54 protein-coding genes and 3 pseudogenes (1 of these 57 cut by a window edge) are annotated in these 57,438 nt (G+C 66.2%); 36 read left to right on the top strand and 21 right to left on the bottom strand.

Annotated elements, in window-relative coordinates; genetic code table 11:
• The 4 genes in view from BN972_RS14780 to BN972_RS14765 are tightly spaced (at most 54 nt apart) and all read left to right on the top strand, a layout consistent with a single transcriptional unit that may run on beyond the window.
• Positions 1–1,000: the 3' portion of a DUF5685 family protein gene (locus tag BN972_RS14780; protein ID WP_036359170.1), read on the top strand. Its footprint begins 113 nt before the window's first position; the window shows 1,000 of its 1,113 coding nt (coding positions 114–1,113); the start codon falls outside the window, past its left edge; the stop codon is at positions 998–1,000.
• A 34-nt stretch (positions 1,001–1,034) separates the two neighbouring features.
• The gene (locus tag BN972_RS14775; RefSeq protein WP_036359168.1) at positions 1,035–2,627 is read left to right on the top strand and encodes a Na+/H+ antiporter; all 1,593 of its coding nucleotides are present in this window, start codon (positions 1,035–1,037) and stop codon (positions 2,625–2,627) included.
• 54 nt (positions 2,628–2,681) lie between these two features.
• The gene (locus tag BN972_RS14770; RefSeq protein WP_036359165.1) at positions 2,682–3,308 is read left to right on the top strand and encodes a TetR/AcrR family transcriptional regulator; all 627 of its coding nucleotides are present in this window, start codon (positions 2,682–2,684) and stop codon (positions 3,306–3,308) included.
• The gene (locus tag BN972_RS14765; RefSeq protein ID WP_036359162.1) at positions 3,305–4,831 is read left to right on the top strand and encodes an FAD-dependent monooxygenase; all 1,527 of its coding nucleotides are present in this window, start codon (positions 3,305–3,307) and stop codon (positions 4,829–4,831) included. Before BN972_RS14770 ends, BN972_RS14765 begins: the two co-directional genes overlap by 4 nt.
• On the opposite strand, the gene BN972_RS14760 is transcribed toward BN972_RS14765, so the two are convergent.
• The gene (locus BN972_RS14760) at positions 4,828–6,078 is read right to left on the bottom strand and encodes a cytochrome P450 (RefSeq protein WP_036359158.1); all 1,251 of its coding nucleotides are present in this window, start codon (positions 6,076–6,078) and stop codon (positions 4,828–4,830) included. The genes BN972_RS14765 and BN972_RS14760 overlap by 4 nt on opposite strands.
• Positions 6,075–6,623, bottom strand: a complete 549-nt coding sequence (locus tag BN972_RS14755) for a TetR/AcrR family transcriptional regulator C-terminal domain-containing protein (protein ID WP_036359155.1) — start codon at positions 6,621–6,623, stop codon at positions 6,075–6,077. The genes BN972_RS14760 and BN972_RS14755 overlap by 4 nt, the downstream gene beginning before the upstream one ends.
• 46 nt (positions 6,624–6,669) lie before the next feature.
• Here BN972_RS14755 and BN972_RS14750 point away from each other — a divergent pair, with 46 nt between their 5' ends.
• Complete coding sequence (locus tag BN972_RS14750) at positions 6,670–7,527, top strand: LLM class F420-dependent oxidoreductase (protein WP_036359152.1); 858 nt, start codon at positions 6,670–6,672, stop codon at positions 7,525–7,527.
• A gap of 1 nt (position 7,528) precedes the next feature.
• On the opposite strand, the gene BN972_RS14745 is transcribed toward BN972_RS14750, so the two are convergent.
• Complete coding sequence (locus tag BN972_RS14745; protein ID WP_235192460.1) at positions 7,529–7,987, bottom strand: hypothetical protein; 459 nt, start codon at positions 7,985–7,987, stop codon at positions 7,529–7,531.
• 10 nt (positions 7,988–7,997) lie between these two features.
• Positions 7,998–9,062 (bottom strand): NAD(P)H-dependent amine dehydrogenase family protein, encoded by a 1,065-nt coding sequence (locus BN972_RS14740; protein ID WP_036359148.1) that lies wholly within the window; start codon positions 9,060–9,062, stop codon positions 7,998–8,000.
• A gap of 62 nt (positions 9,063–9,124) precedes the next feature.
• On the opposite strand from BN972_RS14740, the gene BN972_RS14735 reads away from it, so the two are divergent.
• Entirely contained in the window at positions 9,125–9,982 is an 858-nt protein-coding gene (locus BN972_RS14735; protein WP_036359145.1) for a sulfurtransferase, read from the top strand.
• Positions 9,983–10,226: 244 nt separating this feature from the next.
• Here the strand turns inward: BN972_RS14735 and BN972_RS14730 are convergent, their stop codons facing one another.
• Positions 10,227–11,207 carry a phosphorylase family protein gene (locus tag BN972_RS14730; protein ID WP_235192459.1) on the bottom strand — a complete coding sequence of 327 codons (981 nt, stop codon included), beginning with the start codon at positions 11,205–11,207 and terminating at the stop codon, positions 10,227–10,229.
• Between the two features lie 254 nt (positions 11,208–11,461).
• Here BN972_RS14730 and BN972_RS14725 point away from each other — a divergent pair, with 254 nt between their 5' ends.
• Both BN972_RS14725 and BN972_RS14720 read left to right on the top strand, forming a co-directional pair.
• Positions 11,462–12,787, top strand: a complete 1,326-nt coding sequence (locus tag BN972_RS14725; RefSeq protein ID WP_036359142.1) for a M23 family metallopeptidase — start codon at positions 11,462–11,464, stop codon at positions 12,785–12,787.
• Positions 12,788–12,822: 35 nt separating this feature from the next.
• On the top strand, positions 12,823–13,809 hold the full coding sequence (locus BN972_RS14720; protein WP_036359138.1) for an alpha/beta fold hydrolase: 987 nt from the start codon (positions 12,823–12,825) through the stop codon (positions 13,807–13,809).
• 16 nt (positions 13,810–13,825) lie between these two features.
• Here the strand turns inward: BN972_RS14720 and BN972_RS14715 are convergent, their stop codons facing one another.
• Both BN972_RS14715 and BN972_RS14710 read right to left on the bottom strand, forming a co-directional pair.
• The gene (locus BN972_RS14715; RefSeq protein ID WP_036359135.1) at positions 13,826–15,013 is read right to left on the bottom strand and encodes a cytochrome P450; all 1,188 of its coding nucleotides are present in this window, start codon (positions 15,011–15,013) and stop codon (positions 13,826–13,828) included.
• Positions 15,010–16,005, bottom strand: a complete 996-nt coding sequence (locus BN972_RS14710) for an LLM class flavin-dependent oxidoreductase (RefSeq protein WP_036360911.1) — start codon at positions 16,003–16,005, stop codon at positions 15,010–15,012. Before BN972_RS14710 ends, BN972_RS14715 begins: the two co-directional genes overlap by 4 nt.
• An 84-nt stretch (positions 16,006–16,089) precedes the next feature.
• Between BN972_RS14710 and BN972_RS14705 the strand changes: the two genes are divergently transcribed.
• Entirely contained in the window at positions 16,090–16,992 is a 903-nt protein-coding gene (locus BN972_RS14705) for an SDR family oxidoreductase (RefSeq protein WP_342351929.1), read from the top strand.
• A 33-nt stretch (positions 16,993–17,025) separates the two neighbouring features.
• On the opposite strand, the gene BN972_RS14700 is transcribed toward BN972_RS14705, so the two are convergent.
• The gene (locus BN972_RS14700) at positions 17,026–18,087 is read right to left on the bottom strand and encodes an NAD(P)H-dependent amine dehydrogenase family protein (RefSeq protein WP_036359129.1); all 1,062 of its coding nucleotides are present in this window, start codon (positions 18,085–18,087) and stop codon (positions 17,026–17,028) included.
• Positions 18,088–18,239: 152 nt separating this feature from the next.
• Between BN972_RS14700 and BN972_RS14695 the strand changes: the two genes are divergently transcribed.
• Genes BN972_RS14695 through BN972_RS14685 form a run of 3 tightly spaced genes read left to right on the top strand, consistent with a single transcriptional unit; the run spans position 18,240 to position 21,081 of the window.
• A complete protein-coding gene (locus BN972_RS14695; RefSeq protein WP_036359127.1) occupies positions 18,240–19,346 on the top strand; it encodes an NAD(P)H-dependent amine dehydrogenase family protein in 1,107 nt (368 codons plus the stop codon).
• A 34-nt stretch (positions 19,347–19,380) separates the two neighbouring features.
• Positions 19,381–20,607: a MalY/PatB family protein gene (locus BN972_RS14690; RefSeq protein ID WP_036359125.1), complete on the top strand. Its 1,227-nt coding sequence runs from the start codon at positions 19,381–19,383 to the stop codon at positions 20,605–20,607.
• 9 nt (positions 20,608–20,616) lie between these two features.
• Positions 20,617–21,081 (top strand): DUF417 family protein, encoded by a 465-nt coding sequence (locus BN972_RS14685; protein ID WP_036359122.1) that lies wholly within the window; start codon positions 20,617–20,619, stop codon positions 21,079–21,081.
• Here the strand turns inward: BN972_RS14685 and BN972_RS14680 are convergent.
• The gene (locus tag BN972_RS14680; protein WP_036360909.1) at positions 21,078–21,614 is read right to left on the bottom strand and encodes a PadR family transcriptional regulator; all 537 of its coding nucleotides are present in this window, start codon (positions 21,612–21,614) and stop codon (positions 21,078–21,080) included. The genes BN972_RS14685 and BN972_RS14680 overlap by 4 nt on opposite strands.
• A 93-nt stretch (positions 21,615–21,707) precedes the next feature.
• Here BN972_RS14680 and BN972_RS14675 point away from each other — a divergent pair, with 93 nt between their 5' ends.
• Entirely contained in the window at positions 21,708–22,544 is an 837-nt protein-coding gene (locus BN972_RS14675) for a DUF3159 domain-containing protein (RefSeq protein ID WP_235192458.1), read from the top strand.
• 160 nt (positions 22,545–22,704) lie between these two features.
• Here BN972_RS14675 and BN972_RS14670 read toward each other — a convergent pair whose 3' ends face one another.
• Positions 22,705–23,439 (bottom strand): 3'(2'),5'-bisphosphate nucleotidase CysQ, encoded by a 735-nt coding sequence (locus BN972_RS14670; protein WP_036360906.1) that lies wholly within the window; start codon positions 23,437–23,439, stop codon positions 22,705–22,707.
• Between the two features lie 17 nt (positions 23,440–23,456).
• The gene (locus tag BN972_RS14665) at positions 23,457–24,635 is read right to left on the bottom strand and encodes an acyl-CoA dehydrogenase family protein (protein ID WP_036359119.1); all 1,179 of its coding nucleotides are present in this window, start codon (positions 24,633–24,635) and stop codon (positions 23,457–23,459) included.
• Between the two features lie 202 nt (positions 24,636–24,837).
• On the opposite strand from BN972_RS14665, the gene BN972_RS14660 reads away from it, so the two are divergent.
• Entirely contained in the window at positions 24,838–25,998 is a 1,161-nt protein-coding gene (locus BN972_RS14660) for a serine/threonine-protein kinase (protein ID WP_235192457.1), read from the top strand.
• On the opposite strand, the gene BN972_RS14655 is transcribed toward BN972_RS14660, so the two are convergent.
• From BN972_RS14655 to BN972_RS14645, 3 genes are read right to left on the bottom strand one after another with little or no spacing between them, the layout of a single operon-like run.
• Complete coding sequence (locus BN972_RS14655) at positions 25,999–26,778, bottom strand: SDR family NAD(P)-dependent oxidoreductase (protein WP_036359116.1); 780 nt, start codon at positions 26,776–26,778, stop codon at positions 25,999–26,001.
• A gap of 2 nt (positions 26,779–26,780) precedes the next feature.
• Positions 26,781–27,215, bottom strand: coding sequence for an SRPBCC family protein (locus BN972_RS14650; RefSeq protein WP_036359113.1), 435 nt, complete (start codon positions 27,213–27,215; stop codon positions 26,781–26,783).
• Positions 27,216–27,251: 36 nt separating this feature from the next.
• On the bottom strand, positions 27,252–28,091 hold the full coding sequence (locus tag BN972_RS14645; protein ID WP_036359110.1) for a hypothetical protein: 840 nt from the start codon (positions 28,089–28,091) through the stop codon (positions 27,252–27,254).
• An 81-nt stretch (positions 28,092–28,172) separates the two neighbouring features.
• Between BN972_RS14645 and BN972_RS14640 the strand changes: the two genes are divergently transcribed.
• Entirely contained in the window at positions 28,173–28,952 is a 780-nt protein-coding gene (locus tag BN972_RS14640) for an SDR family oxidoreductase (protein WP_036359107.1), read from the top strand.
• A gap of 31 nt (positions 28,953–28,983) precedes the next feature.
• Positions 28,984–29,376 carry a DoxX family protein gene (locus BN972_RS14635; protein ID WP_036359104.1) on the top strand — a complete coding sequence of 131 codons (393 nt, stop codon included), beginning with the start codon at positions 28,984–28,986 and terminating at the stop codon, positions 29,374–29,376.
• On the opposite strand, the gene BN972_RS14630 is transcribed toward BN972_RS14635, so the two are convergent.
• Positions 29,373–29,729: a bleomycin resistance protein gene (locus BN972_RS14630; protein WP_080696956.1), complete on the bottom strand. Its 357-nt coding sequence runs from the start codon at positions 29,727–29,729 to the stop codon at positions 29,373–29,375. The genes BN972_RS14635 and BN972_RS14630 overlap by 4 nt on opposite strands.
• Positions 29,730–29,783: 54 nt before the next feature.
• Here BN972_RS14630 and BN972_RS14625 point away from each other — a divergent pair, with 54 nt between their 5' ends.
• From BN972_RS14625 to BN972_RS14605, 5 genes and pseudogenes are all read left to right on the top strand, one after another.
• Positions 29,784–32,471 carry an ATP-binding protein gene (locus tag BN972_RS14625; protein WP_036359100.1) on the top strand — a complete coding sequence of 896 codons (2,688 nt, stop codon included), beginning with the start codon at positions 29,784–29,786 and terminating at the stop codon, positions 32,469–32,471.
• Between the two features lie 122 nt (positions 32,472–32,593).
• Complete coding sequence (locus BN972_RS14620) at positions 32,594–33,649, top strand: cupin domain-containing protein (RefSeq protein WP_036360902.1); 1,056 nt, start codon at positions 32,594–32,596, stop codon at positions 33,647–33,649.
• A gap of 233 nt (positions 33,650–33,882) precedes the next feature.
• Complete coding sequence (locus tag BN972_RS27745; RefSeq protein ID WP_051545473.1) at positions 33,883–35,817, top strand: methyltransferase domain-containing protein; 1,935 nt, start codon at positions 33,883–33,885, stop codon at positions 35,815–35,817.
• Between the two features lie 201 nt (positions 35,818–36,018).
• A pseudogene (locus BN972_RS14610) lies at positions 36,019–36,630 on the top strand (aspartate/glutamate racemase family protein); the annotation flags it as partial.
• Between the two features lie 39 nt (positions 36,631–36,669).
• Positions 36,670–37,530, top strand: a complete 861-nt coding sequence (locus BN972_RS14605) for an alpha/beta fold hydrolase (protein WP_036360898.1) — start codon at positions 36,670–36,672, stop codon at positions 37,528–37,530.
• On the opposite strand, the gene BN972_RS14600 is transcribed toward BN972_RS14605, so the two are convergent.
• Genes BN972_RS14600 through BN972_RS14585 form a run of 4 tightly spaced genes read right to left on the bottom strand, consistent with a single transcriptional unit; the run spans position 37,527 to position 41,237 of the window.
• Positions 37,527–38,003, bottom strand: a complete 477-nt coding sequence (locus tag BN972_RS14600; RefSeq protein WP_036359094.1) for a nuclear transport factor 2 family protein — start codon at positions 38,001–38,003, stop codon at positions 37,527–37,529. The genes BN972_RS14605 and BN972_RS14600 overlap by 4 nt on opposite strands.
• The gene (locus BN972_RS14595; protein WP_036360896.1) at positions 38,000–38,794 is read right to left on the bottom strand and encodes an SDR family NAD(P)-dependent oxidoreductase; all 795 of its coding nucleotides are present in this window, start codon (positions 38,792–38,794) and stop codon (positions 38,000–38,002) included. Before BN972_RS14595 ends, BN972_RS14600 begins: the two co-directional genes overlap by 4 nt.
• Before the next feature lie 26 nt (positions 38,795–38,820).
• Positions 38,821–39,624 carry a mycofactocin-coupled SDR family oxidoreductase gene (locus tag BN972_RS14590; protein WP_080696952.1) on the bottom strand — a complete coding sequence of 268 codons (804 nt, stop codon included), beginning with the start codon at positions 39,622–39,624 and terminating at the stop codon, positions 38,821–38,823.
• Complete coding sequence (locus BN972_RS14585) at positions 39,621–41,237, bottom strand: flavin-containing monooxygenase (protein ID WP_036359089.1); 1,617 nt, start codon at positions 41,235–41,237, stop codon at positions 39,621–39,623. The genes BN972_RS14590 and BN972_RS14585 overlap by 4 nt, the downstream gene beginning before the upstream one ends.
• 121 nt (positions 41,238–41,358) lie before the next feature.
• Here BN972_RS14585 and BN972_RS14580 point away from each other — a divergent pair, with 121 nt between their 5' ends.
• The 8 genes and pseudogenes from BN972_RS14580 (at position 41,359) to BN972_RS14545 (ending at position 48,328) form a co-directional block, all read left to right on the top strand.
• Positions 41,359–42,543 (top strand): acyl-CoA dehydrogenase family protein, encoded by a 1,185-nt coding sequence (locus BN972_RS14580; RefSeq protein WP_036359086.1) that lies wholly within the window; start codon positions 41,359–41,361, stop codon positions 42,541–42,543.
• A 12-nt stretch (positions 42,544–42,555) separates the two neighbouring features.
• A pseudogene (gene bphC / locus BN972_RS14575) lies at positions 42,556–43,465 on the top strand (biphenyl-2,3-diol 1,2-dioxygenase).
• A gap of 124 nt (positions 43,466–43,589) precedes the next feature.
• Positions 43,590–45,056, top strand: coding sequence for an FAD-dependent oxidoreductase (locus BN972_RS14570; protein ID WP_036359083.1), 1,467 nt, complete (start codon positions 43,590–43,592; stop codon positions 45,054–45,056).
• Between the two features lie 143 nt (positions 45,057–45,199).
• A complete protein-coding gene (locus tag BN972_RS14565) occupies positions 45,200–46,003 on the top strand; it encodes an IclR family transcriptional regulator (protein WP_390176215.1) in 804 nt (267 codons plus the stop codon).
• Entirely contained in the window at positions 46,000–46,923 is a 924-nt protein-coding gene (locus tag BN972_RS14560) for an alpha/beta hydrolase (RefSeq protein WP_036359080.1), read from the top strand. The genes BN972_RS14565 and BN972_RS14560 overlap by 4 nt, the downstream gene beginning before the upstream one ends.
• Positions 46,916–47,263, top strand: a complete 348-nt coding sequence (locus BN972_RS30455; protein WP_036359077.1) for a hypothetical protein — start codon at positions 46,916–46,918, stop codon at positions 47,261–47,263. The genes BN972_RS14560 and BN972_RS30455 overlap by 8 nt, the downstream gene beginning before the upstream one ends.
• Positions 47,256–47,891 carry a Dabb family protein gene (locus BN972_RS14550; RefSeq protein ID WP_036359074.1) on the top strand — a complete coding sequence of 212 codons (636 nt, stop codon included), beginning with the start codon at positions 47,256–47,258 and terminating at the stop codon, positions 47,889–47,891. The genes BN972_RS30455 and BN972_RS14550 overlap by 8 nt, the downstream gene beginning before the upstream one ends.
• Before the next feature lie 206 nt (positions 47,892–48,097).
• The gene (locus BN972_RS14545; protein WP_036359072.1) at positions 48,098–48,328 is read left to right on the top strand and encodes a hypothetical protein; all 231 of its coding nucleotides are present in this window, start codon (positions 48,098–48,100) and stop codon (positions 48,326–48,328) included.
• Positions 48,329–48,364: 36 nt separating this feature from the next.
• On the opposite strand, the gene BN972_RS14540 is transcribed toward BN972_RS14545, so the two are convergent.
• Positions 48,365–49,252, bottom strand: a complete 888-nt coding sequence (locus tag BN972_RS14540) for an SDR family NAD(P)-dependent oxidoreductase (protein ID WP_036359070.1) — start codon at positions 49,250–49,252, stop codon at positions 48,365–48,367.
• A pseudogene (locus tag BN972_RS14535) lies at positions 49,249–51,135 on the bottom strand (flavin-containing monooxygenase). The gene BN972_RS14540 and the pseudogene BN972_RS14535 overlap by 4 nt, the downstream one beginning before the upstream one ends.
• An 80-nt stretch (positions 51,136–51,215) precedes the next feature.
• Between BN972_RS14535 and BN972_RS14530 the strand changes: the two are divergent.
• The 7 genes from BN972_RS14530 to BN972_RS14500 all read left to right on the top strand — a co-directional run.
• Entirely contained in the window at positions 51,216–52,760 is a 1,545-nt protein-coding gene (locus BN972_RS14530; RefSeq protein ID WP_080696849.1) for an acyl-CoA synthetase, read from the top strand.
• 24 nt (positions 52,761–52,784) lie between these two features.
• Positions 52,785–53,561 (top strand): crotonase/enoyl-CoA hydratase family protein, encoded by a 777-nt coding sequence (locus BN972_RS14525; protein WP_036359066.1) that lies wholly within the window; start codon positions 52,785–52,787, stop codon positions 53,559–53,561.
• Positions 53,561–54,697 (top strand): acyl-CoA dehydrogenase family protein, encoded by a 1,137-nt coding sequence (locus BN972_RS14520; protein ID WP_036360892.1) that lies wholly within the window; start codon positions 53,561–53,563, stop codon positions 54,695–54,697. Before BN972_RS14525 ends, BN972_RS14520 begins: the two co-directional genes overlap by 1 nt.
• A gap of 23 nt (positions 54,698–54,720) precedes the next feature.
• Positions 54,721–55,707: an acyl-CoA dehydrogenase family protein gene (locus BN972_RS14515; RefSeq protein WP_051545648.1), complete on the top strand. Its 987-nt coding sequence runs from the start codon at positions 54,721–54,723 to the stop codon at positions 55,705–55,707.
• A 66-nt stretch (positions 55,708–55,773) separates the two neighbouring features.
• Positions 55,774–56,250: a nuclear transport factor 2 family protein gene (locus BN972_RS14510; RefSeq protein WP_036359061.1), complete on the top strand. Its 477-nt coding sequence runs from the start codon at positions 55,774–55,776 to the stop codon at positions 56,248–56,250.
• Positions 56,247–57,074 carry an SDR family oxidoreductase gene (locus tag BN972_RS14505; RefSeq protein WP_036359058.1) on the top strand — a complete coding sequence of 276 codons (828 nt, stop codon included), beginning with the start codon at positions 56,247–56,249 and terminating at the stop codon, positions 57,072–57,074. The genes BN972_RS14510 and BN972_RS14505 overlap by 4 nt, the downstream gene beginning before the upstream one ends.
• Positions 57,071–57,438: alpha/beta hydrolase (locus BN972_RS14500; RefSeq protein WP_036360890.1), on the top strand; the 368-nt coding region annotated here is incomplete at its 3' end. The genes BN972_RS14505 and BN972_RS14500, both read left to right, overlap by 4 nt.

The following is a 57,438-nucleotide window of genomic DNA, read 5'->3' as shown; positions in this document are numbered from 1 at the left end:
CGCCCGGATCGCGACCAATTATGACGGCTTGATCGTCTCGCTTCTGGTCGAAGCGCAATCAGACCGCCAACCGACCCGCCGCACCGCCGGTCCGTGCCCACTGCGCGGCATGAAGCGCGCGGACGTGGCAACCGGCGAATGCGTCCGCCTGGCCGCCGTCGTGTCACTGGCACTCGCCGCCGCCAAGGTTCGTGACCACGTGGACGACCAAGACGGTCTGGCGGGGGTGGCCGCGGTACGGCCCGCGGCCCGCCGCATCGCCGAACGCTGGGTGCGCCGAGGCACCGACACCGGCTACGCGTTGGGTTTCGACGCCGGCGTGCTGATCGCGGCGATGGACCGCCAGACCGCATTGGAAGCCACGGCGGGGCCCGGCAGCTCGCTGCTCGAGGTGACCGAACCGACCGAGACGGCGGTGGCCGCGGCGTTCGCCCACACCGCGGTGCTGGCCGGTCGCCCGGCCAATGCGGCGCCGCTCGCCGAGATCGGCCAGCTGTTCGGGCGGGTCGCCCACCTGCTGGACGCGGTCGAGGACTATCACCACGACCTGGCGCACGGAAAGTGGAATCCGTTAGCCGCCACCGAAACGCCCGTCGCCCAGGTTCGCGCGCTGTGCGATGACGCGGTGCTGGGTATCGAGCTGGCCCTCAACGACGTGGACTTCACCGACGGACGGCTGCCCCGGCGGCTGTTGACCAAGGAGCTGCATCGCGCGGTATCCCGTACCTTCGGCGGCTCCGCTTCACGGGCCAACTACCCCGGTTCCGGAACTCCGCACGGCCAGCAGGACGGCATCAATTTCGGCGACCAGGCGTTCGGCAACTTCCCTGGCGCGCCTGGTGAAATTCCGCCCGAGGTGCAGCCCAAGAAGAAGGAAGGCTGCTGGAACACCTGTACCGACGCCTGCTGCTGCGACTGCGAGTGTGAGTGCTGCTGCGACACCTGCTGCGAAGGCGACGGCTGCTGTTGCGACTGCGGTGACTGCTGCGACTGCTCGTAGCGACACCACCTGACCGATAGGCAAAGATGGGCAAGTGTTTGCGCTCATCGTCATTGTTGCGCTGGTTACCACGGTGGTCCTGGGGACCATCCTGGGCCAGAAGTACCGCGTCGGTCCCCCCGTCCTGCTGATCTTCCTCGGTGCGCTGCTCGGCCTGATCCCGCGTTTCGGCAACATCCACATCCAGGGCGAACTGGTGTTGTTGCTGTTCCTGCCCGCAATCCTGTACTGGGAGAGCCTTAACACCAGCTTCCGCGAGATCAAAGCCAACATCCGGGTGATCGTGATGACCAGCGTCGGCCTGGTGATCGCCACTGCGGTCGCGGTGTCGTGGACGGCGCGCGCGATGGGCATGGAGTCCCACGCGGCCGCGGTCTTGGGTGCCGTGCTCTCCCCGACCGACGCCGCCGCCGTCGCCGGCCTCGCCAAGAAGCTGCCGCGACGCGCGCTGACCGTGCTGCGCGGAGAGAGCCTCATCAACGACGGCACCGCGCTGGTGCTGTTCGGCGTGACCGTCTCCGTCGCCGTCGGCGGCAGCGCGGTCGGACCGCTCGCCCTGACCGGCCGGTTCATCTATTCCTACTTGGGCGGGATCGCGGCCGGGCTTATCGTCGGCGGGCTGGTCACCCTGTTGCGGCGGCGCATCGACGCGCCACTCGAGGAAGGCGCTCTGAGCCTGTTGACCCCATTCGCGGCGTTCCTGCTCGCCGAGGAGTTCCACGCCAGCGGTGTGGTGGCGGTGCTTATCTCGGCGCTCGTGATCACCTATGTCAGCCCACGGGTGATTCGCGCCAGGTCCCGGTTGCAGTCCTTCGCGTTCTGGGACATCACGACGTTTCTGCTCAACGGCTCGCTGTGGGTGTTCGTCGGCGTCAACATCCCGGCCGACATCCGCGGCATCATCGGCGTGCACGGCGGCATCAAGCACGCGGTCTATTTGGCCCTGGCTGTCACGGGCGTGGTGATCTTCACCCGGTTTGCGTGGGTCGAATTCACCACCGTGCTGGGTCGCGCCATCGACAAGAGTCTGCGGCACCCGCCCACTCACGTGGATTTCCGTCAGCGCTGCGTCACCAGCTGGGCCGGTTTTCGTGGAGCGGTGTCGCTGGCGGCGGCGCTGGCCATACCGCTGGAAACACACACCGGCGCCCCGTTCCCCGACCGCAGCCTGATCATCTTCGTGGTCTCGGTCGTAATCCTGGTGACCGTCCTGGTACAGGGCAGCACGCTGCCGGCCGTCGTGCGGTGGGCCCGCTTGCCAGAGGACGTCGCGCGCGCCGAGGAAGTACAGCTGGCCCGCACGCGCGGTGCCGAAGCGGCCTTGGCGGCCCTGCCCGAAGTCGCGGCGGAACTCGGTGCGGGGCCCAAGATCCTGGCCCGGCTGCAAAAGGAGTACGAGGAGCACGCGATGCTGGTCGAAGCCGGTGCCGACGATTCCCCGAACAACCATCTGACCGAAAAGGTCGACCTGATCCGGGAGATTCGGTTGCGAGTCCTAGACCGCAAACGCGCAGCCATCACCGAACTGCGCGACCAACGCCACATCGACGACATCGTGCTGCGCGAGTTGCAAGAGAACTTGGATCTGGAAGAGGTGCGGTTGCAGGGTGCGGCCGACGCTGGATAGCTGCCTGCCGGGTAATTTTGCCCAGTAGGCAACTTTCGCGCTACGGTGGTTCACGTGACCAGTCCGGGTCTGCGCGAACGCAAGAAAGCCGACACCCGACGCGCCCTCAGTGACGCGGCGTTGCGGTTGGCGTTCGACCACGGTCTGGAGAACATCACCCGAGAGGACATCGCCAACCTCGCCGGGGTGTCCCTGCGCACCTTTACCAACTACTTCACCGGCAAATACGAGGCGCTGGCCTACCGGCAAACCGAACGGATGCGGCGCAGCGTGGCCGAACTGCGGCGCCGGCCCGCCGACGAACCGTTGTGGACCGCGATCACGATCGCCGTACTGAAGCCGTTGGAAGAGGATTTCGCCGACTTCGACGGTGAGGCGAACTGGGTGCCCAGCCGCCAGGAACTTGCCGAGGTGCGAAAGTTGTTGCTGAGCCCGCAAATTCGTGATGTGGTGGCCAAGGACCTGTTCGACGGGTGGCTCGAGGCCATCGCCCAACGCACCGGCACCGATCCCGGGCGCGACATGTATCCCCGGCTGGTGGTCGCTGTCGTGCGTGCCGTCGGCGACGCCGCGGCCGATGCCTATGCGGCGGCCGACCCTCCGGTTGCGATCACCACGCTGATCCGCGACGGACTGGCCGCCGTCGCCGCCGGTCTACCCGAGCCCGGCCGACGCTCATGACCGACGGGAACGCCCCAGTCGTCATCTCTGGCGCCGGACCCAACGGGCTCATGCTGGCCTGCGAGCTCGCGCTCACCGGGATTCGGCCTATCGTGCTCGATCTACTGCCCGGACCCAGCCTGGAACCCAAAGCTAACGGCCTTGTCGGACAGGTGGTTCGGATGCTGGACCAGCGAGGGCTGTACCACAGCTTCAGTGGTGAGCAGAGTCCGCCGCAGCCGACACTCGGCTGGATGTTCGCGGCGATGCCGCTGAGCTTTCTCGGTCTGGCCGACAACCCGATGTACGCGCTGCGCATTTCTCAACCGCGGCTGGTGCGCTTACTCGAGAAGCGGGCGCACGACCTGGGTGTCGATCTGCGCTGGGGGCATGAACTCACCGGCTTGCACGCGGGACCGGAATACGTTGCGATAGAAGTCTCCTCACCCGAGCGCGACTACCGAATCGTCGCCGATTACCTGGTCGGCGCCGACGGCGGGCGCAGTCCCGTTCGCAAGGCCATGGGCATCGACTTCCCCGGCAGCACCTCACCCACCGTGGCCCGACTCGCCCACGTGCATATCCCCGAACGGCTGCGGGACGGGCACGGCGGTCTGGAAATCCCCGGCTTCGGCCGGCTGGGTTTCGGCCATACCCGGCTGGATCGCGGCGGATTGATCTACGCCGAGTTCGAACCGGGTAGACCGCTGTTCGGCACGTTCGAGGTGGGGCCGCCGGTTGAGGACACCCCGATGACGGTGGCCGAACTACGGGAAAGCGCACGACGAGTGCTGGGTGTCGATTTGCCGGTCGAGGAACCCAAAGGTGATGGGCCGCATGCCCTTCGGCGGCTCAACGGGTGGAACACCCGTCAGGCCGAGCGCTACCGGGACGGCCGCGTCCTGCTGCTGGGCGATGCCGCCCATGTGCACAGCGCGATCGGCGGGCCCGGCCTGAATCTCGGTCTGCAGGACGCGGTGAACCTGGGCTGGAAGCTGGCGGCGGAAATTCACGGGTGGGCGCCGCCGGGGCTGCTCGACACCTATCAGTCCGAGCGCTATCCGGTTGGGCAGCGGGTGATGATGCACTCGCTGGCGCAAACCGCGCTGATGGCGCCGGGTCCGGAGGTGGGCGCGCTGCGTGCTCTGTTGGGCGAACTGTTCGCCATGCCAACGGTGTTGCGCCACATGGCCGATCTGCTGGCGGGATCGGACGTTCGCTACGACGTGGGTGATCACCATCCGTTGGCCGGGCGGCTGGTTCCTGACCTGATGCTGGACGGTGGCCGGCGCGTCGCCGAACTCTTACACGAAGGGCGCCCGGTGTTGCTCGACCTGTGCGAGGGTGACGCCGCAGTTGCGGCCGCGCGCTGGTCCCATCGGGTGGAGATTGTGCGGGCCGGCATGGCCGAACCCGCCGCTGCGGTGATGCTGATCCGGCCCGACGGTTATGTCGCCTGGGCGACCGATGAATTTGCACCCGCCGCGGAACAGGAATTGCGCGGGGCGCTGCGGCGCTGGTTTGGGCTCCCCGACGACAACTAACCCGTGCTGCACGGAAGTCGTTTGATTCCATGGAAGAACGACGACCGCAGCCGGTCCGGCGGTCCGGTGACGGTGAGTTCCGGCACGTTCGGATACAGCTCCTCTAGCAGCACACGTAACTCGAGCCGGGCCAGCTGGGCACCGAGACAGAAGTGCACGCCGCCACCACCGAACGCGGCATGCCCGGCGTCGGTGCGGGTGACGTCGAACACCTCGGCGTTCTCGAACACCTCCTCGTCGCGGTTGGCCGAAAGGTAGTGCATCAGCACCCAATCCCCGGTGGGTATTCGCTGTCCGCGAATTTCGACGTCGCGGGTGACGGTGCGCCGGAAGTGCATCACCGGAGTCGCCCAGCGCAGCAATTCCTCCACCGCCGGCTTGACGGCGTCGCGGTCGGCGGACAGCAGAGCCCGTTGTTCGGGGTGTTCCGAGAGCGCCAAGATGCCGTGGCTCAGTGTGTTTCGGGTCGTCTCGTTGCCGGCTATCGCGAGCAGCAGGAAGAATTCGTTCAGCTGGTCGCGGTTGAGTTTTTCGCCGTCGACTTCGGCAGCCAGCAGTGCGGACAGGATGTCGTCGGTCAGGCCGCGCTTGCGTCGGTGCTCAACGAGTTCGTTGCAGTAGGAGAACATCTCGGCTGCCGCCTGCCCGAGCGCTTCGGGAGTGGGCGCGTAGTCGGGATCCTCGATGCCCAGGGTTCCAATCGCGTTGCTCCAGCGGAACACCTCCAACCGGTCTTCGGCGGGAACGCCGAGTACGTCGGCGATGACCTGCAGCGACATCTCGGCGGAAATGTCGGGCACGGCGTCGAACTCACCCTTGTCCTTGATGTCGGCGACTATCCTGCGGGCCACCTGCCGCATGTGGGGCTCCAGGCGCAGCACGTTGCGTGCGGTGAAGCCCTGGTTGATCAGCTTGCGGTAGTGGACGTGCCGCGGCGGGTCGATGCCCGGCAGCATCGCCGAGGAAGGGCCGGCCTCAACCTCGACGAGCGTGTTGCCCCTGCTGCTGGTGAAGGTCTCCGTGTCGCGGCTCACCAGTCGAACGTCCGCGTGTTTGGTCAACAGCCACGCCCGCGGTAATTCGGACATCTGCACCGGGTGTACTGGGGCGTCTGCGCGCAGCCTGGCCAGCGCGTCGAACGGGGCACCAATCACGAACGTGTCGGGGTCCAGCACCGCCGCGGCGTCTCGATCGGCCGGGCTGTCCTGGTTCTTTACCACCAGCGAACCCAGTCTCGGAACGGTCATGACTCCCCCTCTGACGCCCTGATACCGGCGATGACCACGTCCAGGCCGGCGCGGAACCGCCTGCTGGAATCGCGCTGACCGCGCGCCTCCGCCAAGCTCACCGAGCCCAGCAGGTAGGTGTACAGCACCGTGTGAGCGGCGGCGGCAACGGTTTTGGTGAGCCCTGCCTCGGCGAGCAATGCCCGGCTGAGCCGATCGAGCCGACGGGCGCGTTCTCCGCCGGCGCCGGTCTGCAGAATCCCGGCCACACCGGGCACACTGAGGATGACTTCGCGTGCCGCGCAATATAGTTCGGCAAGGCGGGCGTCCCAGGGACCGGCAGCCGGGACCGGAATGTCGGCCAGCACCGATTCGGCGAGCAGATCCAGAGCCGCCCGCTTTCCGGGAACGTGGTAGTACACCGAGGGCGCCGCGGCGCCCAGTTCGGCGGCCAGCTCCCGCATCGTCACCCGCGCCACGCCGTTGCGCCGCGCCAGCTCGCGCAGCGCGGACACCACTTGGGCGCGGTCCAGCTCGCCGTACGCCCGGCGGACCGAGCTCGTCATTCGAGCCGCGTTCGAATCAATTCGAGCACTGTTAGAATCTAGCGCGATGAGCACGTCGGCGGCAAAGCTGTCCATCTCGACACCCGTGGTGACGATGTTCCCCGGCGTCAGTGCCGACTGGGAGATCGATGCCACGATCGAGGACGTGGCCAAGATCGCCGAAGCCGCCGACCGCCTCGGTTACCACCACCTGACCTGCAGCGAGCACATCGCGCTGCCCGCAGGCGAACAGGGCCGCCGCGGAACCCGCTATTGGGATCCCCTGGCGACTTTCGGGTATCTGGCCGCGCGGACACAACGAATCCGGTTGGCCACCAACGTCTTGGTGCTGGGCTATCACCATCCGCTGGAGATCGCCAAGCGCTACGGCACGCTGGACAAGGTCAGCAACGGCAGGTTGATTCTGGGGGTCGGTGTCGGGTCGCTCCGGGAAGAATTCGAGCTGATCGGTGCGCCGTTCGAGGACCGAGGACCGCGAGGCGACGACGCCCTTCGTGCGCTGCGCGTCGCGCTGTCGGCACCTGAACCGGCCTACCGCGGCGAGTACTACTCGTTCGGCGGCATGGTGGTCGACCCGTGTGCGGTGCAGGAGCACGTTCCCATCTGGGTCGGCGGCCGCACGCTGCGCTCACTACGCCGAGCGGTCACACTGGCCGACGGCTGGACACCCTTCAGCGTCTCGTTGGAGCAGGCACGAAAATGGTTGAGACGTTTCGAACTTCCGCCCGATTTCGAGGTGGTGCTGGGCGCCCCGGGCCGCTTGGACCCGCTCGACGAACCCGACCGCGCACGTCATCTCATCGGGGAAGCGATCGAATACGGCGCCACCAGAGTCGGCGTCACCCTGGCCCACACTTCGTTGCAGCACTACCTGGATAATCTGCAGGCCCTGGCCGACTTGTGACTCAAAGAGCGCCGGCGGCCCAGGTACCCGCCGGGTAGGGCGGGACCTGCCCGGCCAGGACGCCGTCGGTGAAGGCGCACAGCGCGTCGGAAACCGTTCCGGCGTCGGCCAGTACCGTCGCCGGACCGTTAGCCGGCACCTGCGCGACTACGGCCTGCCAGAAATAACCCGCGCCGCCGTGTTCGTACCAGAGAAACCAGTCATCCCCGCGGCTGCCCGCCCGAATCAGGCGCCGGAAGGGCAGATTCGGGTCGTCGACCGAATCCGTCTTGTTGAACGGCGCGCCGATGTCGGCGATGGGCGGTAACAGCGTCCTTAGCTTCGGCGGCAATTGCGACAGGCTCTGCACTTCCTGCACCGGCGTCGTCAGGGTGCACATCGTGTCGGGTAACGCCACGGCCGGGATTGCCGTCAGGAGACTGAGGGCCAGCGCGCCAGCAAGCAGGCAGCGAATCGGCACTGCCTTCTCCTCATCCGACCGCGCTCGCGCCGACGACGAGGTCGAGCGAACTCAGCAGACCCGGCCTCGCGCGGTGCACCGCCGGGATCGCGTTGACCACCCGGGCCGCGGTGGCCGCCGATCCGGGCAGGTCGCCGCCGTTGAGCGAGAAATCAAGCTGCACAGGCGGATCCCCTTCGACGGTGATGCGGGTGAACCGACGGCTGGGGCTGCCGCTCGGGATTGCAGGCTGCCAGTCCTCCACCGGCTCCTCGGGCATGCACCAGATCGACGAATAATGGATGCGCGGTTGACCTCCGACGATCACGTCGAAGCTCATCCGCACGCTGGCGATGGTGCCCGGCGGAATCTCACCGGCTGCGAAGCGGTAATGGCGGTCGGCCACCGCCACGTCGCGGTGCTCGTGGATCGCCTCGACCGCCATCCCCAGGCCCTGGGCCAGCAACCGCAGCGGCGGCTCGAGGTGCGGAACCATCGCCCCCGGTGGGTACAACTGCGCATCCTGCTCGGGCGTGCGGCCGAATCCCAGCATCGCAAAGAATCCGGGCACACTGTAGGACCCGACCGGAATACGTTCGTGGACAACAACGCTTGTGGGATGGCCGCACATGCTGGCGGCATGCACGGCAAGCATGTCACTGGTGAAACCGGGAGCAATCCCCGTCGCCAGCAGCGAACTGTTACCTTGACGGCCGGCCGCGTCGAGCCGCTCTCGGGTGGCGTCGTCAAGCGATGCGGGGTGGAACAACGGCGGAAACGACGGGATGATGATGTTCTTGCCGCTGGCCAGCATGCCGCACAGATCGTCGACGACGGCGCTGCCCGCGCGGCCGGCGACCGCGCCGAAGTAGCTCACACAGTCGGCGTCCAGGGCCAGGAAATCCGCCATGCTGTCGGTCGCCAGCACCCCGGCCGGCGGTTCTCCCACCAGCTCACCGGAGTCGCGCCCCACCTTCTCGGGACTGTGCACCAACTGACCGACCAGTTGCAGGTGCGGTGCGCGCAGGATGTGTCTGAGCGCGATCGACCCGGTGTATCCGGTGCCGACATGCGCGACCCGATACGTGTTGCCCATCCCGGCTCCCTTTCGCCGCGCTACCCGTCAGCAGCCTACGCCGTGCCGGATACGGTGGACCGATGAATTCTCGCGACGCTGTGCTCATCACGCCCGCCGAACTGGCCGACCGCATTCAGTCGGGTGAACCGGTGGCGATACTGGATGTGCGCTGGCGGATCGATGTTCCCGACGGCCGCCCCGCCTACTTGGACGGTCACATACCCGGGGCGGTGTATGTGTCCCTGGAGGACGAGCTGAGCGATCACAGCATCTCCGGGCGTGGACGCCATCCCCTTCCATCCGGGGACAAGTTGCAAGAGGCGTTGCGGCGCTGGGGAGTTCGCCAAGATGTGCCGGTAGTGGTCTATGACGACTGGAATAGGGCCGGCTCCGGGCGGGCCTGGTGGGTCCTGACCGCGGCGGGTCTACCCGACGTGCGCATCCTGGACGGCGGGTGGGCCGCGTGGCGAGCCTCCGGTGGCGCTGCGGAGACCGGCGCGGTAGACCCGCAGCCCGGTAATGTGACTGTGCCGCAGAAGGATTTGTATGCCGGAAGCCGGCCAACCTTGACGGCCGAGCAAGCCGGCGCGGGCGATGTGCCGCTCTTCGATGCGCGCGCACCGGAGCGCTATACCGGTGACTCCGAAACCGTCGACCCGGTCGGTGGGCACATTCCCGGCGCAAGGAACCTGCCGTTTGCGACGTTGCTGACCTCCGACGGGACATTCCTGGACGATGCGGGGCTGGCGCGTCTGTTGTCCGAGCACGACATCGATCCGGCCGTCCCCGTCGGGGCTTACTGCGGATCGGGCGTCACCGCCACCGTGGTGATCGCCGCGTTGGCCACCGCCGGCCACGACGCGGCGCTGTTCCCGGGGTCGTGGTCGGAGTGGAGTTCGGATCCCGGACACCCCGTAGCCCGCGGGAATGAAGCGTAGCGTCGTCAAGATTCGTCACAGTGAGCCGTGGTCTGCGCGGCGTTCCGGCCAGCTGGCGGCCGATGTATGTGTTGCCGTCGCCTGGGCAGGTGAGCTTTGCCCGGCTTTCAGCGACAAACTATCGACAGTTGCTGCTGCTGAAAGGCTTTCAGCGACATTGTCCCTGCAAGCCGGGCAAAGATGCATATCCTCCCCCGGGCTACCCTAGGCTCCCCCGGACTACCCTAGGCTCTCCCCGGGCCAATCAGGCACCAGCCCAGTTCCCCAAAAACGCCGCAACCACCCGCGCGGCGTTCTCCGCGGCGATCTGCTTGTAGAAGAAGAATTGAAACGGAAAACCCGGTAGCCCCAGCGGATCTCCGGGTCCGTCCGACATGCCGCGGATACCGAGGAACGGCACGCCGTGTGCTACCGCAACCGCCAGAGCGGCACCGGTCTCCTGGTCCACCGCGTCGAAGGCCGGGTTCTCCGCCGTCTGAATGTTCAGGTTGCTGAGCAAACCCTTGGCCACCCACGGACCGATCGCCTGAAAAAAGTTGCCGGTGTACAGCAGCGACCGCCCAGGCGCGCTGCACGGTTGGCACCCGAACACGTCCCCGCTGTTGGGCACACACGGAAAAGCCTGCCCGTTGTTGGAATCGTGACTGTACCCGTCACCGCCAACGAACAACTGCGGTTGGCGTTTGAGATCGATCAGCTTGACCGTCGGCACATGACGGCACAGGCACATCGGGTTTCCCAGATTGTTGACGCCACTGAGGTTGACGGCCAGTGTTTGCGCCGCGGCAAGCATGCCGGGATCAACCGCCGCGAAGGTCGCGCCGTTGTCGACGGTCCACCGGGCGGGCACCGCGACATCGCCGATGCTGGTACGGCCGGCTCCGCCGGCCACCCCCGAAAAGATCACTCCCCCAATGGCAATGTTGGACGACGCACAGGTGAAGCGGACCAGCGCGGCCTCGGTGACGCGTGTTGCGTTCACCATCCCGATGCCGGTCATCGCGACGATCACCTTCTTGCCGGCAATCGAACCGCGGTAATAATACTGGTTGTCGTACACGCTAACGGGGTTCGCGTCGAGCATGGTGTGCGCCAGCACCGCATCCGCTTCGGCGGGAAACGCGGTCAGCACCAAGGTCCGCTGTTCGCATGCGGCCGCCGTCACGCTCGCGACGCCTCCAGGGTCCGCCGCGGCGAAGCCACCCCCCAGGCACGAAGCGGCCACCACGACCAGTGCAGCACGGAACCGTTTGAGCACGATCCCCCTATCCCCGCACCGGTATCGCCATTCATGGTTGTCAGAATTCGCTTTTCTTCCGTGGCTGCGGTCGGTCGTACTTTGCCTGCGCACGATTTTCGCGCGGCACGGTGGTGGCTTGGAGATTCGTTATCGTTATTTTTGCGTAGCGATTTCATGTCGTGACCCATCAGCGACTCGGGATACTATGCTCAGCCGGGCTGACAAGGGAGGCACTGTATATGGCGAAGCGGCGGCGGCGACACCGAGCAATTCACCGGAAAAGTCTGGCGCTCTTTGGAATACTGCTCGCCACCGCCGCCTGCACATCGTCGCCGAAGCAACCCGGTGGCACCGCAAGTCCCCCGCCTCCCACGGACCCGCTCGCCGGCATCACGGTCCCGGACGCGTTCACCCCGCTGACCGTAAACCCGATCAGCCGGCCGACCTTTCCCTTCCCTGGCACCGACGACAAGTACCACCTGGCCTTCGACGTGCAGGTCACCAACTCGACCGCCGCGCCCGCCACCCTGACCGGTGTGGACGTCGTCGACGCCCGGGATCACAACAAGGTGCTGGCCTCCTTTACCGGGCCGGCGCTGGTCGATCCCGCTTGCAATTACGGCAACTGCAACCGGCTGCGTCTGGTGCCGGCCGCTCCCGCACCGGATGTGACCATCCCGCCGCAATCAGCGCGCTCACTGCTCATCGATTTCCGCTTGGACAACCTATCTGACTTCCCCAAAGCCGTGATGCTGCGACTGCACGGCACGGGCGTCACGAATCCGGGCGCATCCAGCCAGCCGAGCCCCATCGACACCTTGGGCGCGCCGTTCAACATTTCGGCCGGGATGCCACGGCTCATCGCTTCCCCGCTGCGTGGCAACAATTGGGTCGCTTTCAACGGCTGCTGCGAGCCGGGCTGGGCGCACCGCGACGCCATCCTGCCGGTGAACATGAAACTCAACAACAGTCAGCGCTTCGCCATCGACTGGATGCGCATGAACGACCAGGGCAACTTCTACGAAGGTGACCGGACCAGGAACGAGAGCTTCGTCAGCTACGGAACACCGGTGTACGCCGTCGCTGACAGCACCGTCGTTTCCACCCTGGACAACGTCGAGGCCAACGTGCCGGGCATATTGCCCGCCTCCGAACCAGCTCTGGCCGCCAAGCTGACCGTGGAAAACGTTGACGGAAACCACATCATCATCGACATTGGCGACGGTGTGTACGCCATGTACGCCCACTTCATCCAGGGCTCACTGCTGGTCAAACCGGGCGACAAAGTAAAAAAGGGGCAGCAGATCGCCAAATTGGGTAACACCGGCAACTCCAACGCCCCGCACCTGCACTTTCAGCTGATGACCGGACCTTCGCTGCTAGAAGCCGATGGCCTGCCGTACGTGATGGAAGGTTTCAGCTATCAAGGACAGGTCAATGCGGAACGGGTGTGGAATGCCGACAACTACCTGAGTGGCTCATTCTTCGGCCCGGAGGTACTCGCCACACCTGAACTCAAGGGAAACCAGTTGCCCCTGCTGCTGGCCCTCGTGACGTTCCCGTGACCTTCCCGCTCACCTAGCCCAGAAAGGCCGACACCATGGACGTTTTTGTGGAATGGAACAGCGGCGGAGCGGAATTGCAGTGGCGGTCCACCACTGATGCCAATGATAGGCAAGAGGTCACCGTTTTCCTTCGGCGCTACGGCACACCCGGCGCACCCCCGCTGGTCTGTGTGCACGGCTTCCCGACCTCCAGCATCGACTATTACCCCCTGGCCCGCGAACTCAGCGAGGAGTTCGAGATCTTCGCGCTGGACTTCCCCGGCTATGGCGTGTCCGACAAGCCGCCCCAGCCCTACGTCTATTCGCTCTACGACGACGCGCGGCTGCTCGTCCATGCCATCACCGAGGTGTGGAACCTGACCGACTTCCGCATGATCACCCACGATCGCGGCAGCAGCGTGGGCATGATCGCGCTGGGTCTGCTTGCGGAAAAGTCGGCGCTGCCGACCGATGTCATCATCACCAACTCCAACATCTACCTGCCGCTGTCCAACCTCACCGCATTCCAGACCGCACTGCTCGACAGTGCGACGGGTCGTGCCACGGCCGCGGAGACCACCCCGGAGATGCTGGCCGCCGGTCTGGGGTTCACCACGTTCATGCCGCGCCGCACCCTGGAGAATCCCGAAATCGCAGCGCTGGCCAAGTGTTTCACCTACAACGACGGAATGCGGGTGCTGCCCGACACGATCCAGTATCTACACGAGCGCGCCGCCGACGAAAAGCGTTGGCTAGAAGCACTAGCCAAACTTCCCGTCAACGTCAGCCTGGTCTGGGGCGTCCACGACACCGTCGCACCGCTGCGGGTGGCGAACCACGTCTGGCAGAAGTATCTACGGAACATGCCCGGCCGAAGCCGCTACTGGGTGATGCCGACAGCCGACCACTACCTGCAGTGCGATGCGCCCGGCGAACTGGCCCAGGTGCTGCGGCTCACCGCGCAGGCCGAAAGCATTGCGCTGCAACTGCAAACCCTCGGTAACCGACCCGAGGGCGCGGTGTTGATTGATCAGCTCGGGTAGCCAGGCCGGAAAAACCTCATCCGGTCACGACGGGCAGCTTGGCCCAGCCCCGCACGCTGCTCGTGTGCGCCTTGCTGGCGCTGGCGTAGTCGACTTCCCAGTCCGGCCAGCGCTTGAGCACCTCTTCCAGCGCCACCCGCGCCTGCATGCGGGCCAACGCCGAACCCAGACAGAAGTGCAGGCCATGTCCGAAGCTGAGATGACCGCCGCCCCGATGAATGTCGAACCGCTCGCCATCGACGAACTTGCGCTCGTCGCGGTTCGCGGATCCGTTCAGCAGCAACATGATCGAGCCCTCGGGAATCACGGTGCCGTGGCTTTCCACGTCGTGGGCCACATACCGGGCCTGCACCGGCGATGGCGCCTCGTACCGCAACACCTCCTCGATCGCCATCGGAATCAGCGCCGGATTCGCCACGAGCTCGCGGCGTTGGTCCGGGTGCTCGGCGAGCAGCTGACCGATGAACCCGATCAGGCGGGTGGTCGTCTCGTTGCCGGCCCCGGCGATCATGCTGGTGTACATCAGCACCTCGGTCCGCTCCAACCGCCGGGTGACACCGTTCTCCTCGACCTCTGCGTTGAGCAGCTGCGTCATCAGATCGTCGGACGGGTGGTCCATGCGCCAGTCGATATATTCGGCGAACACCTCGTAGCTCTTCTCGAAGAGATCCTCATCGACCGCCCGGAACGCGCCCTCCCTGAGGTTGATTGCCCGTCCACCGCGATCACGGATGTTCGCCTGGTTGTCTTCGGGGATGCCCAGCAGATAGCCGATGGTGCGCATCGGGATCATCGCACCTAGGTTCTCGATGAAGTCGAAACGCCCCGAGCCCACCAGCGGGTCGAGTGCACGAATACAGAAATCCCGGGTGAGCGGCTCGATCGCCTCCATTCGCCGGGGCGTGAAAACCCTTGACAACAAACGGCGATGCAGGTCATGCAGCGGCGGATCCTCGAACAGGATCACCCCGGGCGGCACTTTGACCCCGCTCATGATGATGTCCATGGTGGTGCCCCGGCCCGAGCGGTAGGTCTCCCAGTTGGTCAGCTCTGGGGCAACGTCCTCGTACCGGCTCAGCGCGTAGAAGTTGTACTTGGGGTTGTAGTACAGCGGAGTCTCATCGCGCATCCGCTTCCAGATTGGGTACGGATCATCGTCGATGTCGAAATCGAACGGGTCGTAATAGATCTCGGTAGATGTCATACACTCTCCGCGGCTACCGGGCGTGCGGCCTCGGGCAATACGACCTCACCAACCCTCTTCAGATAAGGCCACGCCACTTCTGGCGGCACGCCGCCACATAAGGGCGACAGGGTCAACACTTTTCCGGCGCGAACCCATGAAATCGCTTGCTCCACCGTGATGATCACGTGCGACTCTCCGGTTTCGCGCAGCTCGTCGATCGTCGAGACGTGCGAAAAGCCTGCAGAAGTCTCGTTACCGGGATTCCAGGCGGCGTAGGTCCGCACGTCGTGCAGCAAGTGCTCGCCGAGCTCCGACCAGGCCCGCTCCACGTCGTCGGCGACAAAGGTGACCGAGGGAGTATTGCGGTCGGGGAAGAACGCGGGCCCCGGCTCGTGGCCGTGTTTGCGGCACGCCGACTCGTACGCCTCGCGCATGCCCGGCACGTTGGCGTTGGCCAGCATGCCCAGTCCGTAGCGGCCGGCCCGCCGGGCCGCCGCCACGCTGCCGCCACCCCACATCATCCCCGGACCGCCCTGGGTGAGCGGCTGCGGCGTCACCCTGATGCGCCGCCCGTCTTGCACCACGGTCTCCCCGGCAAGCAGGCGGCGCAGCAGGTCCAGCTTCTCGTCCGCCAGTCGCCCGCGGTCAGCCAGACCCAGCCCGAACATTTCGTATTCCTCGGGCCGATATCCCAGCGCCATGATGTAGGACGCCCGGCCACGACTGACGATGTCGAGCACGGCGATGTCCTCGGCCAGCCGGACCGCGTCGTAGAACGGCAAGATCAGGATGAGCGTCAGCGCCAGCCGCTCGGTGCGCGCCGCGATCGCCGACGCGAGCAACAGTGGTGAGGGCAGGTAGCCGTCGTCGGACCCATGGTGTTCACACAGCACGGCGGCCAGGCAGCCATGGGTTTCACCCCACGCGCACATCTCCGGAACTGCGGCATACAACTCCGCCGGGTCACCCCCGAGAACCGGGGCCCGCATGTCGAACCGCAGCGTGAACAAGGCCACTCCTAGCCGACCTAATATTTGTCTCACGTACGCTACGTGGGACCCGCGACGGAGGTCAACCGCGGGTTTGAAACTTACATCTGGTCCGGATACTGTAACGTCGGTGCACGAACCACCAGGGAAAAAGGGGATGAGATGACAACGGCGTCAGACTTGTTGGGTTACCAGGGAAAGCGTGTTCTGGTGGTCGGCGGCGCGACCGGTATGGGCGCCGCGGCGGCGCAACTCGCGAAGTCTCTCGGTGCGCACGTCACGGTGATGGACTATGCGCCGGTGGACTTCGAGGTCGACGGGGTGATCTCGCTGGACCTCAGCGATCAGGATTCGATCGACCGAGCGGTTGACGAACTCGACGGACAGGTCGACAAGCTGTTCTCCGCCGCCGGTGTGGCGGACGGCCCGAAGCTGATGCGGGTCAACTTCATCGGACACCGGCACCTGATCGAGCGGCTGTTCGCCAAGGACCTGCTGCAGCGCGGTGCGGCCATCTGCTTCATCTCGTCGGTGGCCGGCATGGGTTGGGAGAACGACCTGGAACTCGTGCAGGACTTCCTGGCCACGCCCGACTACAAGGCGGCACACGACTGGTGCCAGGAGCGCGAGGCGCAGGGCATCATCCACTACGGGTTCAGCAAGAAGGCGATCAACGGCTACGTCGCCTGGCAGGGTTACCACTTCCAGAAGAAGGGCGTTCGGATCAACGCGGTCTGCCCGGGCCCGACCGATACGCCGCTTGCCCGCGCCAACGCCGACCTGTGGCTGACCTTCGCCCAGGACTACCGTGACGACACCGGCAGCGAAACCCTGACGCCCGAGGACATCGGCAAGGCGATGATCATGTTGAACAGTGACGCCGCGGCGTCCGTGAACGGCATCACGCTCAACGTCGACCAGGGCCACGCGATGGCGTCGATCACCGGTTCCTTCGCCCCGGGCAAGCCGATCATGGACCTGATCACCGGCCGAGTCCAGCTCGCCTAAGGGCGCGAGCCGCGGGGCCCACGCGCGCCCCCCCTACTCAAAAGCGTGGCGCGGCAAGGTCGTCGGCAAATCCAACGAACTCAGCAATCCCGCCGGCGCCTCGACAACATACGGGATCGCATTCACCACCCGCATGGCGGTGGCGGCCATCGCCGCGCGCCCGGCGCCGTGCCCCTCCGCCGCGCCCAACGTCAGCACGCAGTGAATGTCCGGGTCACCCTCGATGTCGACCCGGTAAGTCGCGTCGCAGTCGGACGTGGGCCAGTCCGGTGCGACGTCGCGCGCCATCCGGATCACGTGCTCGACCACAATCGCTTCGCGGCCGTAGACCACCCCGGCCGCCCGAGTTCGTACCGCCCCGCAGGTGCCGGCGGGAATGGTGCCGAATGCCACTTCGATGTCCCGGTCGGTCAACTCACGATCCAGCGTGCCGCGCACCTCCTCGATGGTGACGCCCAGCCCGCTGGCGATCAGGCAAAGCGATGCCTTCCAAGCCATTTTGATGAAGCCGGGCGTCTTGAGCATCGGCTCGAAATCCAGCGGGCGAGCGAAACCCATGCCGTCCATCATCACGTCGGCCACCGGATAGTGATCGTTGAGGGCCACCTCGCTGACGGTGACGGTGCGGATGCTCTTCGACTGCGTGGTCATCAGCAGGGCCATCTCGTCGGACGCGAACCCCGGGAAAATGCCGGACACGTACAACGATGCCGCACCGGCCCGCGCCGCCGATTCGAGTTGATCGCGCCAGTCCGGGGCGAAATAAGACGGCGGGTACACCAGGCTCGTCGACGACGTCGAAACGACATTGATCCCGGTTGAGAGCAAACGCAGATAATCGGGCACGGCGGCGCCGTCGCGGTCGGGGCCGCTGGCGGCATACACCACGCAATCCGGTTTCAAGGCAATCAGAGCGTCTGCGTCGTCGGTGGCCGCCAACCCCAAGGGTGCACCACCGGCCAACTCGCCCGCGTCCCGGCCCACCTTGCACGGCGAATGCACCCATACCCCAACGAGATCCAAGTCCGGCCGGCGCCGCACCGCGTCGATCGCGATCGATCCGACCCCTCCGGTCGACCACACCACCACCCGCATAACTGTCTCCTCACGTCCGCTACAACCTAACGTTTGTTCAAGCCACTCGGCCAGGACGGCACAGGACACCCTGCAACCCTTGACCCGTCAGCGCGCCGGCTGTTAGCTTGCGGATCAAATATTCGGTATTGCACAGCAGCAAGGGGGCCCCGATGGCCAACCCGGCAAGTCACCGCGTAGTGGTTTGGGCGACGGGAGGCATCGGGTCGATAGCCATTCGCGCGATCCAACGACGCCCGAACCTGGAACTCGTTGGGGTATGGGTGCATTCGCCGGACAAGGACGGCCGGGACGCCGGCGAACTTGCCGGTGGGGATCCGATCGGGGTTGCCGCCACCACCGATGCCGATGCTCTCATAGCACTGAAGCCCGACTGCGTCATCTATGCCGCCAGTGGCCCCGAGCGCGACGCGCTGGCGATCCCGGACTACGTGAAGTTGCTGGAAGCCGGCCTCAACGTCGTCACCACCAGCACCACCCGGCTGGTGAATCCGCACGCCTACACGCCCACCGAGTGGCGTGACCAGTTGGTCGCCGCCGCCAAGCAGGGGCAGGCGTCGTTGTACGCCTCGGGGATCGAGCCCGGCTTCGCCGCGGACTATCTGCCGTTGGTGCTGTGCACGCAATCCTCGGCCATCGAGAGGATCCATTCCTACGAGATCGGTCTCTACGACGACTACGGCGTGCCCGACATCATGAGCGACGCTTTGGGTTTCGGTCGCCCACTGGACTACCAGCCATGGATCAGCTTTCCGGGCGCGATCGCCGGTGAGTGGCAGGGCCAGATCCGGTTGATCGGCGACGCGCTCGGGGTAGAGGTACAGGAGATTCGCGAGACGTTCGATCGCGCAGTGACGAACCGGACACTGGATGTGGCAATGGGCACCGTCGAAGCCGGTACCTGCGGCGCGCTCCGGATGCGGGCCATCGGCGTGGTCGACGGCCGGGAGGCCATCGTCATCGAGCACGTCACCCGCCTGGCGCATGACGTCGCGCCGGACTGGCCCACCGGAATCGGCGACCTCTCCTACCGCGTGCTGATCAGCGGCGACCCCGACATCGACTGCAGCCTGGCCGCCACGTTGCGTGATCCCGCCCGAGCCGGAATCGCGGACATGACCTCGGGGGCGGGCGCCATGGTGGCCACCGCCATGCGCGTGGTCAACGCCGTCCCGTATGTGGTTGCCGCACAACCCGGTCTGCTTAGTTCGGTGGATCTGCCGCTGACCATCCCCAAACACGCCTTCGTCACGTCCTGAGCTCCTGAGCTGCGCCGTCTTCTAGTCTCGAGCAGTGGTCGATAACCCGCTCGAGGAGTTGACGCTCGATCAATTGCGCCGCCGCACCAGCATGAAGTGGCGTGCCCACCCCGCCGACGTCCTGCCCTTGTGGGTCGCCGAGATGGACGTCAACCTCGCCCCCAGCGTGGCGGAAGCCATTCACCGGGCGGTCGCCGCCGGCGATACCGGCTACCCGCACGGTAAGGGCTACGCCAAAGCGATCAGCGAATTCGCCGCCCGGCGCTGGCAGTGGGACGGGTTGTCTGTCGGGCGCACCCGGGTGGTGCCCGACGTCATGCTGGGCATCGTCGAGATGTTGCGTCTGGTCACCGACCGTGGTGCGACGGTCATTGTCAATTCGCCTGTGTACGCGCCGTTTTACGCGTTCGTTTCGCACGACGGCCGCACCGTGCTGGAGGCTCCGCTGAATGCCGAGGGGCGTATCGACCTCGACGTGTTGGCCGAAGCGTTTGCGCGATCGCGCAAGGTTGCGGGCACTACCGGCAACGTTGCCTACCTGTTGTGCAACCCGCACAACCCGACCGGCGTCGTACACACCGCCGACGAATTGCGTGCGGTCGCCGAGTTGGCCCGCCGCTTCGATGTCCGGGTGGTCTCCGACGAGATCCACGCTCCGCTGGTGTTATCGGGGGCACGCTTCACGCCCTATCTGAGCGTCCCGGGTGCCGAGAATGCGCTGGCGCTGACTTCGGCGTCCAAGGCGTGGAATCTCGCGGGTATCAAGGCGGCGCTGGCCATCGCCGGCCCCGAGGCGGGTGCGGATCTGCGCCGGATGCCCGAAGAGGTGGGCCACGGCGCCAGCCACTTGGGCCTCATCGCGCACACCGCGGCGTTCAGCGCCGGAGGCGACTGGCTCGATGCGCTGCTGGCAGGCCTGGACACCAACCGCGCGCTGCTCACCGACCTGGTTGCCGAGCACCTTCCCGGCGTGCGGCTGCTCCTACCACAGGGCACTTACCTCGCCTGGCTGGACTGCCGCGCGCTCGGCATCGACGATGACCACACCGACGGCCTGAAGGTGGTAGCCGATCTGTCCGGTCCCGCGCGCTGGTTTCGCGATCACGCCCGGGTCGCGCTCAGCTCAGGGCACGTGTTTGGGACCGGCGGCGCGGGCCACGTCCGGCTGAACTTTGCGACCTCGCAGGCGATCTTGACCGAGGCCGTGGCCCGGATGGGTCGAGCGCTTCGCGATCGAACCGACCGCCGTGCTGCCACGTAATAAATTGCTGTGGCTTCAATCGCAGACAAACTCACTCGCCTCGGCCAGCTCCTCGCCCGCTACGGACTGGTCGTGGTGCTGGCCTGGATCGGGTTCGGCAAGTACGTCAAGATGGAATCGAAAGTGCTCATCGAACACAGCCCGTTGATGAGCTGGATTTACAACTTCCTCAGCGTCACGACCGTCGCACGAGCCTTGGGAACGATGGAAATCGTTGCGGCACTGCTGCTCGCGACCTTCCCGTTATGGTCCAGGGTGTCCGCGCTCGGTAGCGCGCTGGCCGTCGTGCTGTTTATGGGGACGGTGAGCTTCCTGTTCACTACGCCCGGGCTGTTTGCCACCCATGCGGCGGGGATACCCGTCCTGACCGCGCTTCCCGGCCAGTTCCTGCTCAAAGACCTGGTGTTGCTCGGCGTGGCAATCTGGACGCTTGGGGATGCGCTGCGGGCGGGCCGGCCGGCTGAGCCGGTTTAAGCCGACCGTTTAGCGCTGCGCTCCCGCAAGCCGTCGAGCACCCACTTCGCCCATTCGATTTCATGCTGGGTCCAGCGCAGACCCTGTTCCAGGGCGGCTCGGGCGAAGAACGCGTCGTCGTCCACCGTCCAGTCGTAGGCCTCGAGCATCTCGGCGAACCGGGCGTGTTCTTCTTCGGCCAGGGACAACAATGACTGGAGATACTCCCGCGCTTGGGCGGGCTCGAGTTGACCGAGTAGGAAGACCCGCAGGATCGCGGCGTTGCGGATGGGTGGATCCTCTTGCGGCGACGTCATCCACCGATACAACTCGGCGCGGCCGGCCTCGGTGATCTCGTACTCCTTACGCCCGCGCGGACCCACGTCGGAGACCTTGATCAGCCCGCCGGCGGCGAGCTTGTTGAGCTCGCCGTAGAGCTGGCTCTGGGTGGCCGGCCACATGTTGTCCATCGACTCTTTAAAGCGTTTCAGCAGGTCATACCCGCTGCCGGGCTCTTGGGACAACAACCCCAACGCGGCATGTCGTAAGCTCACCGGATCATCATAACCCTCCACAATTGACATGTCATTGCTCGTATGTCAGTATCGACCTGTCACAATTGGAACGTCAGGAAATCGGAGCCTGCTATGACACAGCCAACCCCCCGCGACACGCAGCCGTCGCTGGAGCAGCCCAAGGCACGCCGCGGCGTCGGCGACGTACTCGACGGATTCTTGAAGTCGCCGTTCTCCGGAATCGCGCCGTGGGCGCTGTTGTCAATCCTGTCGGCACCGGGCCGCTTCGAGATCGCGGTGGCCTCTGCGCTGGCCTTGTCGGTGTTGATCTTGCTCGTCGGCCTGGCGCGCGGCATCAAGATCCACCTGCTGGAAGTGTTCGGCGCCGTCTTCTTCGCTGCGCTGGCCATCGTCGGCCTGTTCGCCACCGACAGCGTCCTGCGCATCCTGGAAGTGTGGGCCGGCGAGTTGACCAACATCTCCCTCGCCTTGTTCGCGTGGTTCACGGTGCTGATTCGCCGGCCATTCACCATGGCGTACGCGAAGGATACGACGCCGCAGGAGTATTGGGACAGCCCGCTGTTCAAGCGGATCAACAACGTGATCACGGCGGTGTGGGCGAGTGCTTTCACGTTCGCGGCGGCGGCCGGTTTCTTCGGCGATGCGGTTCTGCAGGACGCGGGCAACTTCTGGACGGGTTGGATCCTGCAGCTGGCAGCGATCTTCTTCGCAATCGCCTTCACCGAGTTCTACCCCGACTACGCCTCGGCCATGTTCGACTTGGACAACGGTGAGGCGGCGGAGGTCCCCTCAATGCTGCAGATGGTCGAATGGTTGCCGACATTCATCGTCGTCACCGGTGTGGTGGGACTGGTCACCGACTCGGTGGACTTCCTGCTGGGTATCGGGCTGATCATCGGCGGCAGCGTGGCCTCCGGAATCCTTGCCAAGTTCAGCGGGGCAAAGTAAGGCGAAATACGCCCTTCCCGAGGAATATGGACTGTTGCCCGCCTCCGAGCGACACTGCCGGTGGAATACGTAATCCCTTGCTGGAATTGCTGTTTCATGCCGGGCAGTATTCGCCACGAGGCGGGCAAAGCCGTGTCTCCGGCCGGTCGGGGCCGGTCGGTCAGGAATGGCCGGTGACCGATAGCACCGCGCCGGCAAATTCGGAACGGCACACCACCAGATCCGGCAGCTTGGGATCGGGCTGGTTGTAGGCCAACGCGGATCCGTCGATGCGGGAGGTGTGCAAGCCGGCGGCCCTGGCGACGGCTACCGGTGCGGCTGAATCCCACTCGAACTGGCCGCCGGCGTGGACGTAAACATCGGAGCGTCCCTGCACTATCGAGGCCACTTTGGCGCCGGCAGAACCCATTTCGACCAGAATCCCGCCCAGCTCGTCCCGCACGGCCAGCGCGATGGCGGGTGGACGGGTACGTGAGACCACGATTCGCGGCTTGTCCGGGGTGGCCGGCGGCGGCGCGACCGTCGGGGTCGCCAGCGTGATTCCCTGGGCCGGCAGGGCGACCGCGCCTGCGACGAGTTCGCCACCTTGCCACAGCGCCACGTGCACCGCCCAGTCGGCGCGCTCGAGTTCGGAGAACTCCCGCGTGCCGTCCAGCGGATCGACGATCCACACCCGCTCCGAGTGCAACCGCACCGGGTCGTCGGCGCCCTCCTCGGACAGCACCGCATCGTCGGGCCGCTCGACGCCCAGCGCTTCCATCAGGAAGTCGTGAGAGCGCTTGTCGCCCGCGGCTTTCCGCTCGCTTGCATCGGCATCGGCGAATTCGGCCCGGACTCCGAGCAACAACCGGCCCGCCTCGGTGGCCAATCGCGCGGCCAGCTCATGGTCAGTCATGGCAACAGTCAAACAGATCACAGTCCGAACTGATCGTCGATGATGCCCAACCAGATCTGCGCGCAGTCCATCGCGACCTTCTCGCTGATAAAGGCGTGCTGGGTGCCGGTGTAGAGGTCACGGAAGGCGCGTTCGAGCCGGCTGCCCTCCCGGATCGAGCTGGTGCCTGCCACCAGGTGAGCCCACTCGGCACATTCGCGCGCGGTATCGGTGGCGTAGACGGCAGCCGCTCGCATGTCAGCCCGCAGAGTCGGGTTCAGGTCCTCCCCCGCGGCGACCACGGTTTCCGCGGTGCTGAACGCGTCGAGCACCAGCAGCCGGGCGGCGCGCCAGGCGGCGACATGGTGCGCCAGGCCTTTCTGGAAGGTGGGCCGGCTGGCCAGCGACGCCATGTCGCTCATCCGGAATTTCGTCGCCGCCAGCTCGGCGACGTCGTCGAGCATGCTCTTGGCCACTCCAAGCGCCCACGACGCGTGCCCGGCGGCGGTCACCGGCATCAGGCCCATCCGCGCGGACGGCGACGTCCCGCGGTACGGGTGACGGTCGAACAGCCCGAACGTCCTGGCCGTGGGCACGAACACGTTTTCGGCGCTGTAATCGAAGGAACCGGTGCCCTTGAGACCCTGCACATGCCAGCCGTCGTTGAATTGGATCTCGTCGCGCGGAATCACCGCCACCCGCATCTCCGGAATGCCGTCGCTGATCCAGCGCATTTCGCCGTCATCCATCGGGAAGAAGCCGGCCGCGACGTACTGGGAATGACCGACGCCCGAGCCGAAACTCCACGAACCGCTCACCCGATAGCCACCGTCGATGACGGCGCCCTGCCCATTCGGGAAGAATTGCCCGCCCATGGTCACGTGGTTGTCGTGGGCGGTGAACACCTCGGCGAAACCCTCGTCGGGAAGGTACGTGGCCGCGGCGAACCGGGACGGCAGGTTAGCGATCCCGATCCACCCGAAAGAGCCGTCCTGCCAGGCCATTTCAATCCACGTCTCGATGATCTCGGCCAACGACGGTTCGATGCCGCCGGCCTCGTCGGGGCTCAGTGCCGTCATCAGCCCGCTGGCCCACATCTCGTCGACGATCGCGTCGGTCATGGTGCGTTTCCGCTCGGATTCGGCGGCTTCGGCACGCACCAATTCGCGCATCCCGCGAGCCAGCGAAACGAGCTGGTCATCTTTAACCGACGTCATCTGATTCCTATCGCCGCTTACCGCCGATCGAAGGTGAACAGTACGCCGCAGGTTTCGCCCGCCGGACAATCGGCTACCCAAACGGGCAGAAATCGCGCGCGATCCCGCATGACCTGAATACGACATCATGACCTGAATACGACATATGGAAACTCAGCCCGCAAGCCCCACGAGTCGCCAGCCCCAGCCCACGGGTGCGGCGGTGTTGGAGCCACCGCCGGGACTGCTCGCAGGCCGCTATGAATTGGGGCCGGTGCTGGGCCGCGGGGGCATGGCCGAGGTTCGCGAGGGGTGGGACTCGAAGCTAGGCCGCCGGGTGGCGATCAAACTGCTCAATCCGATCGCCGAGCCGCGGCCGGAAAGCCGGCTGCGGTTCGAGACCGAGGCACGCGCCGCCGCCGCCCTGAGCAGTCAGCACATCGTGGTGGTCCACGACGTCGGAGAACACCACGGGATGCCGTTCATCGTGATGGAGCGACTGCCCGGGATGTCGCTGGCCGACCACATCGCCCGGGGTCCGCTACCCCAGCCCTTCGTCCAGTCCGTCCTCGAAGACGTTCTCGACGCGCTTGCCGTCGCACACGACGCCGGTATCGTGCACCGCGACGTCAAGCCCGGCAATATCCTGTTCACCGCGACAGGCGAAGCCAAGCTGGCAGATTTCGGGATCGCCAAGACCAGCGGTGGCGTGCAGACCATGACGGGCCAAATCGTCGGCAGCATGGCCTACTTGAGCCCGGACCGGTTGACCGGCAAACCGGCTACCCCGACCGACGACCTGTATGCCCTGGGAGTTGTCGGGTACGAGGCCCTGACCGGGCGCCGCCCGTTCCCGCAGAACGACTTCGGTTCGTTGGCACACGCGATCCTGCGCCAGTCGCCGGCACCGCTGACCGCTGTACGACCGGATGTTCGACCGAACCTCGCCGCGGTGATTGAACGGGCGATGGCCCGCCAACCCAGCCAGAAGTTCGGTCAGGCCAGAGACATGCGCGCCGCCCTCGGCAGCGCCGACCCGGCAACCTCGCCGATTCGGCCGGCAACGCGGGTGATGACGGCCCCGTTGCCCCCGTTAGGCAGCAACACCTTCATCGGCCCACCACCGCAGGCGCCTCCCGCCCGGCGCGGGCTGTGGGCGGCGGCATTGCTGGCCACCTTCGTGCTCGCGGTTCTGTTGATCGTCATCAGTCCGTCGTTGTCGACGCCCACGCCGTCGCCGGCCGGCACCACCGCCCCCTTGCCACCACCGACCACCACCGTCGCACCCGCGAACACAGTCGCCAGCACGCCGGAACCGGCGCCGCCGCCCCCCGGGCCCCCGGGCAAGCACGGCAAGAAACCCAAAGGCGGAAAAGGCGATTGATCAGCCGGGTAGGCCGAACAGCTTGACCACGCCGTGGTCCCGCCCGGCGGTGTAACCGCCGTCGACCGCGATGGCCTGGCCCGTCACGAACGACGCGTCCGGGGAAACAAGAAAAGCCGCTACGGCCCCAATCTCTTCCGGGCGGCCCAACCGCTGCAAGGCGTGCTCGGTGGTGATCGAGTCCAACGGGCCATCCATGCCGGGCAGTTCGAACACGGACTGGAGCATCGGCGTTTCGATGAACCCCGGACAGATGGCGTTGGCCCGGATGCCGCTGGGACCGTAGTCGAGCGCAATGTTCTTGGTCAGCAACACAACTCCACCCTTAGCGGCATTGTACGAACTGCCGCCCGCGGTCCCTTCCAGCCCTTCGACACTGGCCAGCGTGACGATCGAGCCACGCTCGCCGTCGACCCGCGGCTGCTCGATCATCTTGGCCAACGCCGCCTTGGCGACCAGGAACGTCGCGGTCAGGTTCACCCCGATCACCCGGTCCCATTCGGCTTGCGGGAGCAGATGAACCGGGCCGCCGCCGGCCACCCCGGCGGAATGCACGACCCCGTCCAGGCGGTCGGGTACCGCCGCGAACACCGCCGCGACCGACGCCTCGTCGGTGACGTCGGCCGGCACGAAATGAAAGTGCGGACCCAAGTCGGGGGGCGCGGTCAGGTCCGCACCGATGACGGTGCCGCCGTCGTCCAGCAGCCGCCGCGCGGTGGCCAGGCCGATGCCCGAGGCCGCACCGGTCACCACGAAGGTACGCCCCGCAGCGCGCGCCACCCTCAGCTCTCCAGGGCTTTTGCGCAGGCGGACAGGATCGCCTCGAAGTTCCACCGCAACAACGGGCGGCTGACCTTTTCCAGCAATTTCCCGCCCGCGTACCCGGGGTGGGTGTAGTTGGTCAGCCAGTCCACGCGGGTGCCGTTCCCGGACGGGGTGAAGGTCAGCGTGCCGCCGTCGTGGTTGAAGGCAGGAATCGAGCGGGCGATGAGGTAGGAGTACTTGTTCGGGCGGTCGTAGGCGGTGATGTCCTCGCGGAACCACATGCCGGTAGCCAGCACTACTCGGACGGCACCCGCCCCCGGAGCCGGTGAGTCCTTCGCCCAGCCAGACTTGATCACCAGCGGGGCGGCGGCCAGGCTCGCCGGATCCGCCAGCCAGTCGAATACCTTCTCCACGGGCGCGGCGATGGTTCGCTCGATATGAATCTCGACCATGAGATCTCCTGCCTGTGGTGGGCGTCCCCGTGCATGTTAAACCCCGCCCGGACCGCCGCTACGGGCGCGGAAATGACCGCGTTTGCTGTCGATGTAGTCGACGGTGAAGCCGCGCCGCGCCAGTCGTTGCCCGATGAGTTCGCCGCTGATGGCCGGTTCCAAGCGCGCCCCGTTCTCGCGGCAGAACACTCGCGCCTGCGGCAGGACGATGGCCGGTGTGTGGGGTGCGGCCGGGGTAAAGCGGATCGTCGTTCCGTCGGCGGTGACAGCGCAATATTCGTATTCGACCAGTGGCGAGAAGCCGCGGCTGTCGCGAACGGAGATCGAGGCGTCGGGTTCGACGCGGAACTCGTTGCCGCGCCGCAGGAACGGGAGCAGGTTGAAGCCAACCAGCAGTAGGCCGGGCACGATCAGCACGAACAACGCGTAGGCGTGCGTCTTCTCCAGCTCCGCGTCATAGGCGTAGTTGGTGAACATCTCGGCGAGCCAGCCCTCGACGAAGAGGGCGATGTCGTGCAGCACGTCCCTGACCGTGGCCCGGCCGGTGGACAGGTCGTAGACGATCGCACCGATGGCACCCACGCCGCCGACCGTGAGGATCGCACCCAGCAACACCAACCCCCAGCTGGTCTTCGACACGAAGGTCCCGCGCGCCTGCGCCGGGGTCTCGATCTCGACTTTCGGCCCACCGAGCGGCCGCGCCAGGCACCAGACGCTGATGCCGATTGCGATCGCCAGTGTCAGAAACTCCATCGCGCCGAAGGACGGTCGGTCGGAGTCCTTGACCGCAATGCCCAAAAACGCCAGCCAAGCGACCCAGCGCAGCGCCCGCTGCCAACCCGCGACGCGACGCTCGCCGGAGAGCTGGTTAGCCATTCGGGGATCCTACGTCCGGGTTGTGCCGTTCCCGAGGTTGAACGCCCGCCACGCGGCAATAGGGATGGCGAGGAGGCAACCATGATCAGCAAGACCGTCGCCATCACCGGCGGCACGGCAGGCATCGGCCGCGCGACAGCCGTTCGGTTCGACCGCGCGGGGTACCGCGTCGCCGCTTACGGCCGCGACCCTTCGGCGCTGGAGGCTTTGCGCGCCGAGCTGCGGCCGGAGGCAGTGGTCGATTCCCTCGACGTGCAGGACGCTGACGCGTGGGCCACCCGCCTGGGCGAGCTCGCCGAGCGCACCGGCGGCCAATTGGACGTGCTGATCAACAACGCCGGCATCCTCGAATCGGGGCGCTTCGCGGAGATACCTCTCTCGGCGCAACGGAAAATCATCGATGTCAACGTGGGCGGCACACTCAACGGTTGTCATTCGGCCTATCCATACCTCCGATCGACGCCCGAGGCACAGGTGATCAATGTATGTTCGGCATCGGCCATGTACGGACAGGCCGAGCTGGCGGCGTACTCCGCGTCCAAGTTCGCGATCCGCGGGCTGACCGAGGCACTCGAATTGGAATGGGCCGCGGACGATATCAGGGTCTGCGCAGTGTGGCCGCTGTTCGTCGACACCGGCATGGTCAGTGGCGTGGACACCGGAAGCACTCGGACCATGGGAGTGTCACTGACTGCCGACGACGTCGCGGAATCCATCCTGAAGATCGCCCGAGGCCGGCCGCGACTCCCGCACGGTCCGCACTTCGCGGTGGGCAGGCAGGGCAAGGCTTTGATGGCGGTGGCCAACATCGCACCGTCCTGGGTGGCACGCGAGATCAACCGTCGCGCCACCCGGTCGTGAACGCGCAGCTTCGGCGGCAAGAATGGTATCCATGACCACCCAACCGCTCGTTCAGCGCGACTCAACGCAGATCACCGCCCAGCGCGTCGGGGTGGGCCTGCTCGGCATGGGCACCCTGCACTTTCTCGCACCTAAACCGTTCGACGGCATCATCCCGGCCGAGCTTCCTTTTAGCGCACGGCTTTACACCTATGCCTCGGGGGTCGCCGAGCTCGTCATCGGAACGCTGCTGCTGTCACGACGCACCCGGCGTCCCGCCGCGGCGGCCGCGGCCGCGTTGTTCATCGGCGTCTACCCGGGCAACCTCAACATGGTTCGGCTGTGGTGGGGCAAGCGGTGGTACATGCGGGCGATCGCGTTGGCCCGGCTGCCGCTGCAGATCCCGATGATCACCACCGCGATCAAGATCTACCGCAACAGCTAGAGCCGCGAGCCGACGCGGTGCAGCGTGCCGTCGGGATCGACGTAAGCGAATTCCCGTAGGCCGTAAGGAGTGTCATGTGGTGGGTGCAGGCGGCCGCCGAGGTTTTCCAGCGCCTGCCACTCCGCGTAGAGGGCGTCGGCGTCGCTGACGTAGAGATACACACTCGATGCGGTGCGCAACGGGTCATGCTCGGCCCATTCGGTCAGATGCATTGACACCGATCCGCGGTCGACAAAGCCGTAGCGCTCCGGGCCTTCGTAGCCGCGTGCATCGAAGCCGAGCCGGCGGTAGCGGTCGAGTGCGGCGTCGAGGTCTAGGACGGGCACGATCGGTGCCACCGAGGTGAAGTCGATTCCAGACACGGGAGAAGTCTGTCACCTAGACGTTCGCTGTGGCATTCTGCGTGGGTGAGCGCTGATCCGCGGGATTGGCCGGCGGGGATTGTGACGTTCCTGTTCACCGACGTGGAAGGTTCCACGCGTCGGTGGGAGTCGGACGCGCTGGGCATGCGGACCGCGTTAGCCGCTCACGACCAGGTGCTGCGTCAGGCCATCGAAACTCGCGGCGGCTGCGTGTTTAAACACACCGGTGACGGGGTGTGCGCCGCGTTCGCCTCTCCCCGGTCCGCCGTCGACGCCGCCGTCGCCGCGCAGCAGGCACTTGAGTTGCCGGTACGGATGGGCTTGGCGACCGGGGAAGCGGAACTGCGCGACGCAGACTACTTCGGCACGGCGCTGAATCGGGCCGCGCGGGTGATGGCCGCCGGCCATGGCGGGCAGATCCTGTTGACGGATTCGACGGCGGCGCTGGTCACCGGCGTCGACCTGCTGGAGCTGGGTCCGCGGCGACTTCGAGACCTGTCCACGCCGGTCGGGGTGTTCCAAGTGCGTGCGCCGGGCCTGCGCACCGAGTTTCCCGCGTTACGAGCGCTGGACAGCAGCCCCGGTAATCTTCGGCCGGCGTTGACCAGTTTCGTCGGACGCGAGTCCGAGATCGACCAGGTGCGAGCCGCGCTGAAGGTGCACCGGCTGGTGACGCTGGCCGGCGTCGGCGGCGTGGGCAAGACGCGGTTGGCTTGTGAGGTCGCTACCCGCGTATCCGACGAATTCCCGGACGGTGTCTGGTTTTTCGAGCTGGCCGCGGTCGCCGACCCAGGCGCGGTACCCGACGCGGCGGCCGCGGTGCTGGGCATCACCCAGCAGCCCGGTAAGAACGTGACCGAAAGTGTGGCCGACGCCCTTGAGGGTCGGATCCGGCTCCTGGTGTTCGACAACTGCGAGCATGTCCGCGATGCCGCGGCCGATCTGATCGAAGAGATACTGGCTCGCTCGACGAGCGTGCGGATCCTGGCCACCAGTCGGGAACGGCTGGAGGTCGCCGACGAACAATTGTGGTCAGTGCCGTCGCTGGGCGTGGGCAGCGGCATCGCCTCTCCGGCCGTGAGCCTGTTCGTCGAACGCGCGCAGAGTGTTTCGGCAGATTTCAGCGTCGCGGAAGCCGACGACGCGACCGCGGTGATCGAGATCTGCCGGCGTCTGGACGGGATACCGTTGGCGATCGAATTGGCGGCGTCGCGGATGGCGTCGATGTCACCGATCGAGGTTCGGGACCGCCTTAACCACCGTTTTAGGCTATTAGTCGGCTCACGGCGCGGTCTGGGTCGACACCAGACCCTGCGGCACGCCGTCGCGTGGTCCTACGACCACCTCGATCCCGCGGAACAGCTCTTGCTGGAACGGTGTTCGATCTTCGCGGGTGGCTTTGACCTGCAAAGCGCATGTGCGGTCGTCGGATCAGACAGCGACGATTACGAGGTCTTGGATCTGCTGGATGCGCTGGTGCGCAAATCATTGGTCACCGTCGACCGAAGGGCGGGGCGGACACGTTATTCGATGCTGGAGACGATCCGTGAGTTCGCCGAGGAGCAGCTAGCGGGTCGCGGTGTGGCACAGGAGGTTCGGGGCGCCCACGCCCAACACTTCGCCCGGCGGAGCACCCACATCATGACCGTGTGGGACAGCCCCGAACAACGCCAGGCCTACGCATGGTTCTGCGCCGAGCTGGCCAATCTTCGTACCGCTTTTCGCTGGGCGGCCGACCACCGAGTTCTCGATGATGCCGCCGCGATCGCCGAAAATGCTGCCTTTCTTGGCTATTCGGTGGACAACTTCGAACCGATTACCTGGGCCGAAGAACTGCTGGAGGCCACCCACGCCGCCGACCATCCCAGGGCGACATTTCTCCATGTGCTGGCGTCGATGTGTTACTCGGCCGGTCGATTCACCGATGCGCTCAGGTACGCTGAACGCGCCGTGCAGATGCTCGACAGTTGTGCCGGCACAGTGCCTTATGGTCTGCACGCATGGCCCAGTGGCGCCTTCACCGTCAGTGGACGACCAGAGCGTGGAATCGCATTGTCCCGCACCCAATTGGCCCGCGGTCGCGACGTCCTCACCCTCACTCGAGGATGTCTCATCTTGGCGTTATCGATCCAAGGTCCCAGCGATGAGGCCATGGCACTTGCCGACGGCCTGGTCGAGGCCGCTCAAGCCACCCGAAATCCGTTCGCGATCTGTTTCGCGGCGCTTGCCGATGGCTTTGCTTTTCGCGACACCGACCCCGCCCGGGCGATGAAGGTCATGCGCCGCGGCTTGTCGCTCGCCCAGGAGAGCGGGAACCGCAGTGCTGTGTCCCACCTGGCCGCTGTGCTGTGCCGCGTCGAAGCCAACCACGGCGATCCGTTGGCCGCACTGGACTTCTTCACCCTGGCCATTCGCAATCATCACGAGGCGGGCAGCACCGCGATGATGAGCACACCGCTGGCGCTGCTTGCCGCATTCTTCGAGCGCTTGGACCGGCACGAGCCGGCCGCCACCCTGGCCGGATTCGCGTTCAGTCCAGTGACCGCACAGTCGGTACCCGAGCTCAAGACCGTGATCAAGGATTTGCGCAATGCGTTGGGAGATGCAACGTACGAAAAGTGTGCGCAGGTTGGCGGCAAAATGACCACCGCCGCCATGGCCAACTACGCCTACGACCAGATCGACCAGACGCGAACCGAACTCGAGCGCGCAGGCGCCGCACCCCGCGGGTAACGCCCGCGGTGGTTGATAACCGAAGCCGATCGACACATTCAATATGAGTGTTGGACGGGCTGTTTCCGGGACGGCATCGTAAGAAGCGTTACGAATACGGGGTACTGTTTCCGGAGGCCGAAATGCTCACCACCACAAGCACACACGTCACATCACTGACGAACAGCTCGCTCGCCGAAGAGTCCGATCTCGGGTCCATTCACCGGCTGACGGCCGACAACTTCCCCATTCTGACGGGCCTCTCGATCAAGCGACTGCTGCTCAACCCCGGCGCCATGCGGACACCGCACTGGCACGCCAATGCCAACGAACTGACCTACTGCGTCGCGGGGAGCGCGCTTGTCTCGGTGCTCGACACCGGCAGCCGTTTTGCCTCGTTCGTGGTGAACGCGGGCGACATGTTCCATATCGACTCGGGTTCGCTGCACCACATCGAGAACATTGGCACCGAGGCCGCCGAGTTCATCGTCACGTTCCGCAACGAGCGCCCGGAGGACTTCGGCCTCGGCGCCGCCTTCGGCGCCATGACCGACGCCGTGCTGGGCAACACCTATGACCTGCCGGCCTCGGACTTCGCGGCGATCCGTCGCAGCACCACCGATCGGACGCTGGCCGCCCTTGACGGAGATCCCTCGGTGCCGACGAGTGCGTACTTCGACGACCCGCACAAGTTCTCGGTCGAGGCGATGACGCCGCCGGTCAGCAGTGCCGTTGGCAGCGCGCGGACCGCGCGGGTGCAGTACTGGCCGGCGCTCAAGGACTTGTCGATGTACTCCCTGCGGATCCGCGAGGACGGCATGCGCGAGCCGCACTGGCACCCGATCACTGCGGAGATGGGCTATGTGAACCGTGGCGCGGCGCGCATGACCGTAATGAACCCGAACGGCGACCTGGACAGCTGGTACCTGCGGCAAGGCGACGTGTACTTCATCCCGCGCGCCTACCCGCATCACATCGAGGTGTTCGACGCCCCTGAGCTGCACTTCTGCATCTTCTTCGACCAGCCCACCCCTGGGGATGTCGGCTATCGCACCGCGGTCAGCGCCTACCCCCGCCGGGTGCTCGCGGCCGCGTTCGACACCCACATCGACGACCTGCCCGACTTTCCGTTCACAAAGGCGGACCCGCTGATCGTGAACCGGCTCAACCCGCTGGACGCCCGCGCTGTCGGGGAGTGACAGCGCGGGCGTCATGATCCCCGCCGAGCGTGGGCCTCACGCAGCTGAAACGCACGCTTCGCGTCCATGAGGCCCACGCTCGACGCTAGCCGGTGTCCAGCGTTCCAAGAATCCTCCAAGGATCCTTCAAGGGCTCGGCACAAGCGTGTGGGTTGGTAACAACACAGCAAAAGCGACGAACCAGAACCATCACGGTGGCAACCCCAGCCTTGGTCGTCGAAAGGGGGTCGATCATGACCGAAATCGCACACGTCGAGCCGCTCACCAGGCGCGACGGGCTCTCGGAAGTGGTTCCCTTACTCGACGCGCTGGCCGCGGTCGCGGTCCGGGGCGAGACCCCTGGTCCCGAATTGCTGGCACGCGCCGTGGCGGCCCGCCCGCTGCTGTCGGCTTTGGCGCAAGACCCCAAGGACGGCGAGCCGTATTCCCGGTCGGTCCTGCGGGTCGACGACCAGGTCGAAATCATGCTGGCGCGCTGGCGTCCGGAAAGCAGCTGCGCGCCACACGACCACGGCGGTTCAAAGGGCTTCGTAATCGCGGTCGAAGGCGACTTTCATGAGCGGCGATTCGACTGGGAAGAAACGCAGTTGCTCGTCGCCGAGCGGGCCATCCGCCGAGAAGCCACCACTATTCCGGTTTCACCCGAAGACATCCACGACATGACCGCCGAATCGGGTGGGCTCACCCTGCACCTCTATAGCCCACCGCCGGCCGGCATGCGGGTCTTCGACATGGAGCGCGCCGAGGTGCTTGAACTCGTCGGCGACTTCGGCGCCTGGATCCCAGCAGGTGACCATCCGCGCCTCCCGTTCGCCGACGTCGCTCCCAGGAACCGGCAGAAGCCCGTCATCTGGGTCGCGCACACCACCCACTATCGAGGCGGCTCGGCCGAATTCGCGGTGGCTGCGGCCACCATGGGCCGCGAACTCGCCGACGAGAATCCTGACGCGGAAGTGATCGTCTCGGGTCTGCACCGCAAGGCCGACTTCGAAGCCGAACTCACCCGACTCACGCTGACCGGCCGAAAGATCAGCCAGCTGCACCTGATCAGCCACTCCGGCATGTACGGGCCGATGTTCGGCTCCACCGACTGGCCCGAGCAGTTCTCTCCGCACGAGTGGCGGGACATGGCGATCCCCTTCGCCGCGGGCGCTCAGGCATATTTCCACGCTTGCCGGACGGCGCGCTGGTTCGCGCCGTTCTTCGCCGACGTGTTCGGCGTCGCCGCGTTCGGCAACCACAACTACACCACCGTGTCCACGCGCAAGGACCGGTTTGCGTGGGCGGGTCGTCATCCGGCGGCCCGCCCGAGGCTTTATATGATCGCCGCTCCGGGCAAGAAGTCGCACGGCTGGGCGGGCAGCGTGCGCAAGTATCTCGGCTGCGCCGCCGAGCCCATGGTGCAAAGCCTGCCCGCCGCAACGCATCCGGAGCGCTCCTACGATCGCGTCGCCGAACTGTACGACCGCGCCTACGCCGACATCCGCGTCCGTGAAGCCGAATGGGAATGGGTCGCCAACCGGCTGGCCGGCCTGCACTCCGACCTCGGCCGACGCCTTCGCGTACTGGAAATCGGTTGCGGCAACGGGGCTTTGCTGCGCGCATTGGACGAGAACGGTGACATCGACTTCGCCGTCGGCGTGGACAGCTCCGAGGGAATGCTGGCTCGGGCACGCGAACGCAGCCGCGACCGCGCCCGCCTGCGATTCGGCAAGGTCAATGGGCCCGCGTTAGATGTGCCCGACGACCACATCGATGTGGTGATCTCCTTCCTGTCCTTCCGTTACCTGGACTGGGATCCGGTGATGGCCGAGATCCGCAGAGTGCTCGCGCCCGGCGGACGGCTGTGGGTGGTCGACATGGTCGAGCAACCGGTGCGGCTGCGCGAGCTGCCCATCCTGGCCCGATCGGCCGTCGCGCACTTGCGGACTCGCCGCGCCCGACCGCAATTCGCTCATGACCTCGCCGCGTTGACCCAACACCCAGATTGGCGGAATATGTTGCAACACAATCCCATCCGTGCCGAGCACGAATATCGCTGGTATTTCGGCAGCCGTTTCCCGGGCGCCCACCTCGAGATGCTGACGACCACCATGTCAGCGCGGGTGATCGCGTTCGACTCTGGACCCCTGACCAAGGGGCAGACCGCCCCGCTCTCCTACCCGTGATGGCCACGCCAACCGAAGCCCGGCTGGGCATCGTCGACTGGGGCATCGGCGGTGTGGGTCTGGTCAACGCGCTGGACCAACTGGCTCCCGGCCTGCCGGTGCTGTACTGGTCGGACGCCGGAGCCACGCCTTACGGCCGGATGAGTGCCAACCAGCTGACCGATCGTCTGATGACCGTGATCACCCCACCTCGCCGAGCGCGGCGCCACCGAGGTCGTGCTGGCCTGCAACGCCGCCAGCACCGTGGTCGCACGGTTGGGCGGGGCACCGGTCCCGGTCGAGGGGATCATCGCCCACGGGTTGGCTTCCGTACCCGAAGATCTCACCCTGGTCGGGGTGGTCGGGGGGCTGCGCACCATCGATGCCGGGCTCTACCGGCGGGGCCTGGCCCGGCCGGGGCGGGGAGTCCTGAGCCGGGTCGCGCAGCCCCTGTCCGCGCACATCGAAGCCGGCCGAGCCGGCTCTAGGCGGTTCCGGGCAGACTTGGCCGACATCGTGGCACCGCTACGCGAGGTGGAAGCCCTGGTGCTGGCCTGCACGCATTATCCCGCGGCACGCCGGTGGTTCGCCGAGGCGCTGCCGAATGCACTGCTCATCGATCCGGCCGAGCACTTGGCGGCCGCGATCGCCTACCGGTATCCGGAGGCACGGACGGCCGACCAAGCGGAGCGGGTCTTCCTCACCACGGGGAACCCGGCGGCCATGCGACACGGCGCTGCCCGCGCCTGGGGCACGATGCTCACCGCAACCGCCGTCCGGCGGGTCGAGCCGCGGCCCGGACACCGCGTCATCCAACTGCGGCACGCGGGGTGACACGCAACCAGGGAACCGCGGCATGGCAGGGTGACATTCGTGGCCAACACTGCTGAAACAGACCTGCGCGAGATCGGCACCGAGAACGGCACATTGCGCTACTACGACGCCGGTGACGCGAAAGCCCCGACGTTGTTGTTCCTGCACGGATCCGGTCCGGGGGTGACGGGTTGGCGGAACTTTCGGGGTGTTCTGCCGGCGTTCGCCGAGCACTTCCGCTGCGTGATCCTGGAATTTCCTGGGTTCGGCGTCACCGACGATTTCGGTGGCCATCCCATGGTGACCGCTCAGGGTGTGGTGGCGCCGTTCCTGGATGCGCTCGGCGTCGACCGGGTCCACATCGTCGGCAACTCGATGGGTGGCGGCGTCGGCATCAACTTCGCCATCCGGCATCCGGACCGCATCGGCCGCCTGGTCACAATCGGCGGAATCGGCACCAACACCTTCAGTCCCGGTCCCAGCGAAGGCATTCGGCTTCTGCAGGAGTTCACCGAGGATCCCACCAGGCAGCGGCTGGTCGACTGGCTTAGGTCGATGGTCTACGACCAGTCCTTGGTCACCGAGGAACTCATCGAGGAACGCTGGCAGCTGGCGACCGATCCGGAGACGTTGGCGGCGGCACGCCGGATGTACGGCAAGGCCGCCTATTCGGCGATGATGGCCATGATGAATGCCTCCGACCGGCCGATGCCGTGGGCGGTCATGCACAAGGTTGCCGCCCCCACCCTGTTGACCTGGGGACGCGACGACAGGGTAAGCCCCCTGGACATGGCGATCGTTCCGATGCGCACCATCCCCAACGCCGAACTGCACGTGTTCCCCAACTGTGGGCACTGGGCGATGATCGAGGCCAAGGACGCGTTCGAGAGCACCGTGCTGGCGTTCCTGTCCCGCTGCTAGACGGCGCCGGCCAGGCCCTTGGTCAACAACGCGTGCGCCTCGGCTTTGCCGTCCAGCACGCGACTGGTGCGGGCGGTGATCTGCCATCCCCCGTCGCTGCGCGCGAGCACGAAATGATTTGCGGTGCAACGCCATACTCGGTAGCCCTGACCATCGCGGACCAGTACCAGCGATTCGCACACTGCCACCGCGCGATCACCGTCCACGGTCACCACGCACGGTCCCAGGAAATGACAGCACCCGTCGGCCACCAGGTTCTGATGATGCTGCGAACTCACCATGGCGTGCACGTCGGCGCGGCTCTGCATGCGCCACCCCTCGACGTCATAGCTGCCGTCGACGGCCCACAGCCCTGCGGCGGTGTCCGCGTCGCCGGCATCCACCGCGGGGCCGTAGCAGGCGATCAAGCGGGTGATGTCCCGCTCGTCCTCGAGTCTGCGCAGCCGGGCGGCAAGGGTTTCGATGTCGGTCATGTGCTACCCCCTATCAGCGCCTGGACCTTCTGGTGCGCGCCCAGGACGATCGCGGCCCGGTCCGGTCCGCTGCCCCACCGCACCGCGGCGGCATTGTCGCCGGCAACCAGTACGGGGCCATTGGCCAGGTTCGCCAGCCCCTCGCGGGCGACGTCGGCCGGGTCGGAAACGGACAGACCCGGCACGTCGAAGTTCAGCCCGGCCCGCTCCATCGCCGGCGTGCGGGTCACCCCTAAAAGCAGGTCCAGGACGTCGACGTTGTGATCGCGCAATTCCAGCCACAGGCTCTCGGCGAACAACCGACCGAAAGCCTTGACGCCGGTGTACGCCGATTGGCGCTTCGAACCATAGGTGCCGGCGATCGACCCGACCAGGATGATGCCGCCACGGCGGCGCTCCCGCATCGGTCGCCCGAATTGTTGCACCAGCTCCAGCATCCGGGTCACGTTCAGGTCGATGACCCGACTGATGGCGGTGAGGTCGGCGTCCAGGAACGACTCGCGGCAGGTGTTCGCCCCGGCGTTGTAGATCAACAGTCCGACCTCGACATCGGAAGTCTCGGCGACGATCCGCTGAACCGCTTGGGGTTCAAGTAGATCCACGGCGATCGTGCGCACCTGGGCGCCGATTTCCCGGCAGCAGGCGGCGATGTCCGCCAACGGTTCGGGCTTGCGGGCAATCAGCACCAGATCGAAGCCGTCGCCCGCCAGCTGTTTGGCGAATTCGGCGCCCACCCCTTCCGAGCCGCCGGCGATCAGTGCCCAGGGGCCGTATCTGCTGCGGTCGGTCATCGTCATCTCCTCGTCGTTCGTCAGCCTCAGGTCGTCTTCTGCGTCAGGCCGGCGTCCACGACGAGCTTTGTACCGGTGATGTAGCGGGCCTGGTCGGAGGCCAGGAATACCACCGCGTTGGCGACGTCGACGGGCTCCACCCACGGCACGGGTAGCAGGTTGCGGCCCCGCAACACTTCGGCCGCGTCCTCGGCCGTCGGGTTATCCAAGTCCGGCCGCAGGCGCCGGAAAGTCTTCTCGTTGAGCACCATTGGCGTCGCGACGGCGCCGGGGTGCACGGTGTTGACCCGGATGCCTCGTGGCCCCAGTTCGTTGGCCAGCGTGCGGGCCAGGCCCACCAGGGCGTGCTTGCTGGCGGTGTAGTGGGCGGCGTTCGCCATGCCGCGGATCCCACTGGTGGAGCTGATGATGACGACCGAGCCGCCGTCGGCGCCGATATGCGGCACCCCCGCCTTCACGGTGTGCCATACACCGGTGAGGTTGATGTCCAACGTGCGCTGCCAGTCCCGCGCGTCGAGCTCCCAGGTGGGCCGACCGGGTGTGTGGATGCCGGCGTTGGCCAGCACGACGTCCAGGCGACCTAGCCGCTCGACCCCGGCTTCGACGGCGGCGGTAACGGCCCGCAGGTCGGCGACGTCCGCTAGGCCGGTCACGCAGCGCCGACCGCGGTTCTCGACTTCGGTTGCCAGCGAGGCGAGATCGTCGGCGGCCTCAGGAAAGTCGAGTGCGATCACATGGGCACCCTCGTCGACGAACCGCTGGCAATGCACCCGCCCGGTGCCGCGCGCCGCTCCCGTGACGAGTACGACCTTGTCGCGCAACCCGGTCAGCATGGCTTCTTGACGAGTTCGAAACCCTTGTAACCGGCGTGGGCGATTTCGGTGCAAATGTCGTTGTACGCCGCGAACCCGCCAACGAACAACATGAAGCCGCGGGGTTTGCCGGGCACATTGGCGCCCATGTACCAGGAATTGGCCTTGATGAACAATGACGCATCGGCACGCCTGGCCAATTCGACGCCCCAGCCGTCTACGGCGTCCCGAGTGGCTTCCATGGCGGCATAACCGTGGTCCTCGAGGTAGGCAATGGCATCGGCGATCCAATTCACGTGCGCCTCAGCGTGTAACACCATGTTCGCCAGGACGGCCGGCGCTCCCGGACCGGATATTACGAAAAGGTTGGGGAAGCCGTCGACGCCGAGGCCCAGGTAGGTGCGCGGCCCGTGCACCCAATTGTCGCGCAACAACTCACCGCCGCGGCCGACGATGTCGATCTTGCCCAGCGCGCCGGTCAACGCATCAAAACCCGTTGCGAAAACGATCATGTCGACGTCGTAGTGCTGCTCCGTGGTGTTGATGCCGGTGGCATCGACCGATTCGATCGGGGTGGCGCGCACACTGATCAGCGACACGTTCGGCTTGTTGAAGGTCTGAAAATAGTTGCTGTCGGTGCAGATTCGCTTGGTGCCGATCGGATGATCGTTCGGGATGAGCAAATCGGCCAGGGCCGGATCCTTCAGTACGGCACGGATCTTCTCTTCGTAGAAGAGGCGCGCCTCGTCGTTAGCCGTCAGGTCGGTCATTTGGTCGGGGAACGTCTTGGAGTACAGCACTCCGCCAAGTTGCCAACGCTTTTCGAACGCCGCGCGCCGCTCCGTCGGGCTGTATTCCATGGTTGGCTTCGGCGCGGTGATATGCGGCGAACCGCCCGCGCTGCGCCAGGACAGTCGGCGCCGTTCGGCGTAACCGGCCTTGATCTCGGCGAGTTCACTGGCCGAGAGCTTGCGATTGCCCGCCGGTACGCTGAAATTGGGTGTGCGCTGGAAGACGTAGAGTTGCGCGGCCTGCTCCGCGATGATCGGAATCGATTGAATGCCCGAGGATCCGGTGCCGATCACGGCGACCCGCTTGCCGGTGAAATCGACCGGGTGGTGGGGCCAGCGCGCGGTGTGCAGGATCTCGCCTTCGAACGTGTCCAGGCCGGTGAAGTCGGGCGTCATCGCATCCGACAGCGGGCCGGTCGCCATCAGCAAGAAGCGCGCCGTCAGTGTCTGGCCGGTGTCGGTGGTGACCGACCAGCACACAGCGGCCTCGTCGAACACCGCTGAGACCACTCGTGTGCTGAACGAAATGTCGCGGCGCAGGTCAAGTTTGTCGGCAACCCAGTTCAGGTAGCGCAGGATTTCGGCTTGGGTGGCGTACTTTTCTGTCCAGTCCCATTCCTGCTGCAGTTCCTCGGAAAACGAATAGCAGTAGTCGACGCTCTCCACGTCGCAGCGAGCGCCGGGGTACCGGTTGAAGTACCAGGTGCCGCCGACTTCGGGCGCGGCCTCGATCACGCGCACCGAGAGCCCTTGGCCGCGCAACTTGTGCAGGGCATACAGGCCGGCGAACCCGGCGCCCACCACAATCGCGTCCGGTGCGTCCACAGTGTTCACAACCACCCACGGTAGGTCCTCAGGGACGCCGAACCCAGCGTTTCGTCCGCTGACCGGGATCGGCGGTGAGTCGGGACGCCGAGTGGAGTAAACACAGAAGCACGACCACACACGTAAGGACGACAGCATGAGCGAGCGGGTACTCGACCGAGTCGTGCAAATTGCCGACCAGCTGCGTGAGCAGGCCCCCGAGGCCGAGCGCATCGGACGGCTCACCGACGACACGGTCAAGATGATGAAGGCCGCCGGCCTGATCCGGCTGTTGCAAACCAAGCAGTACCAGGGCTTCGAGGCCCACCCGCGCGAGTTCGCCGAGACGACCATGGCGACCGCCGCCTTGGACCCGGCGGCGGGCTGGATCGTCGGCGTGGTCGGGGTGCACCCCTACCAGCTCGCCTACGCCGATCCCAAGGTCGCCGCCGAGATCTGGGCAGACGACGTCGACACCTGGATGGCGTCCCCGTACGCGCCGCAAGGTGTGGCCCGCCCGGTGGACGGGGGCTACATCTTCAACGGACGCTGGCAGTTCAGCTCGGGCACCGATCATTGCGACTGGATCATCCTGGGCGCCATGCTCGCCAACCCCGAGGGCGTACCACTGATGCCGCCGCAGATGCTGCATATGATCCTGCCGCGCAAGGACTACGAGATCGTCGACGACTCATGGAATGTGGTGGGGCTGCGCGGAACCGGCTCCAAGGACGTCATCGTCAAAGACGCGTTCGTCCCCACTTACCGAACCATGGACGCGACCAAGGTGATGGACGGCACCGCGCAGCGCGAGGCGGGCATGACCGAGCCGCTGTACCTGATGCCGTGGTCGACGATGTTCCCGCTGGGCATCTCCGCGGCGACCATTGGCATCGCGGAGGGCGCGCTGGCCGCGCACCTGGACTACCAACGCGAGCGCGTCGGGGCCACCGGCACCGCGATCAAGGACGACCCCTACGTCATGTACGCGATTGGTGAGGCCGCCGCCGATATCAACGCGGCCCGCCAGGAGTTGCTGGCCAACGCGGACCGCATCTACGACATGGTGGCCGCGGGCAAAGAGGTGTCGTTCGCCGATCGCGCGGCCGGGCGACGCACCCAGATCCGCGCCGTGTGGCGGGCGGTGTCGGCCGTCGACGAGATCTTTGCGCGCTCGGGCGGCAACGCGTCGCGGATGGACAAGCCGTTGCAGCGGTATTGGCGCGATGTGCACGTCGGGCAGTTGCATGCCATTCACATGCCCGGCACGACCTACCACGCATCGGCGTTGAGCTCGTTCGGCGTGGAACCGCCGATGGGTCCGCTGCGGGCTCTGATCTAGGGAGGTTTGAGCGTGAGCGATCTGAAAAGCCTTGGCTATATTACCGTTTCGACGAATGACATCGAACGGTGGCGGCACTTCGCGTTCGGGGTGTTGGGGTTCGCGCAAGGCAAGGGCACCGACAGCTCCGCTTTGTATCTGCGGATGGATGAGCGTGCGGCCCGGATCATCGTCGTTCCGGGTGAAACCGACCGGGTGATGACGGTTGGCTGGGAGGTGCGCGACCGCGCGGCGCTGCAACGAGTCAAGGCGAGCCTGGATAACGTCGGGGTGCCGGTCAAAGAACTGTCCCAGCAGGAGGCCGACGACCGGCGCGTCGAAGAGGTGATCACTTTCCAAGACCCGGCCGGCATCACCCTCGAGGTGTTCCACGGCGCGGTGCTCGACCACAGCCCGGTGGTCACCCCGTTCGGTGCCAAGTTCGTGACCGGCGCTCAGGGCTTGGGCCATGTCGTGGTGCCGGCGATGGACCCCAACGGGTTGTTCGACTTCTACACCGAGGTGCTCGGTTTCCGATCGCGTGGGGGCGTTCCGGGTCCCGGCGCCGCCCGAGTTCGGCCCGATCCGGGTCCGCTTTCTGGGCATCAACGAGCGGCATCACAGCCTGGCGGTCTGCCCGGCCATGCATCAGCGCGACCCGGGACTGGTGCACGTCATGGTGGAGGTGGACACCCTGGATGCGGTTGGGCAGGCGCTGGACCGGGTGAACGCCGAGGGCATCCAGTTGTCCTCGACCCTGGGCCGGCACACCAACGACAAGATGGTGTCGTTCTATGTCCGCACACCCGGCGACTGGGACATCGAGTTCGGCACCGACGGGATGCGGGTAGACGAAACCTATTACACGGCAGAGGAAATCACCGCCGACAGCTACTGGGGCCATCAGTGGGTCGGTGAAATGCCGGCGGCAATGCGGCCCTGAATTTGGGTCGGTGTCACAGCAGCCTCATGCGTCACGAATTTTCGGGGATGCGCCGATGCGCCCGCCTTGCAGCGACAACAGGCACTCCGGGTGACGCGAGTGACAGAAGGGACTCCTTAGCCCAATGATCGACCGTGACGTCACGCCTATCCCCGCGGGTTCTATCACCAACTGGGAGCACGAGGCCGACGTCGTCATCGCCGGTTACGGGATCGCCGGCGCGGCGGCCGCGGTGGAAGCGGCGAGGTCTGGCGCCGACGTGCTGGTGCTGGAACGGACCGGCTCGTGGGGCGGTGCGGCCTCGATGGCGGGCGGGTTCATCTATCTCGGCGGCGGCACCGCACTGCAACGGGCCTGCGGATTCACCGATTCGGTGGAGAACATGGCAGCCTTCCTCAACGCAGCGATGGGTCCCGGCGCCGACGGGACGCGCATCGCCGACTACTGCGCAGGCAGCGTCGCCCACTTCGACTGGCTGGTCGACTGCGGCGTGCCGTTCAAGGCGGAGTTCTTCGCCGAGCCCGGCTGGGAGCCGATGGGCGACCAAGGCCTGATGTACAGCGGCGGGGAGAACTCGTGGCCCTTCAACACCATCGCCTCCCCCGCGCCGCGCGGTCACGTCCCGCAGATGTCGAACAAGAAGCAGGGCGAAGCCAGCGCCGGCTACATGCTGATGAAGCCCCTCGTCGAAACGGCCGCCGCGGCCGGCGTCAAGTCGCTCTACGACGTCCGCGTGCAGTCGTTGATCGTGGCCGCCGATGGCAGGGTGGTGGGCATCCGGGCGCGGCGGTACGGCGGGGAGATGAACATCCGGGCCCGCCGTGGAATCGTCTTGGCCACAGGTAGTTTCGCCTACAACGATGCGATGGTGGCGCAGTATGCACCCCGGATTGCCGGCCGGCCCGCGGCTTCCATCGAGCAGCACGACGGCCAAGCGATCCGGATGGCCCAGGCGCTGGGAGCTGACCTGGCGCACATGGACGCCACCGAGGTCGCGATCTTCATCGACCCGCAGCAGTTGGTGCGCGGCATTCTCGTCAATAGTCGCGGCCAGCGCTACGTCCCCGAAGACACCTACCCGGGGCGGATCGGACAGCTCACCCTCTATCACCAGGACAACATCGCCTACCTGATCATCGACAACGATTCGCAGGAAGAGGCCATGGCGTCGTGGTCGCCCAAGTTCATGCTGCGCCCGGCCACCTGGGTCGCCGACACCGTCGCTGAGTTGGAGTCGGAGATGGGCCTGGCACCCGGCTCGCTGCAGGCGACCGTCGGCGCTTACAACGAAGGCGCCGCGCGCGGTGAGGACCCGTTGTTGCACAAGAAATCTCAGTGGCTAAGGCCGATCGGCTCCCCGGTCGGGGCGGTCGACCTACGCGAGTCCACCGGTGGCTTCACCCTGGGCGGGCTGCGCACCTCGCTGGCCGCCGAGGTGCTGCACGTCAACGGTGAACCCATCCCGGGACTATTCGCCGCCGGCCGATCAACCGCCGGCTTGGCCGCGTGGGGCTACGCCAGCGGTATCTCGCTGGGCGATGGCAGCTTCTATGGCCGCCGCGCCGGCCGCTCGGCCGCTCGCCTTCCCTAGCGCGCGAGCAGACGCAGAATCGCACGAACCGGGCGTTTCAGTGCGATTCTGCGTCTGCTCGGCGGAGAGCGGTGACACCAAGCACCTCGGTGTGGTATTCCTAATAGGAATATTGCAGCCAGGCAGGGATTCTTGGAGGACCTATGCCAGCGACCGTGTCCGCACCGCCCGAACCCACCACGCCCAGCGCCGTGATCGACCGAATTTCGTTGGTGCTTGATGCCTTCGAGGGTCCGGGGCGGTTGACGTTGGCCCAGATCGTGCGCCGCACCGGCCTACCCCGGTCATCTGCGCACCGGATGCTGGAGCGGCTGGTGCAATTGCGGTGGTTGCGGCGCAGCGGGCGCGACTACGAACTCGGCATGCGCCTGGTCGAACTGGGTTCGCTGGCCGTGCACCAGGACCGACTGGTGCGCGCGGCGAAACCGCTGCTGGGTGAGCTGCACCGGGCCACCGGGCTGGTCGTTCATCTCGCCGTGCTGGACGGAGCCGACGTCCTGTACCTCGACAAGATCGGCGACCGCATGATCGCCGCGATCCCCACCCGGGTCGGCGGGCGCCAGCCGGCGCACTGCGCGGCGGTCGGCAAGGCGATGCTGGCCTACCAGGACAACCACGAACCGGTCGACCTCACCACACGCAAGACCAAGTACTCCATCGCCACCGCGGCCCAACTGACGGCCGAACTGGCCAAGATCCGTAGCCACGGTTTTGCGTTCGACCGGGAGGAATCGCTGCTCGGATTCGGTTGTGTCGCAGCACCGATCGGTGGCCCCGGTGAGGCGGTGGCAGCGGTGTCGGTGTGTGGTCCAATGAACCGCATGATGTTTGACCAACGCCTAGTGGCGCCCGTGCGCATGACCGCGATGGGTATCTGGCGCAACGTCGAAGACGGCCGCGTTGCGCCGACGCTCCAATCGCCGAGGCCGTTGCTGCGATACGCGTGAGCCTCGATCCACAGATCGCCGAGCTGATCGAGGGACTGGACGCCGGGTTCCCGCCCGTGCACACCATGACCGGTGCGCAAGCCAGGGCCGTGATCCGGGACCGGTTCGTGCCGCCCGTCGTACCTGAACCCGTCAGCGAGGTCCGCGACGCGGTGGTGGCTGGGCCCGAAGGCGACATCCCGGTGCGAATCTATCGACCCAAGGGCGAACGGTTGCCGGTGTTGGTCTACGCACACGGGGGCGGATTCGTGTTCTGTGATCTGGACAGCCACGACGGCTTGTGCCGAAGCCTGGCCAATCATGTTCCCGCGGTGGTTGTTTCGGTTGATTACCGGTTGGCGCCAGAGCATCGCTGGCCCGCGGCTGCCGATGATGTCTATGCGGTGACCGAGGCTGCAGCGGCCGGAGCGTTCGGCGGCGATCCAGCCCGCGTAGCCGTCGGCGGCGACAGTGCCGGCGGGAATTTGGCTGCCGTGGCGGCGTTGATGGCCCGGGATCGCGGTGGTCCCGCGATCGCGGCGCAACTGCTCATCTACCCCGTGATCGCGGCCGATTTCTCCACCGAGTCCTATCGCTTGTTCGGCCGCGGGTACTACAACCCGCGGCCGGCCATGGAATGGTACTGGGACCAGTACGTTCCATCCCGTGCCGATCGCGCTCACCCCTATGCCGCGCCGTTGCATGCCGATCTGCGGGATCTGCCGCCCGCGGTCGTGGTGGTCGCGGGGCACGACCCGTTGCGCGACGAGGCGCGGGCCTACGCGTCGGCGTTGAAGTCGGCCGAGGTACCGCTGACGCTGCTTCGATTCGACGGCGGTATACATGGCTTCATGAGCATGCCGATGCTGGACATAGCTCAGGACGCACGGCGACGGGCCGGTGCGGCGCTCAGTGCGACGCTGGGGTCGGCCGATGTCTGACGGGCAGGTCTACGTGATTGACCGGGTGGTGACCAAACCCGGTCGCGCGCGCCGGTTCGTGGACTCCTATCTGGCCGAATACGCCCCGGGTGCGCGCGAGCGCGGCATGACACTGCGCGACGTATTGGTGAGTCCGCCGATTTGGTTCGACGACGAGGTCAACACCATCACGATCACCTGGACGCTACCCAGCGTGCAGGCGTGGTGGGAGATGACGTGGCAGGGGCGACCGGATCCCGGGTTGAGTGAATGGTGGTCGCGGATCAGCGAGTTGGTGGTGGAACGATCGCGCTCGTTCGCGGCGGCGGCCGATGACGTGGACGATCTTTGTGATGTATAGCGTGATCCGGTTGCTCGAAGTAGCCGAGTCCGAACGCGACCGGATACTTCGTGACCTGCGCGCCGTCGCGGCTCGCTCGCCGTACTCGATTGTGCAACCGACGATGCCCGGCTCCCGCAATGGCGGCGACATCATCTTCCATCTGCGCTTCGCCGCCGAAGACGAATGGCGGTCAATTGAAAATGATTTCGCCGCCACGGTCGCCGACGCCGCGGTGACCGGGATGACCGGCGCCAATTACTCCGGCAGCCCCGTGCGTACTGACGTCACGAGCGGCACCGTGTACCGCACCCTGTTGCTGCGGGTGGCGCCCGGCACTCCCGCCGACATCATCGATCGTTTCGAGGCCGAGCTTCGGTCGATAGCCAGTTACGTGAACACGATCACCGCCTGGCAGTTGAGTCGTGTCGACGAGCCGGTCGGGAACCCGTGGACCCATGTGTTCGAGCAGGGATTCACCGACGTCGACGGTCTGGTGGGTCAATATCTGATGCATCCCATCCACTGGGCGGTGGTCGATCGTTGGTTCGATCCCGAATGCCCGGAAGTCATTGTGCGCGATCGGGTGTGCCACAGCTTCTGCGTGCTGCCGGATACCGCGAATTGGGACAATCTGCCTGCGGATTGATACAACGCGATCATTGATGACCGCTAGCCGGTGCACTAACCATCAGGGAAGGCGAAGGAACCGCTCTCCAGGAGCAATATTGCATCGGAAACCGCGCAGATGGGCACAGGCGAGACAGGTGCGGCAAAACTCGCCGTCTTCAAATGGATTCGCGATTTGGTGACCTGGCTGGAAAAGGAGCAGAACGGTGGCCTGACGAGGTCGTCATGCGCGTGCGACCCGAGTTTCTTGACGAACTGAAGAGACGCACGCGCAGGTTCAACGCGTTGGTGGATGAGAACGGTGAGGTGTGTCCATGGGTCGAGGTGCGCCTCGGTGAACCGCAGCTGACTACCCGCATCGACACGGAGTCGATCACCACGATCATTCAGGAACGGCTGGGCAGGGGCGCCACCGTCGAGGGCATCATCCGCGAACTGTCCGACGACACAAGCTGAATCCCATAAGCGATGACGTCGGCCGGGCGCAGTAAATCACACCCCGGCGGCCCGGATATTCGGGTTCGCCGAGGTGGGCGGTTCCAGTGCCGGCAACACGGACCGGCCGTCCAGGCTGTGCACCGGCAAACCCTGCGACCACGGATAGTGCAGGCTGAACGCCACCAAGCCGGTGCGTTCGGCGGCCGGCCGATGACACATCGCCAGCACAGTCTCGGCCAGATACTCCGCGGGCTCGGTCGGGAACGACTCGGGAATCAGTTGCGCTGCACCGGGAGTGCGGACCGCGGTCGACGGGCCGACGCAGTTGACCGCGATGTTCGCGTCGAGCAGCTCGGCGGCCACGCCCTGCGTGAAGCGGTGCAGCGCGGCCTTGCACGACGCGTAGACGACGTCACCGGCGGTCTTGTTGTAATCCCGATAGGGCCGCACCGGCGCCACCCCGGTGACCGATCCGATGTTGACGATCCAGCCGGCGCCCTGCGCACGCATTACCGGCACCGCCGCCCGAGTCAGGACGAACGGGACCCGCAGGTAGTGCTCCACCGTCCGGTCGAACGTCTCCATCGACATGTCCGCCACCAGCGAGTAGTCCGCGAATCCCGCGTTGTTGACCAGGATGTCGATTCGACCAGTGCGGTCGAGCACCTCGTCGATCAATCGATCCCGCTCTGAAGCATCTTCCAGATCCGCCGCCACCCCGATCGCCCGGCCGCCCGCTGCCTCGATCAGCGCGACCGTCTCGCCGATGGCGCCGGGCAAGGTCGCGGCAATTCCGGATCGCACGGACAACGACGGCTCTAGAGACCGCGCCGTCACCACCACCGTCGCCCCCTCGGCGGCAAGCCGCTGCGCAATCGCCCGGCCTATCCCCCGGCTGCTGCCGGTCACCAACGCCGTTCTGCCGGATAACAACCGCCTCATCGCAGCTCGAAATGCTCTTCGATCGGCGCCCGGTGTTCGTGCCAGAGGTCGACCAATCGGTAAGGGGTGGCCACCACTACCCGGCCCGAACCCGACCGATAGTAGGTATGCGCGTTCGGTGTGTGACACCACGACCGTGCCCGCCATCGCCTCGTCGATGCCGGCGACATACTCGTCATAGGCCTGTCTCGTCACTTCCATGGTGGTCGCGCCGCGCAGCGCCATCAGTTGCAGGCACTCAACGATGTAGTGCGCCATCACTTCCATCGAGAAGTTGGCGCCCGCGCCGTGCCCGGGGCTGTAGTTGGGTGCGGAGTTGATGAACAGATTGGGGAATCCAGGCACGGTGCCGCCCCGGTAGGCCGCGGGGCTGTCCCCCCACTCATCGACGAGTCGACGGCCGTCGCGGCCGCGGATGTCGATGGTGGACAGGAAATCCAGATGGTAGCCAGTGGCGTACACGATCACATCGAGATCGATCTGCCGACCATCTTGCGTGACAATCCCTTTCGCATTGACCTGACGCGGTTCACTGGCCTCGACATCGACGTGGTCGCGCGTCAGCGCCGCATAGTAGCCACCCGGATCGCGGATGATCCGTTTGCCGTATGGCGCGAAGTCGGGCGTGACCTTCTTCGCCAATTCCGTTCCTGCACCGAAGGTTCGATCGATGTATTCCAGGCACATCTGCAACAGCACGTCGTTGGCGGGCGAGATCGACAGATGGGTCTCCGCCCACTCCGGGTCCCGCAGAATGACCGGGTAGTTGTTGTCAGCGGTGCCCCAAAACGACTTCAGCCGATTCCAGTTCGCGTAATACGGAAGGTGTCGGCCAAGATAACGGCGGTGCGGGGGAACATCGTCGGTCAACCGCTTGCGCGGCGCCACCCAATGCGGTTGCCGCTGAAACACCGTCAGGTGTTCGACCTCGTCTACGCAAGCGTCCACGATCTGCACCGCGGTACAGCCGGCGCCGATTACGGCGACCCGGCGGCCGGCCAAATCCAGGGACGGATCCCAGTGCGCGGAGTGAATGCTGATGCCCGCGAACGTTTCCCGGCCCGGCAGCTCCGGCCACCGTGGCCGGTTCAGGTAGCCGGCCGCGGTGACGACCACCCGGGCATGGCTGACGGACCGGTTGCCGTCCCGGTCCACCGCGTGGATTTGCCACTGCGCGCGGTCGCCGTCCCACCACAGCGCCTCGACCTCGGTACCGAACCGGGTATGTGCCCGCAGGCCGTACTTGTCGGCCAGATTCACCAGGTAGGCCTGGTACTCGGCGCCCTGCGGGTAGTAGCTGGTCCATTCCGGGTTGACCTCGCGCGACAGCGAGTAATACGCCGACGGGGTATCCACTCCGATACCCGGGTAGGTTGTGGTCAGCCAGGTGCCGCCGACCTCGTCGTTGCGGTCGAAGATCTCATAGGCCACTGCAGCGTCGGCGGCGGCCAGCGCGGCGGTGATGCCGGCAATGCCCGCCCCCACGATGGCCACCGTCGTCGTCTCGGGAATCGGCACCGTGCGGGGCAACGTCGGCTGGGAAAGCTGAAAGCCGCCCTGCTCGAGCAGCAGCGGCACGAACTCGTCGTCGACCGGCGACCCCAACGCCAGCGGCAACAACCGGCGAAACATCGCGGGGTCATCGGCGCGGTGGGCTCCCGGGTGCCGGTCCAGCGCCGCTATCACCGCATCGACCAGCGCTTCAAAAGTAGCCGGATCAGTGACGCCGGCACGTTCGGGGGGTCCGGGATGTGGGAGATCTTGGGCCCGAACCTGTCAACGACCCGCGGATCACCGGTGAGCTGCGCCAACACGGCGACCAGAACACCCGCATCCGCTTGGCGCAGGTTCGCGCGCAGTTCCTCGGGATCCAGCGTGGCCATGTGAGTCAGTATCGAAGCTGTGGCGCATCAGGGCGACGGCGCTTTCCTCTGAGCGGGACATGATGCTTATCTTCGAACGTATGCAAGACGTGATCGCCCGAGCGCGCAGTCACTCGCTCGGGGACATCCCTCGCCGCCCGGCTCGCAAGCACCCGGACAAGACAGCGATCATCGACGGCGATACCGTCCTGACCTTCGCCGAATTCGAGCACCTGGTGGACCGGGCGGCGGCGGCTTTGCACGACAACGGTTTTGCGCCCGGTGACCGCGTCGCGTTGCTAGCCCGCAATTGCTGGCAGTACGCGGTGCTGGTGTTCGCCACGGCGCGTGCCGGGGTGGTCCTGGTCCCGGTGAATTTCATGCTGACGGCTGAGGAGATCGGGTTCATCCTTGGGCACAGCGACGTCAGCGGGTTCTTGGTACAGGATGAATTCCTGGCGACGGCCCAGGAAGCGATGCGGGTGGGCGGCCGGCGACAGGCGAAGACATTCACGCTGAGCGACGACTTCACCGACTGGTTGGCCACCAGAACGTCGGCACCGCAACCGCTCGTCGACGACGACCAGCTGCTGCGACTGATGTACACCAGCGGCACCGAGTCCCGCCCCAAAGGCGTCATGCACAGCAGCCGCAGCCTGCTGTGGAACTACATCAGCACCATCGTGGCCGGCGACAAAAGCGAGGACGACATCGAAATCCACTCGTTGCCGCTCTACCACTGCGCCCAGCTGGACAACTTCCTGATCCCCGATGTCTATCTCGGCGCCACCAGCATCATCCTGCCGCGGCCCGAACCGGAGGCCGTGCTGCGTACCATCGAGCGCAACGCGGTCACCAATTACTTTGCGCCCCCGACGGTTTGGATCAGCCTGCTCCGCTCGCCGCTGTTCGAAGAAGTCGACCTGTCCAGCCTGCGCAAGGGCTATTACGGGGCGTCGGCGATGCCGACCGAGATCCTCGGCGAGATGCGTCGACGGCTGCCGCACTTGAGGTTGTGGAACTTCTACGGTCAGACCGAGATGGCGCCGTTGGCCTCCGCGCTGCGACCCGACGAGCAGGACGCCCACGCCGGCGCCGCGGGCCGCCCGGTGCTCAACGTGGAAACCGCGATCCTCGACGATGACGACGCCCCCGTCACGGCCGGCGTCGTCGGGGAAATCGCGCACCGTAGCCCGCACCTGATGCTGGGGTACCTCGACGACGCCGAGAAGACCGCGGAGGCGTTTCGAAATGGCTGGTTCCATTCCGGTGACCTCGGCTTCTACGACGAGCATGGCCTGCTGCACGTCGTGGACCGCAAGAAAGACATGATCAAGACCGGCGGCGAGAACGTCGCCAGCCGGGAAGTCGAGGAGGTGCTGTACCGGCACAGCGGCGTGCAGGAAGTCGCGGTGTTCGGCCTGGCCGACCCGGTCTGGGTGGAAGCCGTGGTGGCCGCGGTGGTGGCTCGCGACGGCGTCCGCCTCACCGAGGAAAACTTGATCTCGCACTGCCGGGAACACCTGGCCGGGTTCAAGACCCCCAAGCAGGTGTTTCTCGTCGATTCGCTGCCCAAGAACCCCAGCGGCAAGTTGCTCAAACGGGCGCTGCGGGAGCGGTTCGCCCGCGCGTCGGCGGGCCACTGAAACCGAGTCCTTACAGTTGCCAGCATGACCACCGCTTTGGATATCACCACGAACGGACCGATCCGCACCTGGACGATCAGCCTGCCGGCCGTCGGAAACGCGATCACCGGTAAGGACGTCATCTCCGACTTCGAGGCGGCGGTTGACAGCGCCAACGCCGATACCGAGGTGCGGGCGGTCATCCTCACCGGCGAGGGCAAGATCTTCTCGGCCGGCGGCAACGTCAAGGAGATGGCCGACCAGGCGGGCATCTTCGCGCTGAGCGCGCTGGACCAGCGCCGCGCCTACGTCGACGGGATCCAGCGGATCCCGCGGGCACTATCGCGGCTCGAAGTTCCGTTGATCGGCGCTGTCAACGGCGCCGCCATCGGCGCCGGCTGCGACCTGGCGCTGATGTGCGACATCCGAATCGCTTCCGAGCGAGCATCTTTCGCGGAAAGCTTCGTGCAACTCGGCCTCATCCCCGGCGACGGCGGCACCTGGTTCCTGCAGCGCGTCATCGGCTACCAACGGGCCGCGGAGATGACGTTCACCGGTGACCGCATCGATGCGGCCACCGCGCTGGACTGGGGTCTGGTCAGCAACGTCGTGCCGCACGACGAGCTGCTGGCGAAGGCGAACGAGCTGGCCGAACGCATCGCCAAAAACCCGCCGCACGCGTTGCGGATGGCCAAGCGGCTGCTGCAGGAATCGCGCACCGGGTCCCTGGAGTCGACCCTGGGCATGGCCGCCGCGATGCAGCCGCTCGCGCACCGCGACCCCGAGCACGAACAACGCATTGCCAAGTGGCGGACGCGCTGATGCCAGCCAGGTTGGTGCCGCCGGCCGGGCTCGACGACGAGGCCACCGGCCAGCTGCGCGGCGAGGTCCGCGCGTTCATCATCGAGCAGCTGGCGGCGGGCGCATTCACGCCGACCGTCGACGCGTGGCTGTCCCGGTGGGATCGGGATTTCACCGCCGCACTCGCCGCGCGGGGCTGGCTGGGCATGACGGTGCCGGTCGAGTACGGCGGACACGGACGCTCATTTCAGGAGCGGTTCGTTGTTACCGAGGAACTGCTGGCCGCCGGCGCGCCGGTCGCCGCGCATTGGATCTCCGACCGCCAGATAGTGCCGTCACTACTGAAGTACGGCACCGAAGCACAGAAGCGGCACTTTCTGCCGCGGATTGTGCGCGGCGAGTGCTTCTTTGCCATCGGTATGAGCGAACCCGACTCCGGTTCCGACCTGGCCAGCGTGCGGACCCGGGCCGAGCGGGTGGACGGCGGCTGGTCATTGTCGGGTACCAAGGTGTGGACGTCCGGAGCCCATCTCGCGGAGGCGTTCATCGCGCTGGCCCGCACGGCGCCGGTGGATCCGCAGCATCGGCACGCCGGGCTGAGTCAGTTCATCGTCGACCTGCGGGGCCCGGGCATAGAGATCCGTCCGATCATCTCGATGAACGGTGCGCACCACTTCAACGAGGTGCTCCTGGACGGCGCGTTCGTGCCCGACGACATGGTGTTCGGGACGATCGGTGAAGGCTGGCAACAAGTGACGTCGGAGCTGAGCTTCGAACGCAGCGGACCCGAACGGTTCCTGTCCACCTTTGTATTGCTGGCGGCGTGCGCTGATCGGATGGCGGCCAATGCCGTTCCTCGCGACGCGGAGCTGGGCCGGCTGGTGGCGCGCATCGCGGGGTTGCACCACATGTCAACCGCAGTCGCCGGCGCGCTGCAGCGGCACGAACCGGCCGACCTGCCCGCCGCGGTGGTCAAGGTGCTCGGCACCACTACCGAGGGTGATATCGCCGAATTCGCCGACCTGCAGGACCCGCCCGATACGGTGTTCTCAGAATTGACTCGCGCCGCCGTGGACCAGCGGCCCGGGTTCACCCTGCGCGGTGGCACTAACGAAGTGCTGCACGGCGTGATCGCCCGCGGATTGGGCTTGCGGTGAGCGTCGACCCGGCCCTCGTCGAGATGATGGGCGCTGTGTTCGGAGAGTACCGGGAGAAGCATCCGCCCGGCGCGGCGGTGCAGCTGGACCCGGAGTTGTGGAGCCAGCTCGACGAACTCGGTCTGGTGCGGTTGACCGGCGTTGAAGCCCACGGCGGCAGCGGGGCCGGCTGGTACGAGGCGGCCGAGCTGCTATCCGCGGCGGCCGGTAATGGTGTCCGAATCCCGTTGGCGGAGCATGACTTACTGGGCTGCTGGCTGCTAGAGGCGGCCGGTCTGCCCACCGACACTGCGGTGCGGACGATGGCGGTGCTCAACAAGCAGGGTGAGGCGGCGGGGGTGCCGTGGGCCGTGGGCGCCGACCGGGTCGTCGTGGTGTGGCGACCCGAAGGCGGCTACCGCGTCGCCGACATCCCGGTCGGGGACCTGACCGTCACCCCGGGCACCAACCTGATCGGTGAACCGCGCGACGCGGTGACCGCCGACCTGGCGGCACTGTCCGGTGAGCCGGTGACACTGGCCCTGGTCACCGAATTGCGGTCGAAGGCCGCGCTGGCACGGGCCATCCAGGTTTGCGCCGCCCTGGATCGGATCGTGCAGCTGTGCATCGAGCACGTCACCGCGCGAGTTCAATTCGGCCGCCCGCTCTCGAAATTCCAAGCGGTGCAGCACATGCTCTCCGATATCGCGTCCGAGGCCACGCTCGCCCGAGCGGCGACGGAGGCGGCGCTGGCCACCGCGGTGTCCAGCGGATGGTCGGCGTTCAACCTGAGTTTCCTGGTGGCCGCAGCCCGTTCGTGCGCGGGTCACGCCACCTCGGTGGTGGTGCGCAACGCCCACCAGGTGCACGGCGCGATCGGCACCACCCGCGAGCACCGGTTGCACGAGTTCACCCGGGCCGCACTGGCCTGGCGCTCGGAATTCGGTTCGATGTGCTACTGGGACGAGCAAGTCACTGACGCGGCCCTGCACGCCAGTGCCGGCGGGCTGTGGGACCTGATCACCGGGTGAAGACGGTGTTCCACTCACCGGACGATCGGGGTGTGTTCGGTGCCGCGCCGGGGTTGACTCACGATCATGAGCGAGGACATCACGCTGCCGGAACTGCAGGAGTTCATCGGCGGCTTCTGGTACCACTACGACGAGGCGCACTATGACGAGCTCGCCGCGCGATATGCCGACAACATCCGGTACGTGAGCAGAAGCGACAGCGGCGCAAGCCCTTTCGAGGAGCTGATGTCACCCGAACTGCGCGGTCGCGATGAGGTGCTGCAGTGGTTGACCGAGCACCGCGAACAGAGCCCCTACCCGCTGCGTCACCACGCCACCAACGTGCACCGCATCGGTTCCGACGGGGACGTCACCCGCGCCCGGTTCTACCTCTTCGTCAACCAGATTGCCAACTTCGTGCCGTTCGCGGTGTCCAGCGGCGTCGCGGAGGTGGGTGTGCGACGCGGTGGGACCCACGGCCTGGAGTTCACCGAGATGGACGTCGTCCTCGATACCACCAACTCGGAGCTGCTTTCCGTGCGGCATGCCAGCATGGGGTCGTGAACGCGCGCGAAACGTTCTCCGGCGGTGTGGCCGTCATCACCGGCGCGGGCGCCGGCATCGGCGCGGGGCTGGCGCGGTACGCGCACCGGTTGGGCATGACGGTGGTCCTGGCCGACATCGACGCTGACGCCATCGGGGCACTGCGCGACGAGCTCGGCACCGCCGTCGCAGTGGTCTGCGACGTACGGGACGCCGGCGCGGTCCAGGACTTGGCCGACCGGACCTACCGCGATGTCGGCCCAGTACGGCTGTTGGTCAACAACGCCGGCGTCGAACAGTTCGGTTACCTGTGGGACACCCCGCTGGCTAACTGGCAGCGCGTGATAGACGTCAACATCAGCGGCGTATTCCACGGTGTCCGAGCGTTTTTGCCCGCGATGATGGGCAGCAACGAGCAGGCGTGGGTGTGGAACCTGTCGTCGGTGGGCGCGGTGACCGCCATCCCGCTGCAGTCGCCGTACATCATGAGCAAGCATGCGGTGCTCGCGCTGACCGAGTGTCTGCGTCTCGAAGTCGAAGCCGCCGGGCACGGCCACCACATCCACGTGCAGGCGGTGCTGCCCGGCGCCGTCGTCTCCAACATCTTCGAGTCGGCCGGCGGCGTCGACGCCGGCGGTGACGCCGGAGCCGCCGAGGCGCAGCGGGCCACCATGCTCGATATCAAGGCCGGCGCGATGGATCCGTTGGCGGCCGCGAGAACGCTGTTCGACCAGGCGGCGGCGGACGAGTTCTATCTAGTAACGCAGGAATCCGTGCTCGAGGCGATGAAGCGGAGAGCGGAAGTCCTTGCCAGACAGAGCCCCCCGGCCGGACGCCAGAAATGAACCTCGACCCGGACGCCGCGGCGCGTATCGCCGCGTTCGGGGATATCCCGCCGATGCGGGTGCGGGGTCTTGCGGCGGTCCGAGCGGCCATCGAGGCCGCTCCCCTGCCCGACGACATGCCGGAGATGGCCGACATCACCGATGTCGTTATCCCCGAACGCCTTCCGGCCCGGATCTACCGCCCCACCGATGCGCTCGGCCAGCCGGTGCTGGTGTACTTCCACGGCGGCGGCCTGGTGATGGGCAGCAACCATTCGTTCGAACCGCTGGCCCGGGCACTCGCGTCGGCGTCTGGTGCGGCGGTCGTCGCCGTCGACTACCGACTGGCGCCCGAGTCGCCGCCGCCCGCGCAGTTCGAGGACGC

Source organism: Mycobacterium asiaticum DSM 44297, assembly GCF_000613245.1.
In the GTDB taxonomy this organism is placed as follows: Bacteria; Actinomycetota; Actinomycetes; order Mycobacteriales; family Mycobacteriaceae; genus Mycobacterium; species Mycobacterium asiaticum.
Note: the sequence above shows the minus strand (reverse complement) of the source record. Positions and strands in the feature narration are given on the sequence as shown.

Bases quoted from the DNA above. Each gene is read 5' to 3' on its own strand.
- BN972_RS14525 (WP_036359066.1), top strand. From the start codon at position 52,785: ATGACCACCGCTTTGGATATCACCACGAACGGACCGATCCGCACCTGG.
- BN972_RS14540 (WP_036359070.1), bottom strand. From the start codon at position 49,252: ATGAGGCGGTTGTTATCCGGCAGAACGGCGTTGGTGACCGGCAGCAGC.
- BN972_RS14715 (WP_036359135.1), bottom strand. From the start codon at position 15,013: ATGACATCTACCGAGATCTATTACGACCCGTTCGATTTCGACATCGAC.
- BN972_RS14645 (WP_036359110.1), bottom strand. From the start codon at position 28,091: ATGGCTAACCAGCTCTCCGGCGAGCGTCGCGTCGCGGGTTGGCAGCGG.
- BN972_RS14600 (WP_036359094.1), bottom strand. From the start codon at position 38,003: ATGACCGACATCGAAACCCTTGCCGCCCGGCTGCGCAGACTCGAGGAC.
- BN972_RS14740 (WP_036359148.1), bottom strand. From the start codon at position 9,062: ATGGGCAACACGTATCGGGTCGCGCATGTCGGCACCGGATACACCGGG.
- BN972_RS14545 (WP_036359072.1), top strand. From the start codon at position 48,098: ATGCGCGTGCGACCCGAGTTTCTTGACGAACTGAAGAGACGCACGCGC.
- BN972_RS14510 (WP_036359061.1), top strand. From the start codon at position 55,774: ATGAGCGAGGACATCACGCTGCCGGAACTGCAGGAGTTCATCGGCGGC.
- BN972_RS14620 (WP_036360902.1), top strand. From the start codon at position 32,594: ATGCTCACCACCACAAGCACACACGTCACATCACTGACGAACAGCTCG.
- BN972_RS14735 (WP_036359145.1), top strand. From the start codon at position 9,125: ATGAATTCTCGCGACGCTGTGCTCATCACGCCCGCCGAACTGGCCGAC.
- BN972_RS14675 (WP_235192458.1), top strand. From the start codon at position 21,708: ATGACACAGCCAACCCCCCGCGACACGCAGCCGTCGCTGGAGCAGCCC.
- BN972_RS14635 (WP_036359104.1), top strand. From the start codon at position 28,984: ATGACCACCCAACCGCTCGTTCAGCGCGACTCAACGCAGATCACCGCC.
- BN972_RS14515 (WP_051545648.1), top strand. From the start codon at position 54,721: ATGATGGGCGCTGTGTTCGGAGAGTACCGGGAGAAGCATCCGCCCGGC.
- BN972_RS14565 (WP_390176215.1), top strand. From the start codon at position 45,200: ATGCCAGCGACCGTGTCCGCACCGCCCGAACCCACCACGCCCAGCGCC.
- BN972_RS14665 (WP_036359119.1), bottom strand. From the start codon at position 24,635: ATGACGTCGGTTAAAGATGACCAGCTCGTTTCGCTGGCTCGCGGGATG.
- BN972_RS14700 (WP_036359129.1), bottom strand. From the start codon at position 18,087: ATGCGGGTGGTGGTGTGGTCGACCGGAGGGGTCGGATCGATCGCGATC.
- BN972_RS14595 (WP_036360896.1), bottom strand. From the start codon at position 38,794: ATGACCGACCGCAGCAGATACGGCCCCTGGGCACTGATCGCCGGCGGC.
- BN972_RS14550 (WP_036359074.1), top strand. From the start codon at position 47,256: ATGTATAGCGTGATCCGGTTGCTCGAAGTAGCCGAGTCCGAACGCGAC.
- BN972_RS14670 (WP_036360906.1), bottom strand. From the start codon at position 23,439: ATGACTGACCATGAGCTGGCCGCGCGATTGGCCACCGAGGCGGGCCGG.
- BN972_RS14760 (WP_036359158.1), bottom strand. From the start codon at position 6,078: ATGACCGTTCCGAGACTGGGTTCGCTGGTGGTAAAGAACCAGGACAGC.
- BN972_RS14765 (WP_036359162.1), top strand. From the start codon at position 3,305: ATGACCGACGGGAACGCCCCAGTCGTCATCTCTGGCGCCGGACCCAAC.
- BN972_RS27745 (WP_051545473.1), top strand. From the start codon at position 33,883: ATGACCGAAATCGCACACGTCGAGCCGCTCACCAGGCGCGACGGGCTC.
- BN972_RS14755 (WP_036359155.1), bottom strand. From the start codon at position 6,623: ATGACGAGCTCGGTCCGCCGGGCGTACGGCGAGCTGGACCGCGCCCAA.
- BN972_RS14750 (WP_036359152.1), top strand. From the start codon at position 6,670: ATGAGCACGTCGGCGGCAAAGCTGTCCATCTCGACACCCGTGGTGACG.
- BN972_RS14720 (WP_036359138.1), top strand. From the start codon at position 12,823: ATGGACGTTTTTGTGGAATGGAACAGCGGCGGAGCGGAATTGCAGTGG.
- BN972_RS14640 (WP_036359107.1), top strand. From the start codon at position 28,173: ATGATCAGCAAGACCGTCGCCATCACCGGCGGCACGGCAGGCATCGGC.
- BN972_RS14725 (WP_036359142.1), top strand. From the start codon at position 11,462: ATGGCGAAGCGGCGGCGGCGACACCGAGCAATTCACCGGAAAAGTCTG.
- BN972_RS14520 (WP_036360892.1), top strand. From the start codon at position 53,561: ATGCCAGCCAGGTTGGTGCCGCCGGCCGGGCTCGACGACGAGGCCACC.
- BN972_RS14580 (WP_036359086.1), top strand. From the start codon at position 41,359: ATGAGCGAGCGGGTACTCGACCGAGTCGTGCAAATTGCCGACCAGCTG.
- BN972_RS14530 (WP_080696849.1), top strand. From the start codon at position 51,216: ATGCAAGACGTGATCGCCCGAGCGCGCAGTCACTCGCTCGGGGACATC.
- BN972_RS14695 (WP_036359127.1), top strand. From the start codon at position 18,240: ATGGCCAACCCGGCAAGTCACCGCGTAGTGGTTTGGGCGACGGGAGGC.
- BN972_RS14570 (WP_036359083.1), top strand. From the start codon at position 43,590: ATGATCGACCGTGACGTCACGCCTATCCCCGCGGGTTCTATCACCAAC.
- BN972_RS14650 (WP_036359113.1), bottom strand. From the start codon at position 27,215: ATGGTCGAGATTCATATCGAGCGAACCATCGCCGCGCCCGTGGAGAAG.
- BN972_RS30455 (WP_036359077.1), top strand. From the start codon at position 46,916: ATGTCTGACGGGCAGGTCTACGTGATTGACCGGGTGGTGACCAAACCC.